At 60.2% G+C, this 56547-nt stretch carries 50 protein-coding genes and 1 pseudogene (1 of these 51 running past the window's edge); 25 read left to right on the forward strand and 26 right to left on the reverse strand.

What is annotated here, in order from left to right; genetic code table 11:
- Nucleotides 1-31: 31 nt before the first annotated feature.
- Complete coding sequence (locus ACZZ0K_RS08225; RefSeq protein WP_150635015.1) at nucleotides 32-925, reverse strand: LysR family transcriptional regulator; 894 nt, start codon at nucleotides 923-925, stop codon at nucleotides 32-34.
- 96 nt (nucleotides 926-1021) lie between these two features.
- Here ACZZ0K_RS08225 and ACZZ0K_RS08230 point away from each other — a divergent pair, with 96 nt between their 5' ends.
- Nucleotides 1022-1498, forward strand: coding sequence for a (R)-mandelonitrile lyase (locus ACZZ0K_RS08230; protein WP_258706855.1), 477 nt, complete (start codon nucleotides 1022-1024; stop codon nucleotides 1496-1498).
- 350 nt (nucleotides 1499-1848) lie between these two features.
- On the opposite strand, the gene ACZZ0K_RS08235 is transcribed toward ACZZ0K_RS08230, so the two are convergent.
- The 5 genes from ACZZ0K_RS08235 to ACZZ0K_RS08255 all read right to left on the reverse strand — a co-directional run bounded on the left by ACZZ0K_RS08235 (nucleotide 1849) and on the right by ACZZ0K_RS08255 (nucleotide 8909).
- Complete coding sequence (locus tag ACZZ0K_RS08235) at nucleotides 1849-2991, reverse strand: IS481 family transposase (protein WP_122740574.1); 1143 nt, start codon at nucleotides 2989-2991, stop codon at nucleotides 1849-1851.
- 121 nt (nucleotides 2992-3112) lie between these two features.
- A complete protein-coding gene (paoC, locus tag ACZZ0K_RS08240) occupies nucleotides 3113-5311 on the reverse strand; it encodes an aldehyde oxidoreductase molybdenum-binding subunit PaoC (protein WP_258706854.1) in 2199 nt (732 codons plus the stop codon).
- Complete coding sequence (locus tag ACZZ0K_RS08245) at nucleotides 5308-6264, reverse strand: FAD binding domain-containing protein (RefSeq protein WP_258706853.1); 957 nt, start codon at nucleotides 6262-6264, stop codon at nucleotides 5308-5310. The genes paoC and ACZZ0K_RS08245 overlap by 4 nt, the downstream gene beginning before the upstream one ends.
- The gene (paoA, locus tag ACZZ0K_RS08250) at nucleotides 6261-6884 is read right to left on the reverse strand and encodes an aldehyde dehydrogenase iron-sulfur subunit PaoA (protein WP_258706852.1); all 624 of its coding nucleotides are present in this window, start codon (nucleotides 6882-6884) and stop codon (nucleotides 6261-6263) included. The genes ACZZ0K_RS08245 and paoA overlap by 4 nt, the downstream gene beginning before the upstream one ends.
- 270 nt (nucleotides 6885-7154) lie before the next feature.
- A complete protein-coding gene (locus ACZZ0K_RS08255; protein WP_056789178.1) occupies nucleotides 7155-8909 on the reverse strand; it encodes an L-lactate permease in 1755 nt (584 codons plus the stop codon).
- A 244-nt stretch (nucleotides 8910-9153) separates the two neighbouring features.
- Between ACZZ0K_RS08255 and ACZZ0K_RS08260 the strand changes: the two genes are divergently transcribed.
- On the forward strand, nucleotides 9154-9360 hold the full coding sequence (locus tag ACZZ0K_RS08260) for a hypothetical protein (protein ID WP_016775135.1): 207 nt from the start codon (nucleotides 9154-9156) through the stop codon (nucleotides 9358-9360).
- Nucleotides 9361-9411: 51 nt separating this feature from the next.
- Here the strand turns inward: ACZZ0K_RS08260 and ACZZ0K_RS08265 are convergent, their stop codons facing one another.
- Nucleotides 9412-9693 (reverse strand): hypothetical protein, encoded by a 282-nt coding sequence (locus ACZZ0K_RS08265; protein WP_041480860.1) that lies wholly within the window; start codon nucleotides 9691-9693, stop codon nucleotides 9412-9414.
- Between the two features lie 280 nt (nucleotides 9694-9973).
- On the opposite strand from ACZZ0K_RS08265, the gene ACZZ0K_RS08270 reads away from it, so the two are divergent.
- A complete protein-coding gene (locus tag ACZZ0K_RS08270; RefSeq protein WP_258706851.1) occupies nucleotides 9974-10996 on the forward strand; it encodes a hypothetical protein in 1023 nt (340 codons plus the stop codon).
- Between the two features lie 90 nt (nucleotides 10997-11086).
- Nucleotides 11087-11707 carry a TetR/AcrR family transcriptional regulator gene (locus ACZZ0K_RS08275; protein ID WP_130929674.1) on the forward strand — a complete coding sequence of 207 codons (621 nt, stop codon included), beginning with the start codon at nucleotides 11087-11089 and terminating at the stop codon, nucleotides 11705-11707.
- 202 nt (nucleotides 11708-11909) lie between these two features.
- Here ACZZ0K_RS08275 and preA read toward each other — a convergent pair whose 3' ends face one another.
- The 3 genes from preA to hydA form a co-directional block, all read right to left on the reverse strand.
- On the reverse strand, nucleotides 11910-13184 hold the full coding sequence (preA, locus tag ACZZ0K_RS08280) for an NAD-dependent dihydropyrimidine dehydrogenase subunit PreA (RefSeq protein WP_071172797.1): 1275 nt from the start codon (nucleotides 13182-13184) through the stop codon (nucleotides 11910-11912).
- Nucleotides 13185-14552: an NAD(P)-dependent oxidoreductase gene (locus ACZZ0K_RS08285; protein WP_463559045.1), complete on the reverse strand. Its 1368-nt coding sequence runs from the start codon at nucleotides 14550-14552 to the stop codon at nucleotides 13185-13187. It abuts the gene before it with no gap.
- 164 nt (nucleotides 14553-14716) lie between these two features.
- The gene (hydA, locus tag ACZZ0K_RS08290; RefSeq protein ID WP_258706849.1) at nucleotides 14717-16156 is read right to left on the reverse strand and encodes a dihydropyrimidinase; all 1440 of its coding nucleotides are present in this window, start codon (nucleotides 16154-16156) and stop codon (nucleotides 14717-14719) included.
- A gap of 624 nt (nucleotides 16157-16780) precedes the next feature.
- On the opposite strand from hydA, the gene ACZZ0K_RS08295 reads away from it, so the two are divergent.
- The 6 genes and pseudogenes from ACZZ0K_RS08295 to ACZZ0K_RS08320 all read left to right on the forward strand — a co-directional run bounded on the left by ACZZ0K_RS08295 (nucleotide 16781) and on the right by ACZZ0K_RS08320 (nucleotide 23128).
- A complete protein-coding gene (locus ACZZ0K_RS08295) occupies nucleotides 16781-18265 on the forward strand; it encodes an NCS1 family nucleobase:cation symporter-1 (RefSeq protein ID WP_073471195.1) in 1485 nt (494 codons plus the stop codon).
- Nucleotides 18266-18500: 235 nt separating this feature from the next.
- Nucleotides 18501-19783: pseudogene (locus ACZZ0K_RS08300) on the forward strand (Zn-dependent hydrolase).
- 171 nt (nucleotides 19784-19954) lie between these two features.
- Nucleotides 19955-20257: a transposase gene (locus ACZZ0K_RS08305; protein WP_014337368.1), complete on the forward strand. Its 303-nt coding sequence runs from the start codon at nucleotides 19955-19957 to the stop codon at nucleotides 20255-20257.
- Nucleotides 20254-21090: an IS3 family transposase gene (locus ACZZ0K_RS08310; RefSeq protein WP_258707633.1), complete on the forward strand. Its 837-nt coding sequence runs from the start codon at nucleotides 20254-20256 to the stop codon at nucleotides 21088-21090. Before ACZZ0K_RS08305 ends, ACZZ0K_RS08310 begins: the two co-directional genes overlap by 4 nt.
- Nucleotides 21091-21233: 143 nt before the next feature.
- On the forward strand, nucleotides 21234-22730 hold the full coding sequence (locus tag ACZZ0K_RS08315) for a helix-turn-helix transcriptional regulator (protein ID WP_095180256.1): 1497 nt from the start codon (nucleotides 21234-21236) through the stop codon (nucleotides 22728-22730).
- 140 nt (nucleotides 22731-22870) lie between these two features.
- Entirely contained in the window at nucleotides 22871-23128 is a 258-nt protein-coding gene (locus tag ACZZ0K_RS08320) for a DUF1652 domain-containing protein (protein WP_024013284.1), read from the forward strand.
- 1086 nt (nucleotides 23129-24214) lie between these two features.
- On the opposite strand, the gene ACZZ0K_RS08325 is transcribed toward ACZZ0K_RS08320, so the two are convergent.
- From ACZZ0K_RS08325 to ACZZ0K_RS08340, 4 genes are all read right to left on the reverse strand, one after another.
- Nucleotides 24215-24982: an SDR family oxidoreductase gene (locus ACZZ0K_RS08325; RefSeq protein ID WP_041480848.1), complete on the reverse strand. Its 768-nt coding sequence runs from the start codon at nucleotides 24980-24982 to the stop codon at nucleotides 24215-24217.
- A gap of 37 nt (nucleotides 24983-25019) precedes the next feature.
- On the reverse strand, nucleotides 25020-26087 hold the full coding sequence (locus tag ACZZ0K_RS08330) for a phosphotransferase family protein (protein WP_258706847.1): 1068 nt from the start codon (nucleotides 26085-26087) through the stop codon (nucleotides 25020-25022).
- Nucleotides 26088-26250: 163 nt separating this feature from the next.
- On the reverse strand, nucleotides 26251-27219 hold the full coding sequence (locus ACZZ0K_RS08335; RefSeq protein ID WP_258706846.1) for a 2-hydroxyacid dehydrogenase: 969 nt from the start codon (nucleotides 27217-27219) through the stop codon (nucleotides 26251-26253).
- A gap of 155 nt (nucleotides 27220-27374) precedes the next feature.
- Entirely contained in the window at nucleotides 27375-27758 is a 384-nt protein-coding gene (locus ACZZ0K_RS08340) for a tautomerase family protein (RefSeq protein WP_252876491.1), read from the reverse strand.
- A 248-nt stretch (nucleotides 27759-28006) separates the two neighbouring features.
- On the opposite strand from ACZZ0K_RS08340, the gene ACZZ0K_RS08345 reads away from it, so the two are divergent.
- The 3 genes from ACZZ0K_RS08345 (at nucleotide 28007) to ACZZ0K_RS08355 (ending at nucleotide 29956) form a co-directional block, all read left to right on the forward strand.
- Complete coding sequence (locus ACZZ0K_RS08345) at nucleotides 28007-28201, forward strand: FtsB/FtsL family cell division protein (protein WP_252867794.1); 195 nt, start codon at nucleotides 28007-28009, stop codon at nucleotides 28199-28201.
- A gap of 49 nt (nucleotides 28202-28250) precedes the next feature.
- Nucleotides 28251-28421, forward strand: a complete 171-nt coding sequence (locus tag ACZZ0K_RS08350) for a hypothetical protein (RefSeq protein WP_163032915.1) — start codon at nucleotides 28251-28253, stop codon at nucleotides 28419-28421.
- Between the two features lie 254 nt (nucleotides 28422-28675).
- The gene (locus tag ACZZ0K_RS08355; RefSeq protein WP_258708207.1) at nucleotides 28676-29956 is read left to right on the forward strand and encodes a serine/threonine transporter; all 1281 of its coding nucleotides are present in this window, start codon (nucleotides 28676-28678) and stop codon (nucleotides 29954-29956) included.
- Nucleotides 29957-30147: 191 nt separating this feature from the next.
- On the opposite strand, the gene acnB is transcribed toward ACZZ0K_RS08355, so the two are convergent.
- Nucleotides 30148-32757, reverse strand: coding sequence for a bifunctional aconitate hydratase 2/2-methylisocitrate dehydratase (acnB, locus tag ACZZ0K_RS08360; RefSeq protein ID WP_039763151.1), 2610 nt, complete (start codon nucleotides 32755-32757; stop codon nucleotides 30148-30150).
- Between the two features lie 467 nt (nucleotides 32758-33224).
- Here acnB and ACZZ0K_RS08365 point away from each other — a divergent pair, with 467 nt between their 5' ends.
- Complete coding sequence (locus ACZZ0K_RS08365; protein WP_024013275.1) at nucleotides 33225-33695, forward strand: DUF1289 domain-containing protein; 471 nt, start codon at nucleotides 33225-33227, stop codon at nucleotides 33693-33695.
- Between the two features lie 93 nt (nucleotides 33696-33788).
- Here ACZZ0K_RS08365 and ACZZ0K_RS08370 read toward each other — a convergent pair whose 3' ends face one another.
- Nucleotides 33789-34652 carry a universal stress protein gene (locus ACZZ0K_RS08370; RefSeq protein WP_258706844.1) on the reverse strand — a complete coding sequence of 288 codons (864 nt, stop codon included), beginning with the start codon at nucleotides 34650-34652 and terminating at the stop codon, nucleotides 33789-33791.
- 159 nt (nucleotides 34653-34811) lie between these two features.
- Between ACZZ0K_RS08370 and ACZZ0K_RS08375 the strand changes: the two genes are divergently transcribed.
- From ACZZ0K_RS08375 to ACZZ0K_RS08385, 3 genes are all read left to right on the forward strand, one after another.
- Complete coding sequence (locus ACZZ0K_RS08375; protein ID WP_041480839.1) at nucleotides 34812-35420, forward strand: MiaE family protein; 609 nt, start codon at nucleotides 34812-34814, stop codon at nucleotides 35418-35420.
- Nucleotides 35421-35682: 262 nt separating this feature from the next.
- Nucleotides 35683-36390, forward strand: a complete 708-nt coding sequence (locus tag ACZZ0K_RS08380; RefSeq protein WP_016775114.1) for a winged helix-turn-helix domain-containing protein — start codon at nucleotides 35683-35685, stop codon at nucleotides 36388-36390.
- Nucleotides 36391-37677: an ATP-binding protein gene (locus tag ACZZ0K_RS08385; RefSeq protein ID WP_252882210.1), complete on the forward strand. Its 1287-nt coding sequence runs from the start codon at nucleotides 36391-36393 to the stop codon at nucleotides 37675-37677.
- Between the two features lie 99 nt (nucleotides 37678-37776).
- Here the strand turns inward: ACZZ0K_RS08385 and ACZZ0K_RS08390 are convergent, their stop codons facing one another.
- A complete protein-coding gene (locus ACZZ0K_RS08390; RefSeq protein ID WP_137214906.1) occupies nucleotides 37777-38265 on the reverse strand; it encodes a GFA family protein in 489 nt (162 codons plus the stop codon).
- A 139-nt stretch (nucleotides 38266-38404) separates the two neighbouring features.
- On the opposite strand from ACZZ0K_RS08390, the gene glsB reads away from it, so the two are divergent.
- Together glsB and ACZZ0K_RS08400 are read left to right on the forward strand one after the other, a co-directional pair.
- The gene (gene glsB / locus ACZZ0K_RS08395) at nucleotides 38405-39313 is read left to right on the forward strand and encodes a glutaminase B (protein ID WP_258706843.1); all 909 of its coding nucleotides are present in this window, start codon (nucleotides 38405-38407) and stop codon (nucleotides 39311-39313) included.
- A gap of 196 nt (nucleotides 39314-39509) precedes the next feature.
- Nucleotides 39510-41012 carry an aldehyde dehydrogenase family protein gene (locus ACZZ0K_RS08400; protein ID WP_463559049.1) on the forward strand — a complete coding sequence of 501 codons (1503 nt, stop codon included), beginning with the start codon at nucleotides 39510-39512 and terminating at the stop codon, nucleotides 41010-41012.
- A 48-nt stretch (nucleotides 41013-41060) separates the two neighbouring features.
- Here ACZZ0K_RS08400 and ACZZ0K_RS08405 read toward each other — a convergent pair whose 3' ends face one another.
- Together ACZZ0K_RS08405 and cynS are read right to left on the reverse strand one after the other, a co-directional pair.
- Nucleotides 41061-41720 carry a carbonic anhydrase gene (locus ACZZ0K_RS08405; RefSeq protein ID WP_258706842.1) on the reverse strand — a complete coding sequence of 220 codons (660 nt, stop codon included), beginning with the start codon at nucleotides 41718-41720 and terminating at the stop codon, nucleotides 41061-41063.
- A 57-nt stretch (nucleotides 41721-41777) separates the two neighbouring features.
- Entirely contained in the window at nucleotides 41778-42245 is a 468-nt protein-coding gene (gene cynS / locus ACZZ0K_RS08410; protein ID WP_041480833.1) for a cyanase, read from the reverse strand.
- A gap of 122 nt (nucleotides 42246-42367) precedes the next feature.
- Between cynS and cynR the strand changes: the two genes are divergently transcribed.
- On the forward strand, nucleotides 42368-43255 hold the full coding sequence (gene cynR, locus ACZZ0K_RS08415) for a transcriptional regulator CynR (protein ID WP_252876486.1): 888 nt from the start codon (nucleotides 42368-42370) through the stop codon (nucleotides 43253-43255).
- A 253-nt stretch (nucleotides 43256-43508) separates the two neighbouring features.
- Here the strand turns inward: cynR and ACZZ0K_RS08420 are convergent, their stop codons facing one another.
- Nucleotides 43509-43838: a hypothetical protein gene (locus ACZZ0K_RS08420; RefSeq protein ID WP_252876485.1), complete on the reverse strand. Its 330-nt coding sequence runs from the start codon at nucleotides 43836-43838 to the stop codon at nucleotides 43509-43511.
- Nucleotides 43839-44380: 542 nt separating this feature from the next.
- Nucleotides 44381-46324, reverse strand: a complete 1944-nt coding sequence (locus ACZZ0K_RS08425; RefSeq protein ID WP_258706841.1) for a DNA topoisomerase III — start codon at nucleotides 46322-46324, stop codon at nucleotides 44381-44383.
- Nucleotides 46325-46516: 192 nt separating this feature from the next.
- Between ACZZ0K_RS08425 and ACZZ0K_RS08430 the strand changes: the two genes are divergently transcribed.
- On the forward strand, nucleotides 46517-46879 hold the full coding sequence (locus ACZZ0K_RS08430) for a DUF427 domain-containing protein (protein ID WP_258706840.1): 363 nt from the start codon (nucleotides 46517-46519) through the stop codon (nucleotides 46877-46879).
- A 53-nt stretch (nucleotides 46880-46932) separates the two neighbouring features.
- Here the strand turns inward: ACZZ0K_RS08430 and ACZZ0K_RS08435 are convergent, their stop codons facing one another.
- Both ACZZ0K_RS08435 and ACZZ0K_RS08440 read right to left on the reverse strand, forming a co-directional pair.
- A complete protein-coding gene (locus ACZZ0K_RS08435; RefSeq protein ID WP_252884387.1) occupies nucleotides 46933-48555 on the reverse strand; it encodes an MFS transporter in 1623 nt (540 codons plus the stop codon).
- A 132-nt stretch (nucleotides 48556-48687) separates the two neighbouring features.
- The gene (locus ACZZ0K_RS08440) at nucleotides 48688-50349 is read right to left on the reverse strand and encodes a GMC family oxidoreductase (protein WP_463559050.1); all 1662 of its coding nucleotides are present in this window, start codon (nucleotides 50347-50349) and stop codon (nucleotides 48688-48690) included.
- Between the two features lie 133 nt (nucleotides 50350-50482).
- On the opposite strand from ACZZ0K_RS08440, the gene ACZZ0K_RS08445 reads away from it, so the two are divergent.
- Nucleotides 50483-51394: a LysR family transcriptional regulator gene (locus ACZZ0K_RS08445; protein WP_150635036.1), complete on the forward strand. Its 912-nt coding sequence runs from the start codon at nucleotides 50483-50485 to the stop codon at nucleotides 51392-51394.
- Nucleotides 51395-51428: 34 nt separating this feature from the next.
- Nucleotides 51429-51908: a GNAT family N-acetyltransferase gene (locus ACZZ0K_RS08450; RefSeq protein WP_323620364.1), complete on the forward strand. Its 480-nt coding sequence runs from the start codon at nucleotides 51429-51431 to the stop codon at nucleotides 51906-51908.
- Nucleotides 51909-52009: 101 nt separating this feature from the next.
- On the opposite strand, the gene ACZZ0K_RS08455 is transcribed toward ACZZ0K_RS08450, so the two are convergent.
- From ACZZ0K_RS08455 to ACZZ0K_RS08465, 3 genes are all read right to left on the reverse strand, one after another.
- Complete coding sequence (locus tag ACZZ0K_RS08455; protein WP_258706838.1) at nucleotides 52010-53113, reverse strand: DNA alkylation repair protein; 1104 nt, start codon at nucleotides 53111-53113, stop codon at nucleotides 52010-52012.
- A 2-nt stretch (nucleotides 53114-53115) separates the two neighbouring features.
- Nucleotides 53116-53721 (reverse strand): glutathione S-transferase, encoded by a 606-nt coding sequence (locus ACZZ0K_RS08460; RefSeq protein WP_258706837.1) that lies wholly within the window; start codon nucleotides 53719-53721, stop codon nucleotides 53116-53118.
- Nucleotides 53722-53782: 61 nt separating this feature from the next.
- Complete coding sequence (locus ACZZ0K_RS08465; protein ID WP_323620361.1) at nucleotides 53783-54691, reverse strand: MurR/RpiR family transcriptional regulator; 909 nt, start codon at nucleotides 54689-54691, stop codon at nucleotides 53783-53785.
- 403 nt (nucleotides 54692-55094) lie between these two features.
- Here ACZZ0K_RS08465 and ACZZ0K_RS08470 point away from each other — a divergent pair, with 403 nt between their 5' ends.
- Both ACZZ0K_RS08470 and ACZZ0K_RS08475 read left to right on the forward strand, forming a co-directional pair.
- Nucleotides 55095-55499 carry a TraR/DksA family transcriptional regulator gene (locus ACZZ0K_RS08470; protein WP_016775095.1) on the forward strand — a complete coding sequence of 135 codons (405 nt, stop codon included), beginning with the start codon at nucleotides 55095-55097 and terminating at the stop codon, nucleotides 55497-55499.
- Between the two features lie 607 nt (nucleotides 55500-56106).
- On the forward strand, nucleotides 56107-56547 hold the 5' portion of the coding sequence (locus tag ACZZ0K_RS08475) for a methyl-accepting chemotaxis protein (protein WP_463559757.1). It continues 783 nt past the right edge of the window; the window shows 441 of its 1224 coding nt (coding positions 1-441); the start codon lies at nucleotides 56107-56109; its stop codon lies beyond the right edge, outside the window.

Here is a 56547-nt window from a genome sequence, read left to right on the forward strand (position 1 = left end):
CGTGGGGGCTGCCGGCTGCTATAAAAGTGACTCAACTGCGATATCGCAACGCCTCCAGCAACAACGCAAACGCCGGCGCTGCCTGGCGTCGGCTCGGGTAGTACAGGTGATAACCGGAAAATGCCGGGCACCAGTCTCCCAGCACCTGGACCAGGCGACCGTCCGCCAGAAACGGCGCAACGACGTTTTCCGGGATGTAGCTCAGACCGAAACCGTCCAGCGCGGCGTCGAGCAATGGGTACACGCCATTCAGGGTGACCTGGCCGGAGACGCGCACTTTCAGGCTTTCACCATCCTTTTCGAACTCCCACGAATACAGTCCGCCATTGGTTGGCAGGCGCAGGTTGTTACAGGCGTGGTCGGTCAGGTCGCGCGGGGTTTGCGGCGCAGGGCGCCGGGCGAAGTAGGCGGGTGAGCCGACCACCGCCATGCGCATGTCCGGACCGATACGGGTGGCGATCATGCCTTGGGCGACGTCTTCGCCCAGGCGCACACCGGCATCGAAGCCTTGGCCGGCGATGTCGACGAAGCCATAGTCACAGCAAACCTCGACGGACACATCCGGGTACTGCGGCAGGAAATCCTGCAACACCGGACGCAGGATCCAGTTCAGCGAATGGTCGGTGGCGCTGATGCGGATCTTTCCCGCCGGGGTTTCGCGCAGGTTGCTCAGGGCGGCCAGTTCCACTTCGATTTCGTCGAAGCGCGGGCCGATGGTTTGCAGCAAGTGTTCGCCGGCCTCGGTCGGCGACACGCTGCGCGTGGTGCGGGTCAGCAGGCGCAGGCCGAGTCGCGCCTCGAGACTGCGAATGGTGTGGCTGAGCGCCGATTGCGACACGCCGAGTTTGGCTGCGGCCTTGGTGAAACTGCGTTCACGGGCGACGGCGAGAAAGGCGAGCAGGTCGGTGGCGTTTTCCCGGAGCATTGATGATCGTCCTGCATAAGTTTTTTCGGATTCTAGTCGATTATCCAAAGAGTGCGGATCGCTACAGTGGTTGCATCATCTATTGGAGGAAATGCCATGAACCCGATTGCTGCTTCTGCACTGACGCTCTCGCTGCTGGCTGGCGAGGTGTATGCCGCTGAAAATCCGCGTGTCACGGTCACACCGAATGGCTCGCAACCGTCGGCCAAAGGCCCGGCTGACTGGTTTACCGGCACGGTGCGGGTGGATGCGCCGTTCAAAGGTACCGACGAGGCGCGGGTCAGTGGCGCGACCGTAACGTTTGAGCCTGGCGCGCGAACGGCGTGGCATACCCATCCGCTGGGGCAGACACTGATCGTCACCTCGGGGGCAGGGTTCGTGCAGGAGTGGGGGCAGCCAGTGCGGGAAATCCGGCCGGGCGATACCGTGTGGATTGCTCCGGGCGCCAAGCATTGGCACGGGGCAGCGCCGACGACGGCGATGAGTCATATCGCGATTGCCGAAGTGCTGGATGGCAAGGTGGTGGACTGGATGGAGCAGGTCGGTGATGAGCAATATCCGAAGACCGAGTGAAACCGCGCCCCTCACCCCAGCCCTCTCCCGAGGGAGAGGGAGCCGATTGGGGGATGCTCGAGACGTTCGGCATTCTGCAAGCGTGGTGGTGAATCCACTCGACCCCTAGCACCCCATGCAGGTGCGCTAACAGCATGCGACTCACCCCAGGCGTCTCCCGGGGGAGTGGGAGCCGACCGAGGTGTCTTGCGATGTGCATCGACCTGAACTTGCCGTTGCGATTATGGATACACAGAAAGACTTTCACGTCGCTGCACATCCTGAATATACCCGGATCGGTCCCCTCTCCCTTTGGGAGTGTATGTACCGGGGACATGGTGGACACATGTTCGGAGACATGGTGGACGGTTTTAGATCTTCTTACCTGCCGTCACGATCTGCAAGTTCAAGTCGATTCGAGCGACACGATGTCTACTCCAGTAGACATCGTGGATGCCGTCCTCCGTCGTCTCCCTGATCGCTATGCACCTGCCATAAAAAGCCTTTCCGATCTTGTATTCCCGATTCCTCCAGAAGATTTCGCCTCCCACCTGTACCTTCCTGACCACATCTGCGTCGTTGTACTCCGGCTCCGCCGGTTGCTCCTGATATTCCCGTGGGCTGCCACTGTAACGAGTCGCCGGCACCGCCATGCCCAGCGCCTGATGAGGGCGTTTCTGGTTGTAGATGTCGCGCCAGGTATCAAACGCCCGTTGTGCGTCGTCGAGATCGGTGAAAAACCGGCCTTGCAGGACTTCATTTTTCAGGCTGCGGTGGAAGCGCTCCAGTTTTCCCTGAGTCTGCGGGTGATAAGGCCGGGAGTGGCCGACCTTGATGCCCTGGCTCATCAGCCAGACTTCCAGCGCGGTGTAAACGCCTGTCTGATCGCCCCATGGCGAGCCGTTGTCCATCGTCATGCGCAACGGCAGGCCGTAGCGTCGAAACGACCGGATTAGATGGTCCTGTACCGTTTGGCGCTGTTCATTGGCACATGCGGCAATGCACAGCGAAAAGCGTGAGTGATCATCCAGGGCTGTGAATGGATGACAACGTCCGTGGCTCAGACTGAAATGTCCCTTGAAGTCGATCTGCCATAGATCGTTAGGCGCTTCGTGCTCAAAGCGGATAAATGGTTTGATCTCGGCAGCCTTTGGATCAACACGCGAATGACGCTGCAAAACCGCATGCACCGTGCTGACGGAGGGCATCACAGCGCCTTCATCTTCCAGCACGCGCTTGAGCTTGCGGGCGCCCCAAGCCTCGTATTGCTGACTCATGGTCAAAATTTGCTGCTCAACCTCATCAGCACAACGTTTGGGTGATGTTTTTGGTCGCCGGGACTGATCGTGCAAACCCTCTGCACCCGAGGTTTCAAACCTGTTGAGCCATTTGTAGGCAGTACTTGGGCTGATATTGAATCGACGGCAAAGCTGCCGAATATTCACCCCTTCTTGCCGAGCCAAATGCACAAACTCTGTACGAAGTTGCATGGTGGATGCCTCTTGCCAGGACACAGGTCATTTCCTTGATGATGAGCAATGTGCCTATTAAAAAGTGTCCACCATGTCTCCGAACACCTGTCCACCATGTGTCCGGTACATACAGGGAGAGGGCTAGGGTGAGGGGCTTTTCGCTTCAGATCATCTCCGGCAACGAATCAAGAATCTTGTCCAGCGTAATCGGATACTCCCGCACCCTCGCGCCGGTGGCGTTGTAGATTGCATTCGCCACCGCCGCACTCACGCCGCAAATCCCCAATTCACCCACGCCTTTGGCCTTCATCGGCGATGAAATCGGGTCGGTTTCTTCGAGGAAAATCACTTCCTGATGTGGAATGTCGGCGTGCACCGGCACCTCATACCCGGCGAGGTCATGGTTGACGAAAAAGCCCAGACGCTTGTCCACCGCCAGCTCTTCCATCAATGCCGCGCCGACGCCCATGGTCATCGCGCCGATGACCTGACTGCGCGCCGACGTCGGGTTGAGGATCCGCCCCGCAGCGCACACCGCCAACATGCGCCGTACGCGAACTTCGCCAGTGGCAGCATCGACGGCGACTTCGACGAAATGCGCGCCGAAGGTCGATTGCTGATACTTCTCGGCCAGATCACCGAACTCGATGCTGTCCTCGCCGACCAGTGCGCCGCCTTCAGCCGCGTTGCGCAGCGGCAGGCTCTTGTCGCCAACGCGCACCTGACCATCGGCGAACTCCGCCTGATCCGCCGCGAGTCCCAGCTTCTGCGCCACCGCTTCACGCAGTTTCACACAGGCGGCATAGACGCCGGAGGTCGAGCAGTTCCCACCAAACTGACCGCCAGAACCAGCCGAAACCGGGAAGTCCGAATCACCCAGACGCACGACTACATCATCGAGACCAACGCCCATCATCTCGGCAGCGGTCTGCGCGATGATCGTGTAACTGCCGGTGCCGATATCGGTCATGTCGGTTTCGACAACGACTTTGCCGCCACGCTCCAGGCGCACACGGGCTCCGGACTTGACCAGCAGGTTGTTGCGAAACGCCGCCGCCACGCCCATGCCGATCAGCCAACGGCCTTCACGACGGCTGCCCGGTTGCGCCTTGCGCTGATCCCAGCCGAATTTCTCCGCGCCGATCTGCAGGCATTTGACCAGTTGACGCTGGGAGAACGGCCGCTCGGTTTTCACCGGGTCGACTTGAGTGTCGTTAGCGATGCGGAACAGCACCGGGTCCATCTTCAGCTGTTCGGCCATTTCGTCCATGGCAATTTCCAGCACCATCAGCCCCGGCGCTTCACCCGGCGCGCGCATGGCGTTGCCTTCAGGCAGGTCGAGCGGCGCGAGGCGCATGCTGACGCGGCGGTTTTCTGCGGCATAGAGCAACTGGCTCGGTTGCGCGGCCAGTTCGACCTTGCCGTCGGCGAGGTTACCCGACCAGCCTTCATGGGCGATGGCGGTCAGCTTGCCGTCCGCCGTGGCGGCCATGCGGATGCGCTGAATCGTTGCCGGGCGATGGGTGGTGTTGTTGGCCATTTGCGGGCGGGCGAGGGCGACTTTCACCGGCCGCCCCGCCATGCGCGCGCCGAGAGCGGCGAGGATCACGTCGGCGCGAATAAACAGCTTGCCGCCGAAACCACCGCCGATGTACGGCGAGACCAAACGCACTTTTTCCTTCGGCAGGCCGAGGGTTTTCGCAATGTCGCCGACACTCCAGGCGACCATCTGGTTCGAGGTCCACACGGTCAGCTGATCGCCTTTCCACGCGGCCAGTGTGGCGTGCGGTTCCATCATCGCGTGGGACTGGTCTGGCGTGGTGTAGGTCTGATCGAACTGCACCGGTGCGGCGGTGAAGGCCTTGTCGAAGTCGCCGTGATTGACGTCGGGCAGCTCGTCTTTCGGCTCGACGCCGAGGTCTTTGACGCTGGCCAGATCGAACTTGCCCTCGGTGGTTTCGTAATCGACCTTGACCAATTGCGCGGCGGCGCGGGCCTGTTCGAAGGTCTCGGCAACCACCAATGCAACGGCTTGCTGGTAATGCTGCACTTCGGGACCAGCGAGCAGATGCGCAGCGTTGTAATCACCCTTGTCGAGCTTGCCGGCGTTCTCGGCAGTAACGATCGCCAGCACGCCGGGCGCCGCTTTGGCCTCGCCCAGATGAATGGCTTTGATCCGGCCTTTGGCGATCGCCGAATCGACCATGAAACCGTAGGCCTGATTGGCCGCCGCTTCATGTTGTTCGTAGGCGTAAGTGGCCTGGCCGCTGGTTTTCAGCGGGCCTTCGACGCGCTCGGTGGGCTGGCCGACGACTTTCAGGCGGTCGATGGGATTGGTGGTGGCGGGCGTGTCGAATTTCATGCGGTTTCCCTCGCTTGCGCCAACACCGAGGCCAGCGTGCGCTCGACCAGTGTCAGTTTGAATTGGTTGTCATCGGTGGGCGTCGCGCCTTCAAGCAGGCGTTCACTGACTGCTTTGGCACCCTTGGGCAGCAACGCTTCAGCGGCTTCGACCCGCCACGGTTTCGGCGCGATACCGCCGACGGCCACGCGGCCGGTACCGTCCTTTTGCAGGATCAAACCGACCGAGACCAGGGCAAACGCATAAGACGAGCGATCCCGCACCTTGTGATAAATGTGCGTGCCGCCAACCGGCGCCGGCAGGGTCACGGCGGTAATGAATTCGCCGGGCGTGAGGCTGGTTTCGATGTGCGGGGTATTGCCCGGCAACTGGTGGAAATCGGCAATGGGAATGCTGCGCGTGCTGCCGTCAGGCTTGACCGTTTCGATCTGCGCATCCAGCGCGCGCATGGCGATGGCCATGTCGCTCGGGTGGGTGGCGATGCAAGCGTCGCTGACGCCGATGATCCCCAACTGCCGGGTGACCCCGCCGATCGCCGCGCAACCGCTGCCTGGATTGCGTTTGTTGCAGGCCTGGTGGGTGTCGTAGAAGTACGGGCAGCGGGTGCGTTGCAGCAGGTTGCCGGCGGTGGTCGCCATGTTGCGCAACTGCCCGGAAGCCCCGGCGAGCAAGGCGCGGGAGAGCAGGGCGTAGTCCTTGCGCACGCGCGCGTCGGCGGCCAGATCGGTGTTGCGCACCAGCGCGCCGATGCGCAGTCCGCCCTCGGGGGTAGCTTCGATCTGGTCCAGGCCGAGGTGGTTGATGTCGATCAGGTGGACTGGGGTTTCGATGTCGAGTTTCATCAGGTCGAGCAGGTTGGTGCCGCCGGCGATGAACTTGGCGCCTTCGACGTGCGCAGCTTGGGAAGCGGCTGCGGCAGGTGAGTCGGCGCGGCTGTAATTGAAGGCTCTCATGCCGGCACCTCCGCAACTTCAGTGATGGCTTCGATGATGTTCGAGTAAGCGCCGCAGCGGCAGATATTGCCGCTCATGCGTTCTTGCAGCTCGGCGGGGATCAGTTTCGGCGGCTCGGTCAGGCTCGGGCTGACGTGGCTGGGAATGCCGTCGCGGATTTCCTTGAGCACGGCGACCGCCGAGCAGATCTGCCCCGGCGTGCAATAGCCGCACTGATAACCGTCGTGCTTGATGAACGCGGCCTGCATCGGGTGCAGCTTGTCCGGCATGCCGAGGCCTTCGATGGTGGTCACCTCACTGCCGTCGTGCATCACCGCCAGGGTCAGACAGGAGTTGATCCGCCGACCGTCGGCGATCACCGTGCAGGCGCCGCACTGGCCGTGGTCGCAGCCTTTCTTGGTGCCGGTCAGGTGCAGGTGTTCGCGCAGGGCGTCGAGCAGGGTGGTGCGGGTGTCGACTTCGAGGGTTTGCGGTTTACCGTTGACTTGCAGGGTAACTTCACTCATGGCCGGTTGCTCCAGACTGGCCGCGTAGGCCTTGAGGCTGATAAAGGGGGGCATAGCGAACGCCGTCGCGGTTACGGCGCCGAGGATCATGAAGTTGCGTCGGGAAATCGGCATGGTTCGATTCCTTGTCTCTCATCGGGCGGCAGGATTGCAAAAGGCCCAAACGGGCGCGCCGGCATGCATGCCAGTCTCGTAAAAGGAGTGACCGCAGCGGGAGGGAAAAGGTTTTGTCGGATTTGCGCTAAAGAGTTATGTGCTGAACTCATCAATTGGCCTGTGGGAGCGAGCCTGCTCGCGAAAGCGTCGGGTCAGACCCAGCCGCTGCTGGATGTGCCGACCTCTTCGCGAGCAGGCTCGCTCCCACAGTGGAGTTGTGTTTTGCAGTTATGGCCCACCCACCACCATCGAGGTAAACGGTGCGACGTACGCCTGCAACGTCACCAGCCCGCCGACCAGGATCGCCAGCACGATCGAGTGGAAGAACACGTAACGCAGGATCTCGCCCTCATGCCCGTACCAACGGGTCGCGGTGGAGGCGACGACGATCGACTGCGCGTCGACCATTTTGCCCATCACCCCGCCGGAACTGTTAGCTGCCGCCATCAGCACCGGGCTGATACCCAGCTGTTCCGACGTTACCCGTTGCAAGCCGCCAAACAGTACGTTCGAAGCGGTGTCGGAGCCGGTCAGCGCCACCCCCAGCCAGCCGAGCAGCGTGCCGAACATCGGGTAGAAAATCCCCGTCGCCGCGAACGCCAGGCCCATGGTCGCATCGAGCCCCGAATAGCGGGTGAGGAAGCCCAGCGCGAGCATCGCCGCAATCGTGATCAGCGAAAACCGCACCACCCACAATGTGCGCAGGTACTGCTTGATCAATTGCGGGATCGAATAACCCATCAGCAAGCCGCCAACAATCGCCGCCAGCAAGATCCCGCTGCCGGTCGCAGTCAGCCAAGTGAACTTGTAAATCGCTTCCTCGGCTTTCGGCGCCGCGACCACGGGCGGCACTTTTTCTATTTGCAGATGCAGACCGGTGAAGGTCACCGCCGGGGCGAAGATCGGGTTGGCCTCGCGCACCGGTTTGCCTTGCGGGTCGAGCTTGGCCGATTGCGTGACCGGGTCGATCACTGGGCGGGTGTCGAACATGTTCTTGAAACCCTGGGTGCCCCAGGCAAACACGAACACCGTGAGGATGATCCACGGCATCCACGCACGCATCACTGCCGGACGCGCCTGATCGCTGAACGCGGCGCTGGCGGTGACTGTTTCTTCGTCGACCTTGGAGTTGTCGACGCGCCCGGACAGCGCCGCCGAGGTGTGGATGGTCGCCGGTTTCCACACCTTGAGGAACAGCGTCAGACAGGCCATGGAAATCAGCGCAGCGATGACGTCCACCAGCATCGGCCCGTGGTAGTTGGACACGAGAAATTGCGGGATGGCGAAACTCACCCCGGCCACCAGAATCGCCGGCCACACCTCGAGCATCTTGCGCCACCCGGCAAACGCCCAGATCAGCCAGAACGGCACCAGCACCGAGAAGAACGGCAACTGCCGCCCGACCATCATCGACAGCTCCATCTCGTCCAGCCCGGTGACTTTGGCCAAGGTGATGATCGGTGTGCCCAGTGCACCGAAAGCGACGGGCGCGGTATTGGCGATGAGCGCCAGACCCGATGCGGCCAATGGCGAAAAACCCAGGCCGATCAGAATCGCACCGGTCACCGCCACCGGCGTGCCAAAGCCTGCCGCGCCTTCGAAGAACGCACCGAAACAGAAGGCGATCAGCAGCAACTGCAAACGTCGGTCATCGGTGATGCGCGCGAGGGAATCCTGCAGCACTTTGAACGAACCGTTTTCGGTGGTCAGGCGATGCAGAAAGATGATGTTGAGGACGATCCAGCCGATCGGCAGCAAGCCATTCGCCGCGCCGAACAGCGCCGCCGAACCGGCCATGCCCGCCGGCATGTCGAAGGCGAAAATCGAGATCAGCAGGGCCGACGCCAGCGCCAACAGCGCCGCCAGATGCGCCTTGACGTGAAAGAACGCCAGCGCCGCGAGCATCACCACCACCGGCACTGCGGCCATCAGCGTGGAGAGCACCGGGTTGCCGAACGGGTCGTAGATTTGCTGCCAGACCATGGTCCACCTCTGCTTATTGTTATTGAGGGCGCAGATCCATTGCATGGGGGTTGGTTGCAAGCAGTATAGGTGGCATTCCGCCGCCGTTCGGGCATGGCGAACGGGCCGACCAACGGTCGATAGTGGCCACTGAATCAACGTGCTTTTGCCCGGTCGTATCTGCGGCTGCGCGCACTGCGTCCCGAAGACGCGGGCAGCGTGGCGATTTCCGTCGTCAAGACCTTGGGTTTTAGGGAAGTGTTGAATGAAGCAAGCGACAACGATGCTGCTCACTGTGACCGCCGCCGTATTGCTGAGCGGCTGTATTGCGGATTTTGATGATGACCACCGCCATGGCCGGCACTACGACCGCGACCACGGCCGCTATTACGACCATGACCGGCGCTGGGACGACCGCGATGACGACCGCCGCGATGGCCGTCGTTATCACCGTGATCGCGATGATGACTGATTGAATGAAGAGGGCGTTCCCGTTAAAGGAACGCCCTCTGTGCATCAGCCTTCAGTTGAAAAAACGAGCGTTCGCCTGGACGCGGGATCGCGCAGGCACCGAGGCCTCGTGATCGAGCAGATGGGTGGCGAGTATGTCGCTCAGAAAACGGAACTGATCGTTGAGGCCGACCACTTCATTGCTGAAATGATTGCTGGCGGCGGGCATCAGCAGATCGTCGAAATCTTCGTTGAACACCAGCGTCTGCGCCTTGCGCGGCACGACGTGCTGTTGGTAGTAGTTGCTGCCGAACACCGGGAAACTCACGGAGAGGGTGACTTGGGTGTGGATCATGATGTGAACGCCTCGTTGTGTTTCGGATGAGTCAATCGTGCCTTTCATCATGGGAGGGCGGAAGGCAATCGTGGCGATGGTGGATATCGATGGTGGTGATGGTTGAGGTTTGCGGCGCTGCTGATGGCGCCTTCGCGAGCAGGCTCGCTCCCACAGGTGCAACACATTTCAAATGTGGGAGCGAGCCTGCTCGCGAAGAGGCCGGAACCTTCAGCATCGAAATCGACTGACCTGCCTATACTCAAACCAGCACCTCCCCAAGCCAAAGGACACCGCCACCGTGAACCCGCGCGCGCTGGTCGTTGCCGCACTGTTTCTGCTGGCCGGCTGCGCCTCCTCGGCTCGGGCGCCGGTGAGTGCGCCGCAGGTGGTGGTGGTGTCGGCGCAAACCTGGCAGCAGATCGACCGCGAGATCCTCAGCGCATCGCAACAGGCCACCGAGCAGGTCAAGCTGTTCGCCCGTGGCTCGATGGAACATTGGCGCACTCGGGTCTATCAGCAAACTGAAGAAAATTTCATCCCCTGGTTCAGCAGCTACTGGACCCAGGAATGGCTGTCGATGAAGGTCAGTTGGTACACGATCAGCGCCGGCGGTGAGCAGGATGCTTCGGCGAAACGGCTGGCGGCGTATCTGCTTGAGCAATATCAGGAAAAAGTCCTCGCGCCGGTAGCAGTGGAGATCGATCCGGATGCGATCCTGGCGCAGGCCACGGCGTTCTACGCGCAGTTGATGGCGCAGCAGATGCCGCTCATCGCCCAGCGTCACGGTGTGCCGATGGCGCAGCTCAACGGCCGCTTGCGGAAGATCCCGGCCATCGCCCTCGGCCCGCCGCCGGCGCGGGATGCTTCGCTGTTCAAAGTCATCAGCACCGAGCCGCTCAACACCCTCCCGGCGTACGCCGCACTGATCGACAAGATCCACACCGACGGCGGCGCCAAGGGCATTTCCTCCACCGAAGCAGCCATGGCCCCGGTGGCCAAGCGCGCCAGCCAGCGCATCGAAGCCGAAATGGCCCCGCGCGGCGCCGCCAGTGCGGTGGCGGCAGCGGCGGGTAAACTCGCCGGGGCGATGATTTCGGTCGGCGTGGCCGGCATACGCGCAATCATCCAGGCCAACGACCGCCCCGACAGTGAAGCGCTGATTCGCAGCAGCCTCGGCAACACCTTCGACAAGGCCTGGCAGAAGCTGCTGCAAAATCCGACCACGGGCGTGATGGCCGGCACGTTGCACATGGCCGGGCAGGTCGAAGGCAATTTGGGCGTGAGTGAACCAACGCCTATCGGTGTGAGCGCTGTGCCATAGCGCCTGCACCTGTGAAGTTTTGTTGGCGGCGGTCGCGCCCGGATCAGAGCGGATGCTAGTCTTGCGCAACGCTGTTGTCAGGGAGCCCACATGGGCAATCACAAGATCGAGATTCGCCGCAGTAACGTCGAGAAAATCCTGCTGGCGGCGGAAAAGGTTTTCGCCGAAAAAGGCTTCGGCAGCACCGCCATGGCGGACATCGCTGCCGAAGTGCAGTTGCCGCGTTCCAATCTGCATTACTACTTCAGCACCAAGAGCGAGCTGTACAGCGCAGTGCTGTTCGATCTGCTGGAAGTGTGGAAGCAGGACGCGCTGTGCTTCGAGATGTTCGACGACCCGCGCGTGGTGCTGAGCAGTTACATCCGCGCCAAGATGAATCATTCGCGCAGCCGGCCCTATGGCTCGAAAGTCTGGGCCAACGAGATCATCCACGGCGCGCCGACCCTGGGCGAAGCGCTGGATGCGAGCCTGTATGACTGGGCGAAGATGAAGGAGGCGAAGATTCGCCAGTGGGTCGAGGACAAGCGGATCCTGCCGGTGGAGCCGTCGGGTTTGCTGTACATGATCTGGGCGTCGACCCAGCACTACGCCGACTTTGATCATCAGGTGAATATTCTCAATGATCACCAGCCGTTGTCGGATATGCAGTTCGAGCGTGCGGTGCAGACCGTGACAGCTGTGATTTTGCGCGGGATCGGGCTGGAGCCTTGAAGAGCACCATCAAGGGCTTACCCTCACCCCAGCCCTCTCCCAGAGGGAGAGGGGGCCGACCGAGGTGTATTGAGAGGTACATCGACCTGAAAGACCGTGTCGATTATGGATTCACAACAACTCTTTCAGGTCGGCGAAGTTTGTCAGCATCCCCCAATCAGTCCCCTCTCCCTTTGGGAGAGGGCTAGGGTGAGGGGTTTTTTCAGACTGCAACGTGGTAGGGGTTGCGCGGATCATGATTCCAGTCCAGAAACGGCTTGCCCGTGTCCATCGGCACCATCTCGATGCAGTCGGCCACGGGGCAGGTGATCTGACACAGGTTGCAGCCTACACATTCCTCATCGATCACTTCATATTTATGCGTACCGTCGGCCTGTTTCAAACTGCCGATCGCCTGGTGTGACGTGTCTTCACAAGCGATGTGGCAACGCCCGCAACCAATGCACGCCTCCTGGTCAATCTTTGCGATGACCTGGTAGTTGATATCGAGGTACTTCCAATCCGTGGTGTTGCCCACGGCGCGCCCGGAAAATTCGGCGATATTGGCGTAGCCCTGGCTGTCCATCCACCGCGACAAGCCGTCCTTCATCTCTTCGACAATGCGGAAACCATGCAGCATCGCCGCCGTGCACACCTGCACCGCGCCGCTGCCCAGCGCCATGAACTCCGCCGCGTCGCGCCAGCTGCCGATGCCGCCGATGCCGCAGATCGGCAAGCCCTGGGTCTGCGGATCACGGGCAATTTCCGCGACCATGTTCAGCGCAATCGGCTTGACCGCCGAACCGCAATAACCGCCGTGGGTGCTTTTGCTGCCGACGGTGGGCAGGGCGACCATATGGTCCAGGTCGACGCTGGTGATCGAGTTGATCGTGTTGATCAGCGAAACCGCATCCGCGCCTCCACGATGCGCCGCCCGGGCAGCGACGCGGATGTCGGTGATGTTCGGGGTGAGTTTGACGATCACCGGCAGCGAGCAGTACGTCTTGCACCAGCGCGTCACCTGTTCGACATACTCCGGCACCTGGCCGACCGCCGCGCCCATGCCGCGTTCGGGCATGCCGTGGGGGCAACCGAAGTTGAGTTCGATGCCGTCGGCGCCGGTGGCTTCGACCAGCGGCAGAATGTGTTTCCACGACTCCTCGACACACGGCACCATCAGCGACACGATCAGCGCGCGATCCGGCCAATCCTTCTTCACCTGGGTGATTTCGCGCAGGTTGATTTCCAGCGAGCGGTCGGTGATCAGTTCGATGTTGTTGATGCCCAGCACTTCGCGATTGGCACCGTAATGCGCCGAATAACGCGAGGAAACGTTGACCGCCGCCGGATCCTCACCGAGGGTTTTCCAGACCACGCCACCCCAGCCCGCTTCGAAGGCGCGGACCACGTTGTAGGCCTTGTCGGTGGGCGGCGCGGAAGCCAGCCAGAACGGGTTGGGAGCTTTGATGCCGGCGAAGACTATCGAGAGATCGGCCATTTACGCAGCCTCCACGTTGAGCATCAGTTGAGCGTTGATCGCCTCGGCGGCGCGTTTGCCGTGCTGCACTGCTTGCACGGTGAGGTCCTGATCGAGGCTGGTGCAGTCGCCGCCGGCATACACGCCGGGGATGCTGGTGCGCAGGTGTTCATCGACCGCGATGCGTTCGCCCTGACGCTTGAGTTCGCGCGCCAACGGATCGCTGAGAACGCTGTCATCGAAGCTCTGGCCGATCGCTTTGAAGATCGCATCGGCAGCCAGCTCAAAGGTTTCTCCGGTGGTTTGCAGACGCCCTTCAACCAGATCGGTGCGGGCGAAACGCATGCCGCGCACGCGGCCCTGATCATCGAGCAACACTTGCTCCGGCTGCGCCCAGGTCAGCAACCGCACCTGATTGGCTTTGGCGATGTCCTGCTCATGGTGGGTGGCGCCCATGTCTGCCGCACCACGGCGATACACCAGATTGACGTCGCGCGCGCCGAGGCGGGCCATCTGCACGGCCATGTCGATCGCGGTGTTGCCGGCGCCGAGAACGATGCAGCGTTCGGCCAAGGGCAACTGCGTGAGGTCATCGGCCTGGCGCAGTTCGCGGATGTAATCGGTGGCGGCGAGCAGGCCCGGCGCGTCTTCGTGGGCCAGACCGAGTTGCTTGCTGGCATTCAGGCCGAGGCCGAGAAATACCGCGTCAAACTGCTGATGCAGTTCGCTCAGGGTCAGGTTTGCACCGAGTTTCTGGCCGTGGCGGATTTCAATGCCGCCAATCTGCAGGAGAAAGTCCAGCTCCTTCTGCGCGTAATCGTCGACCAGTTTGTACTTGGCGATGCCGTACTCGTTGAGCCCGCCGGCCTTTTCCCGTGCTTCGAAAATCACCACGTCATGCCCGTGCATCGCGCTGCGGTGGGCGCAGGACAACCCGGCCGGCCCGGCGCCGACCACGGCCATCCGTTTGCCCGTGGCCGGGGCGCGCTGGAACGGGTGTTCGGCGAAATGCGCGTTGTCTACGGCATAGCGTTGCAGCAGACCAATCAGCACCGGTGCGCATTCCTGCGCGTTGTTGCGCACGCAGGCCTGCTGGCAGAGGATTTCCGTTGGACAGACCCGCGCGCAACTGCCGCCGAGGATGTTTGCCGAAAGGATCTTCTGCGCCGCGCCCTGTACGTTGTCCTGATGGATGTTGCGGATGAACGACGGGATATCGATTTCGCTGGGGCATGCATTGACGCAAGGCGCGTCGTAGCAATACAGGCAGCGCGAGGCTTCCAGATGCGCCTGACGGGCATTGAGCGGCGGCGCCAGATCAGTGAAATGGCCGGCGAGGGCGGCCGCGCTTTCGTGCGGGTGGGGAAGGTGGTTCAGGGTCTCGATCACGGTTCATGGCCTCATGGCTAATTGAGGTGCTGCCTCTGGTGGGCAGTGGTTGATCGTTCCCATGCTCTGCGTGGGAATGCCTCAAGGGACGCTTTGCGTTCCAATGGGACGCAGAGCGTCCCGGGCTGCATTCCCACGCAGAGCATGGGAACGATCACTAGGGGTCAGCGTTTAACGGCAGTCGGTTTATGCAACTCCGCCCGCTTGCTCAACAAATCAAACACCGCCGGATAGGCCGGCCGTTCGATGTAGCGTCCGGCGCCGCGTTCGGCGCGCAGGTCGCCGTCGGCCCAGACCACGCGGCCCTGGCTGACGGTGTGGCTCGGCACGCCGCGCACGGTCTTGCCTTCGAAGATGTTGAAGTCCACCTGCTGATGGTGGGTCTTGGCGGAAATGGTCCGTGTGCCTTGCGGATCCCACAGCACCAGATCGGCATCGGCGCCAACGCGGATCGCGCCTTTGCGTGGATAGATATTGAATATCTTCGCGGTGTTGGTGGAGGTCAGCGCGACGAAATCCTGCATCGACAATCGCCCGGAGTTGACGGCTTCATCCCACAACACTGCCATGCGGTCTTCGATGCCGGCGGTGCCGTTGGGAATCTTGCTGAAGTCGTCGCGGCCGGCGGCTTTCTGCTCGGCGCAGAAACAGCAGTGGTCGGTGGCGGTGGTGTGCAGATTGCCGTTCTGCAGCCCATGCCACAGCGCCTCCTGATGGCCGCGCGGACGGAACGGCGGGCTCATCACGTAGCCGGCAGCAGTCTGCCAGTCCGGGTGTTGATAGACGCTGTCGTCGAGCAGCAGATGCCCGGCCAGCACCTCGCCGTAAACCGGCTGGCCCTTGCTGCGTGCGTAGGTGATTTCGTCGAGGGCTTCCTTGGTGGAAACGTGCACCAGGTACAACGGCGTGCCGATGGTTTCGGCAATGCGGATCGCCCGGCTCGCGGCTTCACCTTCGACCTGCGAAGGTCGCGACAGCGGATGCGCTTCCGGCCCGGTAATGCCCTGGGCCATCAACTTGCGTTGGAGGTGATAGACCAGCTCGCCATTTTCCGCGTGCACGGTCGGCACCGCACCGAGTTCCAGACAGCGCTCGAAACTCGCCACCAAGGTATCGTCGGCGGCCATGATCGCGTTCTTGTAGGCCATGAAGTGCTTGAAGCTGTTGATGCCGTGGTGGCTGACCAGCTCGGCCATTTCCTCGCGCACCTGCTCGCTCCACCAAGTGATCGCGACGTGGAAGCCATAGTCCGACGCAGACTTTTGCGCCCAGCCGCGCCACTGATGAAACGCTTCCATCAGCGATTGCTGCGGATTGGGAATCACGAAATCGATGATCGAGGTGGTGCCGCCGGCCAGGCCGGCTGCAGTGCCGCTGTAGAAGTCCTCACTGGCAACGGTGCCCATGAACGGCAACTGCATGTGCGTATGCGGATCGATGCCGCCGGGCATCAGGTATTGGCCACTGCCGTCGAGCACTTCGGCGCCGGCGGGAATGTCGAGGTTTTCACCAATGGCTTTGATCACGCCGTCAGCGCAATAGACGTCGGCGCGGTAACTTTCATCATGGGTAACAACGGTGGCGCCACGGATCAACAGAGACATTCCGGATTCCTCGCAGGCATGACCGACTTGTGCCGGTTCTAAATGTTTTGTTGAAGTACAGCGACGCAGTTCGTATTCCTGTCATCGCTGTCAGGAATAGAAACTAGTCGCGATTTCAAGAATGATCAAGAATATTTTTTATAAGCTTATAGCTGTTTCAAGTTATTGATAAATATAGATAAAAACGAGAAATCACCAAAATGGGTAGGGCGCTCACCATTTTGACGCACTTGACAGGATGGAAATATGAGCAAGATTTCCTATGTGAAATCAGCCGCTTGAAGTTGTGCTGCGGTTGCGGGTTCACCGACAAAAATAAATGCAGTGCACCAGTTTGAGTCCTGACACTTCGGACAACTTGCCCGACGTTTAGCCTGAGCGTTCAGACAAGTTTTCCCGGACTCAGCGAATATTCAATTAAAACTGATGAATATCAGAAAGTTGCAAAGCGTGCAGTGCACCGCCCAACCGTTCAGCGCCAGACCCGGCACGTTTATTGATGCCGCCGCTGACACCATGGCCGGTGCGTGAAAGTTGTCAGTTCCTCCGGCCATCGTCCGGCTGGCGTCGTATGCGCCCGCCGCCTGATGAGCAAAAAATAATCAGAAGAATAGTGGAGCGGCCATGCAACAGACCAGATCACAAGTGACCGAGCGCGACGGCTTGTTCGAGCTCGAAGCCGGCAGTGACGTCCTCGACAGTCCCCGTTACAACCACGACATGGCACCGACCAAGGTGCGCGAACGCACCTGGAACAAATGGCACATCACCGCGCTGTGGGTCGGGATGTCGATTTGCGTGCCGACCTACACCCTCGGCGGCGTGCTCACCGCTTATTTCGGCTTGAGCGTCGGCGAAGCGCTATTGGCGATTCTGTTTGCCAACGTCATTGTGTTGATTCCGCTGACCCTCAACGCCTTCCCGGGCACCAAATACGGCATTCCGTTTCCGGTGCTGCTGCGCTCGTCGTTCGGCATTCTCGGCTCCAACGTGCCGTGCCTGATTCGCGCGTTGGTGGCGTGTGGCTGGTTCGGCATCCAGACCATGTTCGGCGGACTGGCGATTCACCTGTTTCTCGGCTCGGTGTTCGAGGGCTGGAAATCCCTCGGCGGCACCGGCGAGGTGATCGGTTTCATGGTGTTCTGGGCGCTGAATCTGTGGGTGGTGATTCGCGGTGCCGAGTCGATCAAATGGCTGGAAACCTTGTCGGCGCCGTTGCTGGTGGCGGTGGGCATTGGCCTGCTGGTGTGGGCGATGCCCAATGTGTCGATGACTGAATTGCTGGCGATCCCGCCCAAGCGTCCGGAAGGCGCCAGCGTGGTCAGTTATTTCGCGGCAGGGCTGACGGCAATGGTCGGCTTCTGGGCCACGCTGTCGCTGAACATTCCAGACTTCAGTCGCTACGCCAAGAGCCAGAAGGATCAGATCCTCGGGCAGATTTTCGGTCTGCCGCTGACCATGTTCCTCTTCGCTGCGCTGGGCGTGGTGATGACCGCCGCATCGGTGAAACTGGTCGGCGTCACCGTGTCCGACCCGGTCACGCTGATAGGCCATATCCAGAGCCCGGTGTGGGTGGCGGTGGCCATGGCGTTGATCATCGTTGCCACACTGTCGACCAACACCGCCGCCAATATCGTCTCGCCGACCAATGACTTTCAGAACATCGCGCCGAAGGTGATCAACCGCACCAAAGCGGTGTTGCTCACCGGTCTGGTCGGGCTGGTGCTGATGGGCCATGAACTGCTGAAAAAGCTTGGCCTGATCGTTTCCGACATCAGCCTGGAAACCGTGTACTCAAACTGGCTGCTGGGCTACTCGAGCCTGCTCGGGCCGATCGCCGGGATCATGGTGGTGGATTATTTCCTGATCAAGAAACAGCGACTGGACCTCGCCGGGCTGTACCGCGATGACGTGTATCCGGCGTGGAACTGGGCCGGTTTTCTCGCCTTTGGCGTGCCGGTGGCGCTGACTCTGCTGTCGCTGGGCAGCGACGCGTTCAGCTGGTTCTACAGCTATGGCTGGTTCACCGGCTCGGCGTTGGGCGGAATTATTTATTACGGGTTGTGCGTGATGCGGGCGCAGCCTTCTGCCGTGAAAACAGCGGTGTGAGCAAGAGCCTTTTCGCGAGCAGGCTCGCTCCCACATTGGAAATGCATTCTCACTGTGGGAGCGAGCCTGCTCGCGAAGGCGATGCTCCATACACCGCCGAAACTGATCGTTCCCACGCTCTGCGTGGGAATGCAGCCCGGGACGCTCCGCGTCCCAACAGCGGACGCAGAGCGTCCATGGATGAATGCCCACGCAGAGCATGGGCACTATCGGCATCAGCATTGAGGAGATCCCCATGAACGCAGCCGTCGACGTTCTGCAATCCACCCATCAGCACATCAACCGCGATCGCCTCTGGGCCTCGCTCATGGAACTGGCGAAACTCGGCGCCACGGTCAAGGGCGGCGTCTGTCGCCTGGCCCTGACCGACCTCGACCGCCAGGCGCGCGACCTGTTCGTGCAGTGGTGCAAGGACGCCGGTTGCAACGTCACGGTCGATGCCGTCGGCAACATTTTCGCCCGGCGTGCCGGGCGCAACCCGAACCTGCCGCCGGTCATGACCGGCAGCCACATCGACACCCAGCCCACCGGCGGCAAGTTCGACGGCTGCTTCGGCGTGCTCGCCGGCGTCGAAGTGCTGCGCACCCTCAACGACCTCGGCGTGGAAACCGAAGCGCCGCTGGAAGTGGTGGTCTGGACCAACGAAGAGGGCTCACGCTTCGCCCCGTGCATGATGGGCTCAGGGGTCTTCGCCGATAAATTCACCCTCGAAGAAACCCTCGCCAAGGTCGATGCCGACGGCGTTACGGTCGGCGAGGCACTGAATGCGATCGGCTACGCCGGCCCGCGCAAGGTTAGCGGGCACGCGGTTGGGGCGTATTTCGAAGCGCACATCGAACAAGGCCCGATTCTCGAGGACGAAGAGAAAACCATCGGCGTGGTACTCGGCGCGCTCGGGCAGAAGTGGTTCGACCTGAAATTGCGCGGCGTCGAAGCCCACGCCGGCCCGACGCCGATGCACCTGCGCAAGGACGCCCTGGTCGGTGCCTCGGTGATCGTCGGCGCCGTCAACCGCGCCGCCCTCGGCCATCAGCCCCACGCCTGTGGCACGGTCGGCTGCCTGCAAGCCTATCCCGGCTCGCGCAACGTGATTCCCGGCGAAGTGCGCATGACTCTGGATTTTCGCCACCTGGAGCCGGCGCGGCTGGATTCGATGATTGCCGAAGTGAAACAAGTGATCGAGGCGACCTGCGAAGAGCACGGCCTTTCTTACGAATTGACCCCGACCGCCGACTTCCCGCCGCTGTACTTCGAAAAAGGCTGCGTGGAAGCGGTGCGCGGCGCAGCGAAAGGGCTGGGTCTGTCGCACATGGATATCGTCAGTGGCGCCGGGCATGACGCGATTTTCCTCGCCGAGCTCGGCCCGGCGGGAATGATTTTGTGCCATGCGAGGGCGGGATCAGTCACAACGAAATCGAGAATGCCGCACCGGATGATCTCGCGGCGGGGTGTGCGGTGTTGCTAAGGGCAATGCTCGCGGCGTCGGCGATGGTGGCGGCCAGCGAGCGTGCCGCCTAAGGTAAACACACCCAGTAAACCTGTGGGAGCGAGCGTGCTCGCGAATGCGCCGGGTCAGTCACCGAATGGTCTGTCTGACCCAGCGCTTTCGCGAGCAGGCTGAACTGGCCTAATGATTTTGGACACTTCAATCAGGCGCTATGATGGCGTCCAAATCTGAGGTGTTCGGATATGCGTAACTCTTATTCAACTGAATTCAAACTCAAGGCTGTCGGCATGGTATTGGACGAGGGGATATCGGTTCCCGAAGTCTGTGCCAGTCTAGACATCGGCCCTACCGCGTTGCGTCGCTGGGTCGCCCAGGTTCGCAAAGAGCGCCTGGGTACAACGCCGGTGGGGGCCAAAGCGATTACGGCTGACCACCGAGAGATTCAAGAACTCAAAGCCTTGCTCAGGCAAAAAGACCGGGATATTGAAATCCTAAAAAAAGCCAGTGCTCTGCTGCTATTGGACGCCAAAGATCATTCTCATTGATCAATGAGCTGGCAGAGCTATACGGCGTTAACGACTGTTGCCGTGTGTTTGATGTTTGCCGCAGCAGCTTTTATGCCTGGCGTCAGCGCCAAGGCAAGGTGAGTCCTGAGCGGGAGAAACTCAAAGCCATGCTGGTTGAGCATCATAAGGAATCGAGAGCATCGGCCGGGGCACGCACCCTTTCCCGGGAACTACAGGCCAAAGGACATCGAGTCGGGCGGTACATGGCTCGTAGTTTGATGCGTGAAGCCGGAGTGACTAGCCGTCAGCGCCGGCGCCATAAATACAAATCATCAGGCGTAGAGGCTTTGGTCGCACCGCACGTGCTCAAGCGCCAGTTCGATGTCACATCAATCAATGAGGTGTGGTGCGCCGATGTCACGTATATCAAGGTCGGCACCCGGTGGATGTATTTCGCTGCGGTTTTGGATCTCTTCGCCCGCCGACTGGTGGGTTGGGCGTTTTCAATGATCTCGGATGCGGAACTGACCTGTGAGGCCTTACGAATGGCCGTTGAGTTGCGAGGCAGACCTAAAGACGTGCTGTTTCACTCCGATCAAGGCTGCCAGTACACCAGCCATAAATTCAGGAATGAGCTGCTAGCGCACGGGCTGAGGCAGAGCATGAGTCGCAAGGGAGAGTGTTGGGACAACGCACCGATGGAGCGTTTCTTTGGAAGTCTGAAATCGGAGTGGGTACCTGAAGCGGGGTACCGCTGCGAGTACGAAGCCCGGGTTGATTTGCAGCGCTACCTAATGCGCTACAACAACACCAGACTCCATAGCTACAACAACTACCGGTCACCGGTCGCCATGGAGAAAATGGCGGCCTGAAAAACCCTAACGGGTGTCCAATATTACTTGACCAGTTCAGGCTCGCTCCCACAGGGGTTTTTTGGCGATTTTGGGGTTGTGGCACGATCCCGAGCCGCCGCGGTCGTACTCTTCACCTAGCCGCATCACAGTGTGGAGATCCAATGAGCCAGGAAGTCCTGACCACCGAAACCAACCGTCGCCAGTTGCAGCAGATCATTGCCGGGCTGTCGGACGGGGTGATTCTGCTGGAACTCGACAAAAGCATTCTCTGGGCCAACGAAGCGGCGCTGACCATGCACGGTGTCAGCACCATCGGTGATCTGGGCAGTAACGCCGACGAGTACGCCAGACGCTTCACGCTGCGCTATCGCAATAATCATGTTTTGCCGCCGGACAACTACCCGATCAGCCGCGTCGCCCGCTGCGAGGCGTTCAATGATGTGCTGATCGAAGTTTCGTCCGTGGACGACCCGGAGCGGGTCTGGGTGCACAGCGTGCGCAGCATGGTCCTGACCGACCGCGTCGGCCAGCCCGAGTCGCTGGTGCTGATCATGAGCGACGTCACCGATTGGGCCAACGCTGAGCTGCGTTTCGAAAAAACCTTCAATGCCAACCCTGCACCGGCAGTGATCTGCCGACTCAGCGATTTGCGCTACATCAAGGTCAACCCGGGCTTTCTGGAAATGACCGGCTATACCCGCGATCAGGTGATCGGCACTTCGGCTTACGAAATCGATATCTTCGAGCAGGCGGATCAGCGCGATCTGGCTGTCCAGCGCTTGCGCGATGTCGCGACCATTCCGCAAATGCAGGCGGAGTTGCGCCTCCCCGACGGTGGCAGTAAACAGGTGATCGTTGCCGGTCAGCCGCTGCTGCTCAATGACGAGAATTGCATGCTGTTCTCCTTCGTCGACATGGAGCCTCGGCGCCGGGTCGAAGTGGCCTTGCGTCAGAGCGAGGAGCGCTTTGCGAAGGCTTTTCGTCTGACTCCGGTACCGATTTTGATCTGCACCGCTGACAAGCAGGAGGTCATCGATGTCAATCAGGCGTTCCTCGATACCCTGGCCTATGACAGCGATGATGTACTCGGCAAAACCGTGACGCAGCTGAGCTTCATCCACGATGACAGCGCGCGCACGCGCCTGCTGTCGGCGCTGGCGAAGAACGGTCGGGTGGATCGGGTCGATGTGCCGGTGCGCAAGAAGGACGAGGAGTTGTTGGAATGTGCGGTCTCGGCTGACACCGTGAACATTCACGACACGTCCTGCTATCTGCTGGTGTTGATGGACATGACCGAGCGCAAGCGCACTGAGCTGGAACTGGTCGCGGCGATCGAAGAGGTGATGAAGGATGCGTCGTGGTTCAGCCGAACGCTGATCGAGAAGCTGGCCAACGTGAAGAAGATCAACTCGCCGCAGCTGCCCAGCGCCTCGTTCACCGACCTGACGGCCCGTGAGCGTGATGTCCTGGGTTTGATCTGTGAAGGTCTGGCGGACAAGGAGATCGCCGCGCGGTTGAAACTGGCGCCCAATACCGTGCGCAATCATGTGGCCACCGTGTACTCGAAAATCGATGTGCATAGCCGCAGCGAGGCGATCGTCTGGGCGCGAGAGCGCGGTTTGTTTTCGGGGGAGTGGGGCACCAAGGGCCAGCGCTGAGGGGTGCAAATGCACTAGTTACAAGGGTGCAAATTCATGTATTGGCCAAGACGTTGTGTTCTTAGGCTGGTGGGGTGCGGTGTGGGCCATTTCGGGCCTGCGATCGTGCCCCTTTTGAAACAGTCATAGGAACAACGTCAATGATGAATCTTGCGCAGTTGCGCGCTCGGCTCGAGCACAGTTTTGCGCCGCTGGCTTGTGAGTGTTCGGTGGATGGTGATCATTCGCTGACGGTCAAGTTGTATCACCGGGATTCGGGGCAGGTGGATCTGGTGATCAGTGGGCTGGATCTGGCTTCGCTGCGTACGCCTGGGGCGGTTGAGGCGTTGGTGGATGAGTTGAGGTATGAGCTTGAGAGCAATTCCTTGCGTTCTTCGCGGGATCCGGATTTGGCTTAAGCGCGCTTTGGGTCTTGGCGGCCTTTGGGTCGGCCATGCTCTGGGGGGTTGGGTGTATATCCGTTTTTTGGGTGTTGCGGCTGGCGTTTCGCCCTTACGGCGAGTCCCTTTTGGCAAACGCCCCAAAAGGAACCAAAAGGTCTTCGCCCTGACGTTCGGCCCGCTCGCTGAGGCTCGGGGTTCCTTCGCTCCGGGATCGATCCTGGCGCAGCGGCTCCGGTTTGCTTCGCTGCACCTACACTCGCTGTGTACGACTGCGTCGTACGGTCGCTGCGCTCCCACGCCCGGATCAATCCCTCCACTCAGCCTGCCGACGGGCTCCAAGATCAAGATCAAGATCAAAAGCGGTACTTGAGCTAACGCTCATCGTGTGTAGGAGCTGCCGAAGGCTGCGATCTTTTGATTTTGATTTTGATTTTCTGTGGGAGCGAGCCTGCTCGCGAAGGCGGCCTGACAGCCGACCTGGTTGTTACTGAACTCACTCGATCAAACCTGTGGGAGTGAGCCTGCTCGCGATGAGGCCCTCGCCGACAACCATCATCCCAATCCAGCCCTCTGCCGGAAAATCCCCGCAAAAACCGACAGCCCAAACCAGCCAATCACCCCAATCCACTGGCGCTAACAAGGCGCTCAGCTATAAAGAATGAGTGGTCAGGTCTTCCGCGGCCGGTTGGGTTGCGGGAGTTTGTCTCTCTTTACCGCGGGTCGTCCTATGAATAATCCTGGGAAACGCGTATTGCCGTTGGCTTTTCTTGCTGTGCTGTTAGCCGGTTGTGCCAGTCCTCCACCCCCTGCGCCTGTCGCGCCGCCGCCACCGCCGGAACGTCGGTGTGAAGTGCTGGAAAATACTGAGGTTGCCGGGGATGTGTATGTGGATGGGCAGGTGACGCGCCACATCACCACTACCCGTTGCATAACCCAATAAGACTCGCGATTCCTCGATTGCATGAGGCCTGGAACCCTGCAGTAACCCTGTGGGAGCGAGCCTGCTCGCGAATGCGTGGTATCAGTCAAAACATAGCTGACTGACACAACGCCTTCGCGAGCAGGCTCGCTCCCACACGGGTTAGCAATTTGCCTTGGATATCAGGACAGGAATCCGCCATCCACATTCAGCGCCACGCCAGTGGTGTAGCTCGACGCATCGCTGGCCAGGTACAGCACCGCGCCGGCCATTTCGCTTGGATCGGCTACGCGTTTGAGCGGGATCTGGGTCAGTGCCTGTTTCAGAATCGCGTCGTTCTTGACCAGCGCCGAGGCGAATTTGGTGTCGGTCAGGCCGGGGAGCAGGGCGTTGCAGCGGATGCCGAATTGCGCGCATTCCTTGGCGAAGACTTTGGTCATGTTGATGACCGCCGCTTTGGTCACCGAATAGATGCCTTGGAAGATGCCCGGCGAGATGCCGTTGATCGACGCGACGTTGATGATGCTGCCGCCACCGTTTTCGCGCATGAGCTTGCCGGCTTCGACCGACATGAAGAAGTAGCCGCGAATGTTCACATCGACGGTCTTCTGGAACGCCCCCAGATCGGTGTCGAGCACGTTGCAGAATTGCGGGTTGGTCGCGGCGTTGTTGACCAGGATGTCGAGGCGGCCGAATTGTTCCTTGATCCCGGCGAAGACCTGGCTGATCTGCTCCATCTCACCGATGTGGCAGGCCACGGCTGTCGCCTTGCCGCCGGCGGCGATGATGGCGTCGGCGACGTGTTGGCAGCCTTCGAGCTTGCGGCTCGAGACGATCACGTGGGCGCCTTGCTGGGCCAGCAGTTTGGCGATGGCTTCTCCGATGCCACGGCTGGCACCGGAGACGAAAGCGATTTTGCCGTCGAGGTCGAACAACTGAGTCTTGGACATGGGTTTCCCTTGTTGAAAGTCTTGTTATTGGCCCGGATCAGAGGCTGGATTTCTGAATGACCTGCAGGCTCATCTGCTCCAGCAGTTTGTTCATGTGAATGAACTGCGCGAAGCGTTTGTCCTGCGTCTGGCCATGGTAGAAGCGGTAGTAGATCTGCTGCACGATGCCGGCCAGGCGGAACAGGCCGTAGGTGTAGTAGAAGTCGAAATTGTCGATGCGGATGCCCGAGCGCTCGGCGTAGTAGTCGACGAATTCGCGGCGGGTCAGCATGCCCGGCGCGTGGCTTGGCTGGCGGCGCATCAGTTGCACCGGTGCCGGGTCGCCGGCTTCGATCCAGTAGGCGAGGGTGTTGCCCAGATCCATCAGCGGGTCGCCGAGGGTGGTCAGTTCCCAGTCGAGCACGCCGATAATTTGCATCGGATTGGCCGGGTCGAGAATGACGTTGTCGAAGCGGTAGTCGTTGTGGACGATGCTCGACGTCGGGTGGTCGGCCGGCATCTTGTCGTTGAGCCAGGCTTTGACCGCTTCCCAGTGCGGCGCGTCCGGGGTCAGGGCTTTTTCGTAGCGCTCGCTCCAGCCCTTGATCTGCCGGGCGACGTAGCCTTCAGGCTTGCCCAGATCGCCGAGGCCGCAGGCGTTGTAATCGACCCGATGCAGTTCGACGAAACGGTCGATGAAGCTTTTGCACAGCGCTTCGGTTTTCGCCGAATCGAGGCCCAGCTCCGGCGGCAGTTCAGCGCGCAGGATGATGCCCCTGACCCGTTCCATCACATAGAACTCGGCGCCGATAACGGCTTCGTCGGTGCAATGCACATAGGCCTTCGGGCAATACGGAAAGCCCTCGCGCAGTTGGTTGAGAATGCGGAACTCACGGCCCATGTCGTGGGCGGATTTGGCTTTGTGGCCAAACGGCGGACGGCGCAGAACGAATTCTTGCTCGGGGTATTCCAGCAGGTAGGTCAGGTTCGACGCGCCGCCGGGAAACTGGCTGATCTGCGGCGTGCCGGTCAGGCCGGGAATGTGCGCCTTGAGGTACGGATCGATCAGGCTGGCATCAAGTTCTTCGCCTGCGCGGATCCGGGTGGACTGGTCAGTAAGCGCCATGCTTATCCCTTCTGCTTATTTTGGAGGCCAGACATCATTGGCTAATCTAATGGCGCGCTCGGGTGCTCACAAGCGCGGGTCGGTCTTATAGGTTAGCGTGTTGCTGGATAATCAACTTTGAGAATGGGGCAAAGATCGGCGCGGTTCGACGATGCCACGCGCGTTAATGCACGCGCTGGTTGTTCAACTTGGGCGGCAGGGCGACGGGAGTCAGCACCGGTTGCCCGGAGAAAAACGCCATCAGGTTTTTCCCCACCAGTTCAACGGTGCCTTGCGTGGCTTCAGGGGACAACCCGGCGACGTGTGGGGTTAGCACAACGTTGCTGAGGTGTTTCAGGGCGTCGGGCACTTCCGGTTCGTGATCGAACACGTCCAGCGCTGCGCCGGCGATACGACGTTGCTCAAGTGCGGTGATCAGGTCTGCCGTTGCGATAACGCTGGCGCGGGCGATGTTGACGATAAAACCCTTGGGGCCGAGCGCATCGAGCACAGCTCGCGTCACCAGATGTTGAGTAGCAATGCCACCGGGCGTGGCAACGACCAGAAAGTCCGAGGCTCGCGCCAGATCGGTGGGTGTCGAGCAGAATGTATAAGCGACATCGCTGCGCACCTGGCGGCTGTGGTAGCTGACCTGCATGTCGAAACCCAGCTCCGCACGTTTGGCAATCGCCATGCCCACGGCGCCCAGCCCGAGGATGCCCAGACGCTTGCCGGCCAGCGACGGGCGCATGATTTTCGGCCATTCACCGCGGCGCACGGCTGCATCGCAGCGCGGGATATCGCGGACCAATGCCAGCAGCAGCGCCATCGCATGATCGGCCACTGACGAGGCGTTGACTCCGGCACCATTGGTGACGGTGATCCCACGGTCACTGGCCGCTTGCAGATCGACCTGTTCGTAACCGGCGCCGATCACCGTGATGATTTTCAGGGCGGGCAGGGCGCTGATCTCTTGCGCGGTCAGACCCAGCGGGCCGCGAGTGAGCACGGCATCGATGCGACTGCCATGGGTGGCGATGGCTTGCGCACGTTCGGCTGGCGTTGGTGCGAGGATCAGGTGGAATCCCTGATGCTCAAGAATCGGCAGATAGTCATTGATCGTTTCAACCAGTACCAGAACGGTTGCGGGCATTGCGCGGCTCCTGTGATTGGCGGCGGGTGGGTCGCGAAAGTCGACTCAGAGTGCTGAATCCGCAGCGGCTTGGCAATCGTTGCATTCACGCAGTGGTGCTTTGATTCTGGACGGGTTCGTGGAACAAGCAAGTACGCAGGCATGGGCGCTGCGAATCAGCTGACGTATTGCGCAATGCCGTTGCCAAACGACCAGTTCTCTTTCTTTACCTCCAGCAGATTGATGAACACATCCTCCAGGCGAATACCCAGTTGCGCATGCAGGCTCTCGGCAATGGTCTTGAACAGCAATTGTTTCTTTTCCACGCTGCGCCCTTCGCTGATGGTGATCTGGATGAACACCACGCCGTCGCTGCGCTCGATGCCGAGGTATTGCGGGTCGTACACGAAGTGCTGGCCGTCGTGCTCGTTGAGAATCTGGAAGTTGTCGTGCTCGGGCACATCGATACAGGTGCGCAGGGCGGCGTAGATCTGTTCGCCGATGCGCCTGGCGAAAGTGGGGTCTGGGTTTTGCTGGATGTCGACGCGGACCAGTGGCATGGGAGGCTCCTTGGGTTATGGCTTCTCACACGCTAGATCAAGGGCAGAGTTCTGGCAGGTAATTGGTCTGGAATATTGCGGACCACTCGTATGAGGAGGCTTACGTGAATCGCGGATTTTGCCTACGGGGATGGCAGATGCGTCTGCTGGTCAGCGTGAATGGAACAGTTTGATGATAAGGGCATGACGATAGCCGTCGATGTGCATGCAAATGCTGACACCGATCCGCCAGCAGCCAAGGAGGGCAAATGTTCCATAACGATCGCGAAAATCTGGAGCTAGACAGGCTGGAAAACGAATCAAGGAAACTCGTGGGTGAATGGAAAAAGCTTCAGGCTGAAGAGAAAAAGTTATCAAGGGAGACGAAGCTCTATCCAATTGCAGTGTTTGGTGGAGTCTTGACTGCAATCACCGCAGTGGCAGGGTTTTTCTTCAAGTTGTGAGTCTTCATGCTTCACGACCGTCAGGCGCATTATTCAAAGGTTAATCAGTATGAGCACATATGACCGTAAGGCACGACTGGAGCAAATTGAGCGAGAGTTCGCAGAATATGACGAAGCGGTGCGCAATAGAGACAAGCGCGAAAATGGCAAGCTCTGGTTGCTTTTCGGCTTCGGGCTGTACTGCGTTTTATTGGGTTTCATGCTCGGCATATCGCTCTAGGCGCATTCGATGACGCATGGGTGGGTGCAAAACGTATCCGTTTGCGGCATCCGACGTATCCATAAACGACCTTGTTTTTTCTATAAACGACCATCCTTGGATCTGCTCCGCACAACCATTCCTCAGCTAAGTCTTTGCTTGCATTGATTTATCACGGAGAATCGCGCCCCTGTTTCGGCCGGAGCATGTCTGTCGGTTTTTTCCGACGCGTCCTGACCGAGTGGCAAGTGACCGGAATGCGGAGATCCGACCGGATGAATGATCAGGCCAATAGCCTCGAAAAGCGCTTCGACGCAGCAGCACCCGCTGAACTTTCGAGCTGGAATCGCCAGGACACCACCTGGATGCTGGGACTGTTTGGGACGGCCATTGGCGCCGGCACCCTGTTTTTGCCGATCAACGCAGGATTGGGTGGCTTCTGGCCGCTGGTGATCCTCGCGCTGCTGGCCTTCCCGATGACGTTTTACGCGCACCGTGGCCTGACCCGTTTTGTCCTGTCCGGTCGCGAAGGTGCCGATATCACCGAAGTGGTCGAGCAGCATTTCGGTATCAAGGCCGGTGCCTTGATCACGCTGCTGTACTTCTTCGCCATCTTCCCGATCCTGTTGATCTACAGTGTCGGCCTGACCAACACGGTCGCCAGTTTCCTCCAACACCAACTGCACATCACGCCACCGCCGCGCGCGTTGCTGTCGTTCGTGCTGATTCTCGGGCTGCTGGCCGTGGTGCGTTGCGGTGAGCAGGCGATCGTCAAGGCCATGAGCCTGATGGTCTATCCGTTCATCGTTGCGCTGCTGTTCCTCGCCGTGTACCTGATTCCGCACTGGAACGGCGGCATCCTCGCCACCGCCTCGCAAGTGCCGGCGCCGTCAGCGCTGCTGCACACGCTGTGGCTGGCGATTACGGTGATGGTGTTCTCCTTCAATCATTCGCCGATCATCTCGGCGTTCGCGATGGACCAGAAGCGTCGTTACGGTGTGCATGCTGACGAGCGCAGCTCGCAGATCCTCGCGAGCGCTCATGCATTGATGGTCATTTTGGTGCTGTTCTTCGTATTCAGTTGCGTGCTGACCCTGTCGCCAGAGCAACTGGCTGAGGCAAAAGAGCAGAATCTGTCGATCCTGTCGTACCTGGCCAACCACTTCAGCAACCCGACCATCGAGTTTGCGGCGCCGTTGATTGCGTTTGTGGCGATCTCCAAGTCGTTCCTCGGTCATTACATCGGGGCCAGCGAAGGCCTCAAGGGCCTGATCGTCAAGAGCGGCAAACGTCCGGGCGCCAAGGCGCTGGATCGCATCGTGGCGGCGTTCATGCTGGTGATCTGCTGGATCGTCGCAACGCTTGATCCGAGCATCCTGGGCATGATCGAAACGGTCGGTGGGCCGGTGATTGCGGCGATTCTGTTCCTGATGCCGATGTACGCGATTCGCAAGGTGCCAGCGATGGCGCGCTATCGCGGTCAGGCGTCGAACGTGTTTGTTACCGCGGTGGGACTGGTGGCGATTTCGGCGCTGGTTTACAAGCTGGCTGTCTGACCTGTCACTGATCGTTCCCACGCTCTGCGTGGGAATGCCTCTTGTGACGCTCTGCGTCACGCTTGGGGACGCAGAGCGTCCGGGGCTGCGTTCCAACGCAGAGCGTGGGAACGATCAGAATGCTTGCCCGGCAGGCATAAAAAAACGCCGCTCATCTCACGATGGGCGGCGTTTTTTATGGCCTTGCAGCGTTAGGCTTGAACGACCGGGATCTTGGCGTTCGCAGCAGCTTCACGGAACTCGGCGATCTGGTCGAAGGACAGGTAGCGGTAGACATCGGCCGCCATGCTGTCGATCTTGCCAGCGTATTCCATGTACTCCTCGACGGTCGGCAGGCGACCCAGGATCGAAGCAACGGACGCGAGCTCGGCCGAGGCCAGGTAGACGTTCGCGCCGTCGCCCAGACGGTTCGGGAAGTTACGGGTCGACGTCGAGACCACGGTGCTGTTCGGCTCAACGCGTGCCTGGTTACCCATGCACAGCGAGCAGCCTGGCATTTCCATGCGTGCGCCGGCCTTGCCGTAGATGCCGTAGTAGCCTTCTTCGGTCAGTTGATGAGCGTCCATCTTGGTCGGCGGCGACAGCCACAGACGGGTTGGCAGCTGACCCTTGACCTGATCCAGCAGTTTACCGGCAGCGCGGAAGTGACCGATGTTGGTCATGCACGAACCGATGAACACTTCGTCGATCTTCTCGCCAGCAACGCTGGACAACAGACGGGCGTCGTCCGGATCGTTCGGCGCGCAGAGCACAGGCTCGTTGATCTCGGCCAGATCGATTTCGATGACTTCGGCGTATTCGGCGTCGGCATCGGCTTCCATCAGCTCAGGATTGGCGATCCAGGCTTCCATCGCTTGAGCACGACGTTCCAGGGTACGCGCATCGCCGTAGCCTTCGCCGATCATCCAGCGCAGCAGGGTGATGTTGGACTGCAGGTACTCGGTGATCGACTCTTTCGACAGCTTGATGGTGCAACCGGCAGCCGAACGTTCGGCCGAGGCGTCGGACAGTTCGAACGCCTGCTCCAGGGTCAGACCTTCCAGACCTTCGATTTCCAGGATGCGGCCGGAGAAGGCGTTTTTCTTGCCTTTCTTCTCGACGGTCAGCAGACCGTTCTGGATAGCGAAGTACGGAATGGCATGAACCAGGTCACGCAGGGTGATGCCAGGTTTCATCTTGCCTTTGAAGCGCACCAGGATCGATTCCGGCATGTCCAGCGGCATGACGCCAGTGGCAGCGGCGAACGCGACCAGACCGGAACCGGCCGGGAACGAGATGCCCATCGGGAAACGGGTGTGCGAGTCACCACCGGTACCGACGGTGTCCGGCAGCAGCATGCGGTTCAGCCACGAGTGGATGATGCCGTCGCCCGGACGCAGGGAAACGCCGCCGCGGGTCATGATGAAGTCAGGCAGGGTGTGGTGGGTGGTCACGTCGATCGGCTTTGGATAAGCCGCGGTGTGGCAGAACGACTGCATCACCAGATCAGCGGAGAAGCCCAGGCACGCCAGGTCTTTCAGTTCGTCACGGGTCATTGGACCGGTGGTGTCCTGAGAACCCACGGTGGTCATCTTCGGTTCGCAGTAGGTGCCAGGACGCACGCCCTGGCCTTCTGCCAGACCGCAAGCCTTGCCGACCATTTTCTGCGCCAGGGTGAAACCCTTGGTGCTTTCAGCCGGAGCTTCCGGCTTCTTGAACAGGTCGAACGGCGGCAGACCCAATTCGGCGCGAGCCTTCTCGGTCAGGCCACGGCCGATGATCAGCGGGATACGACCGCCGGCACGGACTTCGTCCAGCAGCACCGGGGTTTTCATTTCGAAAGTGGTGATGACTTCGTCGGTACCGTGCTTGCAGACTTTGCCAGCGTGCGGGTACAGGTCGATCACGTCGCCCATGTTCATGTTCGACACGTCGAACTCGATCGGCAGGGCGCCGGCATCTTCCATGGTGTTGTAGAAGATCGGAGCGATCTTGCTGCCGAAGCAGAAACCGCCAGCGCGCTTGTTCGGCACGTACGGGATGTCGTCGCCGAAGAACCACAGCACCGAGTTGGTGGCCGATTTACGCGAGGAACCGGTACCGACCACGTCACCGACGTAGGCGATCGGGAAGCCCTGGCCGCGCATTTCTTCGATCTGCTTCATCGGGCCGGTCTTGCCTTGCTCGTCCGGAACGATGCCGTCACGGGCCATTTTCAGCATGGCCAGGGCGTGCAGCGGGATATCAGGACGCGACCAGGCGTCTGGCGCAGGGGAGAGGTCGTCGGTGTTGGTTTCGCCGGTGACCTTGAATACGCGCAGGCTGATCTTGTCGGCCAGCACCGGGCGCTTCTTGAACCACTCGCCGTCAGCCCAGGATTGCAGCACGGCCTTGGCGTGAACGTTGCCGTTCTTGGCTTTTTCAGCGACGTCGTGGAAGGCATCGAACATCAGCAGGGTGTGCTTGAGTTCTTCGGCGGCGACTGGCGCCAGCTCGGCGTCGTCCAGCAGTTCAACGAGGGTGACGATGTTGTAGCCGCCCTGCATGGTGCCGAGCAGTTCTACAGCGCGTTTCTTGTCCAGCAGAGGGGAGGTGGCTTCGCCCTTGGCCAGGGCAGACAGGAAACCGGCCTTGACGTAAGCGGCTTCGTCCACTCCAGGCGGTACGCGATTGGTGATCAGGTCAACGAGGAAAGCTTCTTCGCCAGCCGGAGGGTTCTTCAGCAGCTCGATCAGGCCTGCTGTTTGTTCGGCGTTAAGCGGCTGGGGAACGATACCCAGGGCTGCACGCTCTTCGATATGTTTGCGGTAGGCTTCAAGCACAGTTATTACCCTCATCAGTGGTCCCAAATGGGTGTCCGGGACGCTCATCCCGAAATTGCCGTACTCATGCGCCTCACGACGTTGTGGGTCGTTCGGCCAGAATTACCGGCAATTCCTTACAGAAGCTGCTTTCAAAGTTTTACGCCTGCAGAACGGGGAGCTGATGAGGGTTGGCGTTGGGCTTTTCCCCGCTGGAAAAACCCTTCGCCAACACCGCTCTGAAGGAACGACTGTGCTCGTGACGCTTTGAAAACAGCTTCTAACGGACATTGGCGCCTTAAAAGGCTGGCTGATTCTACGGCAAAAAAAATTTAAAGGTAAGTCGCGCTCTATTGGACTTTCGTGGCAATCAGCGCGGCCGGAGCAAACCTGCGACGCTGGCGAGACCTTGCTGTTTGAGGGGTGATCAATGCCCGACAAAGGGCTAACATGCCTGCCTGTTCCGCGTTTCAGTGTTCTGCCCATTTATGCCCAATCAGACCATCAAGACCCCCTGCGTCGGCCTCTGCTCCACCGTTTACGGTGACCTGGTGTGCCGTGGCTGCAAGCGTTTCCACCACGAAGTGATCCATTGGAACGGGTACAACGAGGAGGAAAAACGTGCGGTGTGGCTGCGTCTGGAGCAATTGCTGTCACAAGTGATGGCGAGCAAAGTCGAGATCTTCGATCCGGCGCGCCTGCGCGAGCAGCTCGAACAGCGCAAGATCCGCTTCGTACCGCATCAGTCGGAATATTGCTGGGCCTATCAGCTGATCGCCCGGGGGGCGCGGGTGATCATTAATCTCGAGGCGTACGGGATGGTGTTGCTGCCGGAATTCCGCGACTGGAACCTGCCGGAACTGCGCGATGCCATTGATCGGGAATTCTTCCTGCTGTCGGAAGCGCATTATCAGCGCTACATCGCCCCGGGCTTTCTGAAAGACGCCTTCGGCGCCTAGAAGCATCGCGAGCAGGCTCGCTCCCACAGGGAAATGCATTCGAGATGTGGGAGCGAGCCTGCTCGCGAAAGCGCCAGTCAGACATGGCAATCCTCAGTGTTTTGCCGTCAGTTCCACCAGATGATCCTCAACCTCCTGCGGCTTGAGCACCAGCACATCGCTTTCCAGGGTATCCAGCACCGCTTCCGCCGTATTGCCGATCAACGCGCCTGACAAACCACTGCGCGCCACGGTGCCAATCACCGTCACCGCCGCCTGGAGCTTGTGCGCCATGAACGGGATCAACACATCCGCCGGGCCTTCCTCGATGTGCAGGTGCTCGTCATCGACATCGAACTCCGCCTGAAACGCCCGGCACTGCTCGCGGTATTTGGCTTCTATGGTCGATTTGAGCTGAAACGTCGGGTCTGCCGCCGAGAGCATCGGCGACGGATGCGCGGTGATCACACGCAGATGCGCCTTGGCCAGACTGGCGATGTCGTAGCCGTGATCAATGATGGTGCTGTGCAGATGCCGATGCTCACCATCGGCATTGCCGACATCGACGGCGGCGAGAATCACTTTGTCTTTCCACGAACCGGCGGTTTTGACCAGCAGCACCGGGGTAGGGCAGTGGCGCAGCAGCTTCCAGTCGGCCGGGGTCAGCAGGGCTTTTTTCAGCGAGCTGTCGGGGAAGTGCTGTTTGATCACCAGGCCGCAACCCTCGGCCTGCTGCACATCGATGATGGTTTCGTGCAGGCTCTCGTTCCACGCCTGTTCGGTGGTCACGCTGTACCCTTCGGCGAGCAATGCAGCCTTGAGCACGCTGAGCAGGCCGGCATGGTCATGCTTCTTGTCGCACACCAGTAAATGCAGATGGGCCTGGGTAACACCGGCGATCAGCTTGGCGCGTTTGAGCGCCAGGCTTTCTGCATGTTCAGGTTCGATGACCACCAGAATGCTGCGAATGGCTTGCATGAGCGGAGTCTCCAGCAAAGAAAAGGCACGGCGTTGCACAACTATAGTTGCTACCCGAACGTCTGCGACTTGATGCATATCAACAGCCGCCGCTGGTGGTCTGCGGGCAGGCCGGTATAATCGGCGCCCTTCGCTCGAACACCTTTTACCGTGAGCCCCATGATCCTTCCCGAAATCCACGAATTCCTTGGCTGCCGCACCCCCGACGCCTGGGTCCAGGCGGCACTGGCCGATCAGGAAACCCTGCTGATCGATCACAAGAACTGCGAGTTCAAGGCCGCCAGCACGGCGCTGAGCCTGATTGCCAAGTACCACGCCCATGTCGACCTGATCAACATGATGTCGCGCCTGGCCCGGGAAGAACTGGTGCACCACGAGCAAGTCATGCGCATCATGAAGCGGCGCAAGATCGAGCTGCGTCAGCTGCACGCCGGCCGTTACGCCTCGGGCCTGCGCAAAGTGGTGCGTAGCCACGAACCGGTGAAACTGGTGGATACGCTGGTGGTTGGTGCCTTCATCGAAGCGCGCAGCTGTGAACGTTTCGAAGCACTGGTGCCGCATCTGGACGAAGAGCTGGGCAAGTTTTATTTCGGTTTGCTGAAAAGCGAGGCGCGGCATTTTCAGGGTTATCTGAAACTGGCCTATCAGTATGGTGATGCCAAGGATGTCGCGCAGGTGATTGAGCGCGTCCGTGCGGCCGAGCAGGAACTGATCGAATCGCCGGACGAGGAATTCCGCTTCCACAGCGGTGTGCCGGTCGCCGCATGATCGGGTAGGAGCTGCCGCAGGCTGCGATCTTTTGATCTTGTTTTTACAAATCGAAAATCAAAAGATCGCAGCCTTCGGCAGCTCCTACAGAGGTCCGCAATTCAATCGGACATCATTGTCGGATTGTAAAAAAATCTTAAAAGTATGAAACATCACCGAAAACCGGCCCAAGTGGCCGGTTTTTGCTGTCTGCCGTGATCGCCTGTGCGATGAATGCCAGCATAATATCGGCCCTTCCACGTTTGGCTTGGCAACGGTTGTTATGGATAACCTGGGTTTTGGCAAAGTCCTGCTGGTCGAAGACGATGAGCGTCTCGCCGCACTGATCGCACACTTTCTTGAACAACACGGCTACGAGGTGCGCACGGTGCATCGCGGCGATCTCGCCATGGCTGCATTCCTGGAATTCAAGCCGAAAGTGCTGGTGCTCGACCTGATGTTGCCGGGGCAGAGCGGTTTGCAGGTCTGTCGGGAAATTCGCAGTGTCTCGGACACGCCGATCGTGATCCTCACCGCCAAGGAAGACGACCTCGATCACATCCTCGGTCTGGAGTCCGGCGCTGACGATTACGTGATCAAACCGATCAAGCCGCCGGTATTGCTCGCGCGGCTGCGGGCGCTGCAACGGCGGCAGACGCCGGACACCAGCGTCGTCAGTTTCCTTGAGTTCGGGCAATTGAGCATCGACCGCAGTTGCCGGGAAGTGCGCCTGACCGGTGAGCTGATCGAGCTGACCACCATGGAGTTCGAATTGCTCTGGTTGCTCGCCAGCGCGGCGGGCAAGATTCTTTCCCGCGATGACATTCTCAATCGCATGCGCGGCATCGCTTTCGACGGCCTCAACCGCAGCGTCGACGTCTACATCAGCAAACTGCGCAACAAACTCAAGGACAACCCTCGCGAGCCGGTGTGCATCAAGACCGTGTGGGGCAAGGGCTATCTGTTCAATCCGTTCGCGTGGGAGTTGTAGATGCTGCGTTTGTTCCTCGGGCTGTTTCTGGTGATGACGGTGGGTCTGGTGCTGGCCTTGCAGACGGTCGAGCACACCTTCAACGCGTTGCTCGACAGCCAGACGCAGGATTACAACCGTGAAGCCGTGCGCGGTCAGGCGTGGTCGCTGGTCGATCATCTGCAAGGCCGCCAAGGGGCCGAGCGTGAACAGAAACTCGATTCATTGCGCGCGCACTATGGTCTGTCGCTGAGTCTGGTCGAGGCCGATCAACTGGCCCTGACACCGCAGGAAAAAGCCGAGCTCGCGCGGAACCTGTTGGTGATCCGCGACGATTACACGCAGTTCATCAGCAACATCGATGGCGGCTCGCAATTGCTCAGCATCAAGCTGCCGCCGGAGCCGAGCCTGATGCCGTTCTACATCACCGCGGCGTACATGATGCTCGCAGTGCTGATCGGCATCGTTCTGTTTTTCTGGGTGCGCCCGCACTGGCGCGATCTGGAAAAGCTGCGGCTGGCGGCCGAGCGTTTCGGCGACAACGATCTGTCGGTGCGCATTCAGTTGTCGCGGCGCTCGAACATCCGCGATCTGGCCGAGCACTTCAATCTGATGGCGGCGCGCATCGAGGGGCTGATTGCCAATCAGCGCGAGCTGACCAATGCGGTGTCGCACGAATTGCGCACACCGATCGCGCGGCTGTCGTTCGAGCTCGATCAGCTTAAACAGCAACCCGACGCGAGCCAGAATCGCGAGCTGATCGCCGACATGTACGCGGACCTCGGTGAGCTGGAGGAGATGGTCTCGGAGCTGCTGACGTACGCCAGCCTTGAACACGGCGCGACAGTGATCAAACGGGAGAATATTCATGCGGCCGACTGGCTCGACAGCGTTGTCGGCAGTGTGGCGCTTGAGGCCGAAGCAGTGGGCGTGCAGTTGACGATCGCGGGTTGCCAGGTCGACACCGTAAGCATCGAACCGCGTTTCATGGCGCGCGCGGTGATCAACCTTCTGCGCAACGCCATTCGCTATGCCGAGCAGCGCGTTGAGGTGTCGCTGCTGCGCAACGGCAATGACTATGAAGTGCGGGTCAGCGATGACGGGCCGGGTGTGCCGCTGGAGGGACGGGAAAAAATCTTCGAACCGTTTTCGCGACTGGATGCCAGCCGCGACCGGCGCACCGGTGGTTTCGGACTGGGCCTGGCGCTGGTGCGGCGGGTTTCGCAGTCCCATGGCGGGCAGGTTGAGGTTGGCGAATCGGTGTGGGGCGGGGCGTTGTTCAGAATGACCTGGGCGCATCTGGACTGATTGATATTGCCTGACCCGGCCCCTTCGCGAGCAGGCTCGCTCCCACAGGTGATCGCAATCCAAATGTGGGAGCGAGCCTGCTCGCGAAGGGCGCGGTGTTCAGCGGGTCACACCCAGTCGCTCATGCCACTGAGCAATAGACTCTTCAGGATATTCATCAAACTGCTGATCCTTCGGCTTGGCCTCCACCTCAACCCACGGCGCTTTCGAGCCAAGCATCAGGTGCGTGTGTTCCGGCGGCACCGGAAGTGGCGTGTCGATCGCCGAGGCGAATGGATGAATCAGCTCCGGCCACTCCGGGCTGAACAGCCACAGGCCGCTGCCGCACAGCGAGCAGAAGTGACGCTCGGCGCTGCTGCGATGGGCGCGCTTATCGCCGTCAGCTTTCATCTTCGCGTGATAGATGCTGATGTTTTTGCGTCCGCGAACCTTGAGAGTGGTCGCGTCGCCGCCAAGGTTGATCGCATAACCGCCGCCGCCCTGGGTCTTGCGGCAGATTGAGCAGTAGCAGCGTTGATAGGGATAAGGATGGGCGCTGTCGAGGCTGAACGTGACTTCGCCGCAATGGCAGGAGCCTTCGAGGTGCATGGTGCTCTCCTGTGTCTGAATGGTCCGCTTCAGCCTAGAACATTCTGCTGGATGCTTGCCGGTGTGATGCGACCGGCGGGCGCAGCGTCTAGCCCCAGTGTCCCCGCGATCCCATGGGGCGAGACTTTCGGAACCCGGCATGCAAGCGCTGTTGAACGAGATCCTTGACGCCGTCCGGCCCCTGATCGGGCAGGGCAAAGTTGCTGACTATATTCCCGCCCTCGGCACGGTACCGGCCAACCAGTTGGGCATCTCCGTGTACAGTAACGATGGCGAAATGTATTGCGCCGGCGACGCTGAAACGCCGTTCTCGGTGCAGAGTATTTCCAAGGTATTCAGCCTGGTGCAGGCCATCGATCATTCCGGCGAAGCGATCTGGGAGCGGCTTGGCCACGAGCCGTCCGGCCAGCCGTTCAACTCGCTGGTGCAACTGGAATTCGAGCGCGGCCGCCCGCGCAATCCGTTCATCAATGCCGGTGCGCTGGTGATCTGCGACATCAACCAGTCGCGCTTCGCCGCGCCGACACTGTCGATGCGCGACTTCGTCCGACGTCTGTCCGGCAACCCGCAAATCATGATCGACGGCAAGGTCGCCGACTCCGAATACCAGCATCGCGCGCGCAATGCGGCGATGGCGTATCTGATGCAGTCGTTCGGCAATTTCCACAATGATGTCGAAGCGGTGTTACGCAGCTATTTCAGCCACTGCGCGCTGCGCATGAACTGCATCGATCTGGCCCGGGCGTTCTGCTTTCTGGCCAATGACGGGTTCTGCAAGCACAGCGGCGAGCAGATCCTGACGCGCCGCCAGACCCAGCAGGTCAATTCGATCATGGCCACCAGCGGTTTGTACGACGAGGCGGGCAATTTCGCCTATCGCGTCGGCCTGCCAGGCAAGAGCGGGGTCGGCGGCGGCATCGTTGCGGTAGTGCCGGGACAGTTCAGCGTGTGCGTGTGGTCGCCGGAGTTGAATGCGGCCGGCAACTCGCTGGCGGGGATGGCGGCGCTGGAGTTGCTGAGCTCAAGGATTGGCTGGTCGGTGTTCTGACCCACCTGAACACCACATGACCCTGTGGGAGCTGGCTTGCCAGCGATGAGGCCCTGTCAGCCACTATAAATTTGCCTGAACCACCGCTATCGCTGGCAAGCCAGCTCCCACAGGGTTCTTTAGTGTTTGAGGAGGTGTATTTCAGCCAGTAATCCGCTACATTTTCCGGCCGCCCTCTGCATGGTGAATCCGCTTCATGTCTCTTGCGCTCGAACGTCTAGTCGCTGGCACGCCGATCCCTTTCGCTGGTAACCGTGTCACCGTGGTCAGCCCCGAACTGGCCGCGCGGTTTCAGCCCGGTGACCATCTGCTGGTCGAGCAGGTCAGTGGCGAGTTGTTGCTGATCCCCGTGGCCGATCAGCGGGCCGCCTCGGTGGCAATCGAGCGTGCGGCTGCGGCATTCACCGCGTTGTCGGCGGTGTCCGATGAAGCCATCAGCCAATTCTTCGACCTGTTTGCCCAGCGCCTGGAAAATCCTCAGTGCTGGACGCAGATCGAAGCCGCCAACCGCGCCGACATCGAGCGGGCCAAGGCGCGCGGTCGCTCGACCACACGCTTGCTCGCCGATGAACGCATGCGCCGCGACATGATCGCCGGGCTGCGCGCCTGGCGTGATGCGCCGCCCACGCGTGGCAAAGTGATCAGCAGTGTCGAGCACGACGGCTGGAAGGTTGAGCAAGTCGTCTCGCCGCTGGGCATCGTCGCGTTTGTCTTCGAAGGCCGTCCCAACGTATTTGCCGACGCCGCCGGCGTGTTGCGCACCGGCAATACGGCTGTGCTGCGCATCGGCAGCGATGCGTTGGGCACTGCGCAAGCTATCGTCACTCACGCCTTGAACCCGGCGCTGGCCGAAGCCGGTTTGCCGGTGGGGGCGGTGTCGTTGGTCGAAAGTGTCAATCACGCCGCCGGTTGGGCGATGTTTGCCGATCGGCGTCTGTCGCTGGCGGTGGCGCGCGGCTCGGGCCGTGCGGTCAGCCAGTTGGGCAGCATTGCCCAGCAGGCCGGCACTGCCGTCAGCCTGCACGGCACCGGCGGTGCGTGGCTGATCGCCGACCGTGATGCCGATGCCACACGCTTCGCGGCGGTGGTGCGCAACTCGCTGGACCGCAAGGTCTGCAATACCCTGAACGTCTGCCTGATTCAGCGCGAACGCGCCGATGAGCTGGTGCCGCTGTTCCTCGAAGCTTTGAAAGACGCCGGTACTGCGCGCGGCCAAGGCTGCAAATTGCACATCGTCGCGGGCAGTGAAAGTTGCCTGCCAAGCGAATGGCGGAACGCAACGGTCGAGGTTTATCGCGCCGAGGGTTACCAGACCGAAGCGCTGGCCGAATCCTTGCCCGAGTCGGACCTGGGCCGCGAGTGGGAATGGGAAGAAACCCCGGAAGTCAGCCTGATGATTGTCGACGATCTGGATCAGGCGATTGCGCTGTTCAACCGTTACAGCCCGCAATTCACCGTGTCGTTGATCAGCGAGGCGGCGGCGGTTCAGGAACGCTTCTACAACGCGGTGAATGCGCCGTTCGTAGGCAACGGCATCACCCGTTGGGTCGATGGCCAGTACGCGTTGAACAAGCCGGAACTGGGCCTTTCGAACTGGGAGAGCGGGCGCCTGTTTGCGCGCAGTGCGATTCTTTCCGGTGACGGCGTGTTCACCGTGCGCAGCCGAATGACTCAGGTAGATCTCACGGTAAAACGCTGATCTGTTGATCGTTCCCACGCAGAGCGTGGGAACGATCACGGTGGGGAGTCAGGCAGCGTGGCTGGCTTGCGCGCTGATCGCGCAAGTCTCAGGTTGCTCGGCCAGCGGCACAAAGGTACGACGATCAGAAGAGAGTGCGTCGATCGAACCGGTCTCGATGTCGTAAACCCAGCCATGCAGATTCAACCGGCCTTGCTCCTGGGCCAGGCGCACACTCGGGTGGGTCTGGATATTCGCCAGTTGCGCAATCACGTTCTCGCGCACCATCGAGCTCAATTTCGCCGCGTCGCTGCCATGCGCGCGCGCTTCGTTCATTACCTTCGCCGACTCGGCATGCTGCAACCAGCCGCTGACGGCGGGCAGGTGATCCATGCATTTGCACTGGGCAATCGCTGTCATCGCGCCGCAATCGGAGTGGCCGCAAATCACGATATCGGTCACCCCCAGCACTGCCACCGCATATTCCACCGTCGCCGACACCCCGCCCGGATGCGGGCTGTAGGAGGGCACGATATTGCCGGCATTGCGGATCACGAACAGCTCGCCGGGCTCTTGCTGGGTCAGCAGCTCAGGCACCACACGGCTGTCGGAACAGGTGATGAACAGCGTGCCGGGTTGCTGAGTCGTGGCCAGATGTTTGAACAGTTCGCTGCGTTGCGGGAAGGCTTCATTCTGGAATTTCAGGAAGCCGTCGATCAGGGCTTTCATGGCATGTCCTCTTGGCAGAAATGAGATGGCCCGCACGCAGGTTGCGGGCCGGGCGCATCAGAACGGACGCAGCGGCAGGAACTTGCCGTCGAGGGTCACCACGGCGCGGGAGCCGCCTTCCGGGTCTTCGACTTTCTTGATGTCCAGTTTGAAGTTGATCGCACTGATGATGCCGTCACCGAACTGTTCATGAACCAGCGCTTTCAGCGTGGTGCCGTAGATCTGGATCATTTCGTAAAAACGGTAGATGGTCGGATCGGTCGGCACGCCGCTGAGGCTGCCGCGCAAAGGAATGATCTGCAGAGCGGCGACGTCATCTGCGCTGAGGTCAAGCTTGTCGCCGACCACTTGAGCAGCGTTTTCCGGCAAAGGATGCTGGCCGAGCAGGGCGGCGGTGACGTAGGCAAGGCTGAGGCCGGTGCCGTCAGCAAGATCCTGCCACGACAGATCTTTTTTCGCCTTGGCGTCGAGAACGCGGGTAGTCAGGGCCAGGCTGTTGTCGTTGTAGGCGTGGGACTGTTGCATGATGTCACTCCTTTCAGGGGTTGGCTTGCTGTGTGTGGAAGCAATGTTGCGCCGGTCGATTCATAGCGTCCAAGACCGATATACAATGCTGCGCATAAGCCCTGCCTATAGATGGTGTTTCCATGCTTTTGCGACATTTGCGTTATCTGCTCGCCGTTGCCGATCACGGCGGCTTCACCCGCGCCGCCGAAGCGCTGCATGTATCGCAGCCGACGTTGTCGCAGCAGATCCGGCAGTTGGAAGAAACCCTCGGCGTCAGCCTGTTCGATCGCACCTCCCGCACGGTGAAACCGACCGATGCCGGCGCGGCATACATTGAATGCGCACGGCGCGTGCTGGTGGAGCTGGAGGCCGGACAGCGCGCCTTGCACGATGTGAAGGATTTGTCGCGCGGAACCCTGCGCCTGGCGATGACGCCGACGTTCATGGCGTATCTGGTCGGGCCGTTGGTGCGTGATTACAGGGCACGGTTTCCCGGGATTCATCTGGAAATCTTCGAATTGTCGATGGACGACATCGAGGCCGGGCTGGCGGATGATTCGCTGGATGTCGCGATCGCGTTTACCCCGGTGCGCAATGCCGATATCGAATGCTTACCGGCGTTTACCGAGACGCTGGGGATCATGGTCGGGCCTGGGCATCCGCTCTATGGCAGCCCTTCGGTGTTGACGCCGGCGGAATTGGCATCACTGGATTTCGCCTTGCTGGCGCCGGGCTTCATTACGCGGTTGTCGGTGGATGAGTATTTCCGTGAGCAGGGGATTACGCCGCAGGTGCGCATCGAGGTGAATTCGGTGAGTACGCTGCTGGAAGTGGTGCGGCATGCGCCGCTGGCGACCATGCTGCCCGAGGCGATAGCCAGCGAAGACCGCGCGTTGCGCCGCTTGCGTGTTGAAGGGGAGGCGCCGCAGCGGGGAGCGGCGTTGTTGCGGCGCAGGAATAATTATCACAGCGCGGCGGCGTTGGCGTTTGTGGAACTGGTGCTCGGCATGAAAAGCCCCTCACCCTAACCCTCTCCCAGCGGGAGAGGGGACTGACCGAGGTGTTTGGTCAAGTTACGCCGACCTGAACGAGCTTCGTTGACTCATAATCGCCACGGTCATTCAGGTCTACGGTTGAGCTGAGGCAACTCGGTCGGCTCCCTCTCCCTCGGGAGAGGGCTGGGGTGAGGGGCGACGGGGGCACTCACGCCGCATAACTCAAAAGAACAACAAAGGGCCTGCTCCCAATCGGAAGCAGGCCCTTAGTCAAATAATCTACAACTCAATAAAACCGATCAATCACCCGAACTTCATTTTTGTTCTGCATCGAATCCCACGCCTGTTTCAGCGTTTGCAGCACTTTGCCAATGAAGTCCTTGTCGGCCGCAGCCTTCTTGCCGACATAACCGTGGCCGCGGCGGTACATCTTCAGGCGGGCCAACAGGTTCTGGTGGTTGCGGTCGAATTCTTCTTCGCCAGCGTGAGGCGACAGGCAGTCAATGTGTACCTGCCCCGACTTGCTGATCCAGAGAATATGGCTGTCGTGGCTGTCTTTCTGCGCCGCGAACATACGAGCCAGTTCTTCGATGGTGGGTTGATTGTTCAGATTCATTGTTATGCCCCTTGACCAGTCTGGTGATCTTTCAAAGTTGATTCGCTAATACAGGTAGCCCATCGGTTAGTTGATCCCTGGCACCGAAACCAGGACGTCAGCGTTCGCCCGTGTGAAGTACGGGGTCGTGCATCTGTTGCATGTAGTCGTGTTGAATAACTGCTACGCAATAGCGTCACAACGAGGAGAAGCAGCGAAAACCGGGAGGCTCCTTGACGACAATCCAGTGTCGGCCACAAGCGTCTTGAGAATTTTCGCCAGCGCTTCTCGTCCTTGTACTGGACGTTCAGGCCAGGTCAGCTTCTTCAATCTGCCTTGTGGGCAGCGTGTATCCGGAAAAAACAACTCGGCGGTCAGACGAGTTTGCTCAAGCGTGTTACCAGTGCTCCCGATCGGGGAACGTCTTCATCATGCAAAAGCAAAACGACGCCGTCAACGGTTTTGTAGTGATTATTTTCAAGCACTACATATTGTCGGACAAAGCTGTTTTGGAATGAGAAAAGATCCGTTTCAACAACGTCGAGAAGGGAACGGCGAGGGATTCAGCGAGTCGTCGGACGCGCCGTGCGTTTGCGCGTACCGGCGGTTTTGCTGGGCGTCGACTTACGCTTTTTCTTCCACGGCGCTGCGGCTTTGCCGGCAGGCGGCGGGCCGCTGATGGTCAGGCTGAGGGCGGAGCAGCGGGTGACCTGCTTGCTCATCCACGCGGCCTGTTTGGTCACGAATTCTTCCAGACTCATCTCGCCGCTCTGCACCATGTCCAGGGCCTGTTCCCAGATCGCCGTGGTGCCAGGGTCGGCGATCGCGCGAGGCACTGCGTCGATCAGGCTGAACGCGGCAGGTGTCGCCGCCAGCGCCTTGCCGTTCTTGACCAGATAACCGCGATCAAGCAAACCCTGAATGATCGACGCGCGGGTGGCTTCGGTGCCGATGCCGGTGGTGTCCTTGAGTTTCTGTTTGAGCAGCGGATCCTCGACCAGTTTGGCGACGTTCTTCATCGCCTTGATCAGATCGCCTTCGGTGTAGGGTTTTGGTGGCTGCGTCCACAGATCCTTGAGATTCACTTTCGACACAGCGCATTCGACGCCTTGGCTGAGGGTCGGCAAGGTTTGCGGTGCTGGTGCTTCGCGGCCCCTGGCCGGGGCCAGTGCTTCGGGCAATGCGCGCTTCCAGCCCGCTTCGATGATCTGCTTGCCCACCGCGCGCAGGGCCTGCCCGTTGCAATCGAAATCGGCTTGAGTGCGATCGTATTCGTGATTGGGCAGGAACTGCGCCAGGTAGCGCGCGCGAATCAGTGTGTACACCGCACGATGCTTGCCGCTCAGGCGTTCAAGGTTCTTCGCGGCGATGGTGGGAATGATGCCGTGGTGAGCGCTGACCTTGGCGTCATTCCACGCCCGCGAGCGCCTTTGCGGTTCGAGATAACCCTGCAAGGCTTCAAGGCTCGGATCGGCCTGGCGCAACGCTGTGAGGATCGATGGCGCCTCACTGTGTTGGCTCAACGGCAGAAAGCCGCAATCACTGCGCGGATAGGTGATGACTTTGTAGGTTTCGTAAAGGGCCTGGGCGATGTCGAGGGTTTCCTGCGCGCCAAGGCCAAGCTTTTTCGAGCAGACTTCCTGCAAGGTGCCAAGATCGAAGGGCAGCGGCGCCACTTCGCGCATGCGCTCGGTCTTCAGCTTGATCACCCGTGCGCTGTCAGCACTGCTGATCGCCGCCGCCGCTTGTTGCGCCAACGGCTGATTAAGGCAGCGATCCTGATCATCACAAATGTCCGACGGCGCGCGCCATTGCGCGGTAAACGCCGTTCCGTTGTGCAGCAAATCCACGTCGATTGCCCAGAACGGTACGGGGACGAAATCGGCGATGCTGCGGTCGCGGTCGACCACCAGTCGCAGGGTGGGCGTTTGTACTCGTCCTACCGGCAACACGCCCTGATAACCCGACTGACGGCCCAGCAAGGTGAACAGTCGGCTCATGTTCATGCCGATCAACCAGTCCGCCCGCGAACGGCCCAGCGCCGAGTGATACAGGCTGAACGTTTCTGCTCCGGGCTTCAGCGCGCCCAGTGCCTTGCGAATCGATGCCTCGTCCAGCGCCGACAGCCACAAGCGGCGGATCGGCCCGCGATAGCGGCAGTGCTCGACCAGTTCCCGGGCGATCATCTCGCCCTCACGGTCGGCGTCGGTGGCGATGATCAGTTCGCTGGCCTCGCCAAGCAGACGCTTCACCGCTTTGTACTGGCTGGCAGTGCGCGGCTTGACGGTCATTTTCCACTTGTCCGGGATGATCGGCAGATCGGCCAGCACCCAGCGTTTGTAGCGCGCGTCGTAGGCGTCCGGCGGCGCGGTTTCGAGCAAATGGCCGATGCACCAGGTCACTGTGACGTCCGTCCCCAACCAGCAGCCGTCGCCGCGACGCTTGGCGCCGAGCACCGCCGCAATATCTTTGGCCTGAGAGGGTTTTTCACAGAGGTACAGCCGCATAGCTACCATCGCTGGTTGGTGTGTGGAGAGGGCACAGGATGGCGGGAGTTCGCGGCGGGAGCAACTTTTATCTGTATGGATATACAGATAAAAGCGTTGCAGGAGGTTTAGCCGTTCGGCCGTAATCCAGTCGAGCTGCGCAACCATCAGCTATACCTGAACCGGTCTCTTCGCTGTGCTCAGGAGAACCTCATGAAAAGCCCCAGTCCCGTGATCAGCCTGGAACAACTTGCCGGCTGCCTGCTGGTGAAGTTCCACGGCATCCAGGTCGCCGCGTCCTCTCACGCGATGATCCTCAACGAAGCCAACTATCCGCCGGTGTACTACATCCCGCGCGAAGACATCGACGAAAAATACTTCGCCCGCACCGACCACACCAGCTATTGCCCGTACAAGGGCGACGCCAATTACTTCAGCCTGCAAGTGCCGGGGCATGAGGGCGCCAATGCGGTGTGGACTTACGAAAAACCCAAGATCTCGGTTGAACCGATCCGCAACTATGTGGCGTTTTATCCGGACCAGGTGAAATTCGAAGTGATCAAACCGGACGTCTGAAGCAAAAAATGGCGAGAGAATCGCTTCCCTCGCCATTGTTGTCAGCGGGTTTTTCAGTTTTTATCGAGATCGATATTCTTCGTCTCACGCAGACAGACCATCCCCACCACCAGGCTCACCCCGGTAATCAATACCGGATACCACAGCCCGTAGAAGATATCCCCGGTGTACACCACCAGCGCAAACGACACGGTGGGCAAGAAGCCGCCGAACCAGCCGTTGCCGATGTGATAGGGCAGCGACATCGAGGTGTAGCGAATGCGGGTCGGGAACAGTTCGACCATCAACGCGGCCAGCGGGCCGTAGCACATGGCCGAGATGATGATCAGCGCGACGATCAAGGCGACGATCATCGGTTTGTTGATCTGCTGCATATCGGCTTGTTGCGGGTAGCCGGCGAGGGTGATCGCGCCGCGCAGTGCCGCCTCATCGAAACCATCCAGCTTCACGTCGCCGACACTCACTTGCACGGCGCTGCCCGCAGGCGCGGCGACGCTGGAGTAGGGCAGGCCTTGCTTGACCAGGAAGGTCTTGACCTTGTCGCACGGGCTGTCGAATTTGGCCTTGCCCACCGGATCGAACTGGAAGGTGCAAGTGGCGGGATCGGCAAGGACGGTGATCGGTGCCTGACGGCTGGCCTGATCGATCGCCGGGTTGGCGTAGTGGGCCAGGGATTTGAAGATCGGGAAGTACAGCGCGGTGGCCAGCAACAGACCGAGCATCAGCACCGGTTTGCGCCCGACCTTGTCCGAGAGCCAGCCGAAAAAGATGAAGAATGGCGCGCCGATCACCACGCTGATGATCAACAGGCTGTTGGCCACCGCCGGGTCCATTTTCAGGAACTGGGTGAGGAAGAACAGCACATAGAACTGCGCGGCGTAGAAGGTCACTGCTTGCCCGGCATTGATGCTGAACAGGGCGATCAGCACGACTTTGAGGTTTTCCCATTTGCCGAAGGATTCGCGGATCGGCGCCTTCGAGGTTTTGCCTTCTTCCTTCATTTTCAGGTAGGCCGGCGACTCGTGCAGGCTCAGGCGAATCCAGGTGGAAATGCCCAACAGGACGATCGACAGCAGGAACGGAATGCGCCAGCCCCACACCTCAAACTGGTCGCCGGTGAAGTAGCGGCAACCGAGCACTACCAGCAGCGAGAGCAACAGGCCGAGGGTCGCGGTGGATTGAATCCAGCTGGTGTGGAAGCCACGTTTGCCGATAGGCGCATGTTCGGCCACGTATGTCGCAGCACCGCCGTATTCGCCACCGAGCGCCAGGCCCTGAAGCATGCGCAGCACCACCAGAATGATCGGCGCGGCGATGCCGATGCTGGCGTAGGTCGGCAGCAGGCCGACGCAGAACGTCGCCACGCCCATCAGAATGATCGTCGCCAGAAAGGTGTATTTGCGCCCGATCATGTCACCCAGACGGCCGAATACCAACGCACCGAACGGCCGTACGATGAAGCCGGCGGCGAACGCCATGAGCGCGAAGATGAACGCCGTGGTGTCATTGACCCCGGCAAAAAACTGCTTGCTGATCACTGCCGCTAGGGCGCCGTAGAGGAAGAAGTCATACCACTCGAACACCGTCCCGAGTGATGAAGCGAAGATGACTTTCTGCGTGGCGTTGCTGGTCTCGGCGCTGCCCGCAGCGTCCAGCGGCTGAACGTGTTCTGACATATCGGTATCCCTCACAGTGATTGTTTTTGTTGTTCCACTGGTGTTGCGTGTCCGGTAATGCGCGATGCCTGAGTCTGGTGATGATTTCTGTGGGAGCGAGCCTGCTCGCGAAAGCTTTTTGCCAGTCAACTCCTAGGCTGAGTGAGCTACCGCATTCGCGAGCAGGCTCGCTCCCACAGGGGAAATATCTACAGGTCTGGACAAAATCAGTTGTGCCGCCTTCTCGGCAATCATCAGCGTAGGCGAACAGGTGTTGCCCGAGGTGATGCGCGGCATGATCGACGCATCGGCAACGCGCAGACCCGGCACGCCATGCACGCGCAATTGCGCATCGACCACCGCGTCACCGTCATTGCCCATGCGGCAGGTGCCGACCGGATGGAAAATCGTCGTGCCGATCTTCGCCGCCGCTTCATGCAATTGTTCTTCGCTTTGCAAGCTGTCGCCGGGCAGGTATTCGACCGGTTTGAACGCTTGCAGGGCAGGGGCGCTGACGATGCGCCGGGTCAGGCGAATCGCATCGGCGGCGACGCGCAGATCTTCTGGATGGCTGAGGTAATTGGGCTGGATCAGCGGCGCCGCTTGCGGATCGGCCGAACGAATCTCGATGCGTCCACGGCTCTGCGGGCGCAGGTCGCACACCGAGGCGGTGAACGCCGGGAAGCTGTGCAGCGGCTCACCAAAGCGCTCCAGCGACAGCGGTTGCACGTGATATTGCAGGTTCGCCGAGGTTTGCTCGGGACCGGAGCGGGCGAATGCGCCCAACTGACTCGGCGCCATCGACAACGGCCCGCTGCGGTCATACAGATAGCGCAGGCCCATGCCCATCTTGCCCCACACGCTGCCGGCGATCTGGTTCAGGGTGCGGGCGTTTTCCAGCTTGTAGATCAGGCGCAGTTGCAGGTGATCCTGCAGGTTGCCGCCGACCCCCGGCAGCTCATGAATCACGCCGATGCCCAAGCGTTCGAGCAGCGGCCGCGGACCGATGCCGGAGCGTTGCAGAATGCTCGGCGAGCCGACTGAACCGGCGCACAAAACAATCTCCTTGCGCGCCTTGAACTGTTTGATCTGACCTTCATGCTGCGCGCTGACTTTCGCCGCGCGGCCGTTCTCCAGCAACACACGATCAACCTCGACGCCGGTCAGCACAGTCAGGTTCGCCCGACTGCGCAGTGGTTTCAAAAAGGCCTTGGCCGCGTTCCAGCGTACCCCGGCTTTCTGGTTGACCTGAAAGTAACCGCAGCCCTCGTTGTCGCCCTGGTTGAAGTCATTGATGCTGGCGATGCCGCTTTGCTCGGCGGCGCTGCGAAAGGCATCCAGAATCGGCCACGACAGGCGCTGCTGTTCGACCCGCCATTCACCCTGATCGCCATGAAACTCGGCGCCGCCGGCAAAGTGGTTTTCGCTCTGTTTGAACAGCGGCAGCACATCCTTCCAGGCCCAGCCCGGATTGCCAGCGGCCGCCCAGCCGTCATAGTCGCCGGCCTGGCCGCGCATATAGATCATGCCGTTGATCGACGAACAGCCGCCCAGCACCTTGCCGCGCGGATAACTCAGCGCGCGGCCGTTGAGGCCGGGTTGTTGTTCGGTTTTGAAGCACCAGTCGGTGCGCGGATTACCGATGCAGAACAGGTAACCCACAGGAATATGAATCCAGGCGTAGTTGTCGCGTCCGCCGGCTTCGAGTAGCAACACCCGCTGCTGTGGATCCGCAGAGAGCCGGTTGGCCAGCAAGCAACCGGCGGGGCCGGCGCCGACCACGATGTAGTCGAATTCATCCAGGGACGTCTGCATGCCCTGACCTCGCTTTTTGTTTTTATTGTCGGACACTCTAGTTGTTAGCTTTCGTTAAAAGAATGTTAGTTTTTGCGCAGCCGCTGTGCGTTTTCAAACAGCGTGTAACGACGATAGCCGACAAGGACCCGCCATGTTCGACTGGAACGACCTGCGCTTTTTTCTCGAGCTGCAACGCAGCGGCCGCTTGCTCACTGCCGCGCGCCGGCTCAACACCACCCACGCGACAGTGGCGCGGCATATTGAATCGATCGAGAAAAGCCTCGGCACTGCGCTGTTCGTCCAGCACGCCCAAGGCTATGAAATGACCCCGGCGGGGGAGGCCTTGCTAAAGCACGCCGAGGCGATGGAAAACGTCGCGCTGCTGGCGCAGGAAGAAATCACCCAGTCCACCGCGCCGCTGGGCAAGATCCGCGTCGGCGTCACCGAAGGCCTTGGCATCAAGTTTCTCGCCAGTCGCATGATTGGCTTGTTCGAGCGTTATCCGGGATTGGAGGTGGAACTGGTTGCAGTGCCGCGCTTTGTCAGCATCCTCAACCGTGAAGCGGAGATCAGCATCCACCTCGAACGGCCATCCGCCGACATGCTGGTCACGCGCAAGCTCACTGACTATCGACTCGCGCTTTACGCCAGCCAGACCTACCTCGACAAAGCGCCACCGCTGCATAGCCGCGAAGACCTGGGCCGACATGCGTGGATCGGTTACGTCGACGATCTGCTGTTCAGTCAGGAACTGATGTTCCTCAACAGCTTCTGCCGCAGCCCGCGCGTGGTCTTTCACAGCACCAGCGTCATCGCCCAGCAGGAAGCGGCGCGCTCGGGGTTGGGCATCGCCGTGCTGCCGTGTTACATGGCCGCGTCCGACCCGGATCTGGTGGCGCTGCTGCCGGATGAAAGCATCGAACGCAGCTATTGGATCAGCACGCGGCGGGAGTTGCACAAATCGGTGCGGCTGCGGGTAGTCTGGGATTATGTGGTGGGGTTGTGTGAGGCAGAGCAGGAGTTGTTGCTGGGAAGATCTCAGGTTGGCTCCTCTTTTGCTTGAAAGCGCCAAGGACTTTTAGCAATGGAGAGCAGCAATGAGGGAATGGCTTACCGTTCGCGACATCAATCCGGACACCATGAAGGCCATCAGTGACGGCGTCTTACAGCATGGCCGAGCCTTGTCCGAGGCTCGCGGCGGACAAGCTGAGGCCATCGCCTGTTCGCTGATGGAGAACGGGGCACTAATCGGCGGCGCTTCCGGTAGAACCGAATTCAGGCGTCTGTTTGTCAATTACCTGTGGATCAACGCGCAATGGCGTGGAACCAGACTGGGTACTCAGGTGTTGCACAAGCTTGAGGCATTAGCGGTTGAAAGAGCATGCGTAGATGCGTTGATCGAAACACTGGATGACGACGTCGCCCGTTGGTACACCCGCTGCGGATACCGATTGATCGCGCACGTGCCTGAGTACTGCGGCCCGTGGAGTCGCCATACGCTGTTGAAAGTGCTTGTGACAACAGGTGCTCCCTCAGGGCTTAATTCGGCGTCCCATACGGAAGTTGGTAACTCCTGAGGCGGGAGTTTGTCCATTGTGCTGCCGCGCTCATTATCGATGCACGGCTGCCAGTGCACTGATTCGCGACCGGTCTTCAAGACCAATCAATGACTCATTTCTCAAATCAAAACCTCAAACCCTGCACTACCCACCACCTTTCCGTTAATCATCACCTGCACTCCATGCCGGCCGGCAAAATGCTTGCGTGTCGTGAAATCCTTGATGACCTGTCTGCGCTGCACAAGCGCCACCCCAAACCCCGGCAATTCCACCGTCTTCAACTTGAATACCTTCCTCGAAACCCCGCCATTCGCCTTCACATACTCAATCGCATAATCAATCACCAGCCTTTGCTCGTGCGCCACCATGGACTTCACCGTAAACGACAAAGTAATCGCTTCCCCCAACCTCACCACCGCCGGCTCAACCCGCACATCCAACAACTCAACCTCAGCCTTCGCCCCTGCGCCAATCACCGTCAGCGCGCGCACGTTGCCCTGTTTGATCAAGCTGCGCAGCGCATGTTTGGCAATCCAGGCCGTATGCTTGTTGTTCAGCGACCAACCTTCAATCGTGTCCAACGCCCACTCCGGATGCACTTTCGTCACATCATTCAAATGATTCGCCACGGACTTGCGCACGTACAAGCTCTCATCCGCCTTCAACCGATTCAGTATCCCGGCGGCCAGCAGCGGATCCGCTTGTACCGCTTCCAACCGAAAGGACCACGGCAGGCGAGGGCGGCTGCCTTCGCTGGCTAGTCGGCGGACGTGATGGTTTTCTTCGCGGGTCCAGTCATGCATTCGTTCCAGCGAGCGCCCGAGGTCGCTGCGCAGAAAGTAACGGATGGCGAATTCGGAGGAGCCGAAAGTGGTGAAGTATTTCAGGGCATCCATGGAGGTATCGAAGGCGTGCCCGCCATAGCTCGCGACGTAGTGCGGCAGGCACATGCTGACGAACCCGCTGTTCAGCCGTGGCGCGAGTTCGAACAGCACTTCGAGGGAATCCTCGTAGTCCAGCGGCAACACGGCATACAGGCTTTCGGCGACGCGGGCCATGCGTTGCATCACTGATAATTCAGCGAGTCCGTCCTGGGCGTGTTTGAGAAACGCCTTGGCCTTGAATGCCGGGTACACCGCGCTCATTTCGTCAGCGATGTGCTGCAAGCGCTCGGCGTTGAAGATTTCCTTTAGCGCCGGGGCGGCAGTGTCGGTGGTGCTCATGGTCAGGTCATCGGTGTGCTGATGAACGCGTCGGTGCCTTCTGCGTAGGCGGTGTATTCGGCGATACGCGGAAAGCGTGTTGCGTCGACCTGATCGGGCACGACGAGGTTGGTGAAGCTCCAGGCAACCGCCAGGCTTATGCCGGTCTGGGAGAGGGAGCCGTCGACCGGCAAGTCACTGTGCTCAAGTTCTTTTTCCAGGGCGGTAAACGCGGCGGCGAGTTGGCCTTCAACGCGTTCAACCCAAGGTTGATACTGAATGTCGGCCGGGCGCAAGTTGCGTTCGTAATACAGCTGCACGGCTTTTTCGCAAGCGGCGAGGCTGAGGCCGATCAGACGCAGGGCATGGGCGCGTTGTGTGAGATCGCTGGGCAGCAGGCTCTTGCCGGAACTGGCTTCGAGGTAGTCGAGGATGAGGGTCGAGTCCATCAGGACCACGCCGTCGTCGAGAATCAGCGTGGGCGCTTTGACCACCGGGTTGATCTGCTGGAATTGCTCGAAGTGGCGGAACACCGAGACCGACTCGTGTTCGAGGTCAATCCCCAGGCATTTGGCGGAGATTGCTACGCGGCGCACGTAGGGAGAGTCGAGCATGCCGATCAGTTTCATGACGCGTTCCTTCAAGTCGAACCGGTGGGAACGCATAACCTAGCCGAGCCTGAGACAATTGTCAGTCGTCGAATCCGGGTTGTTCGTGAATCTCATCGACATTCAGTTCCAGCCGATAGGCCACCGCCACAAACAGCGCCTGACATAAACACAGTGTCGCGCTTAGCGAACGAAAGGCCAGCGCACTGCCTTCATTGACCATCAACACGCTATTGGCAAGTTTCGCCAGTGGCGACAGAGGGCTGTCGGTGATGATCAGGGTATTGGCGTCTTGCTGTTGTGCGAATCGCAGGCAGTGCTGGGTTTCCTTGGCGTAGGGCACAAAACTGATGGCGATGACCAGGTCGTTGGCGCGCACGCTACGCATTTGCTCGCGATAGCTGCCGCCGATGCCGGAGACGAGATGAATGCGTTTCTGGGTGTGCTGCAGGTTGTAAACCAGATAATCGGCGACGGCGAACGAACGGCGGACCCCGACCACATAGATGTCGTCGGCATTGACGATGAGATCGACAGCTTTGTCGAACGCAGCCCCATCCAGTTCGCGGCCCAAACGTTCGATGCCCGATAGCGTTGCGTCGATGCACTCGCGGACAAGCTCGCCGCTGTTGGCGGTCTGCGATTTGTTGGCGATGAGGCTGCGGATGCGTTTTTGATAGTTCTGCGCCGGCGTGGCCTTGTGCGTCCAGGCCTGGCGGAACAGCGCCTGCATTTCGCTGAAGCCGCTGAACCCGAAGCGCTGCGAAAAACGCACGATGGCGGACGGATGCACCTCGCATTCACGAGCGATGTCGCTGATGCGGTCGACCATGATTCGCTCGCTCTGCTGGCTGATGTAACTGGCGATACGTTTAAGCTGACGCGGAAGGGCGTCATATTCGTCGCTAATCGTTTGCAGCAGACGCTCGGCAGTGATCGGGGGGCTGGCGAGCGAAAGTTCGTCGGCGGCCGGCAGATCGGGGCGGGGCATAGGACATCCTTCGGGCGGGTTGATCACGCGGTAAGCCTGATCATAGAAGGGCTGCGCGGGCTCTGCCGGGCTGAAACGATGCACCTTGCGAGAATAATTTCCGCTGTCGATGGCGGCATGGTTAGCCGTTTGTCTTCTATATACAGCCGCTGGAGTGAATTTCTTGCTATAAACGCACTCCGATGGCCGTGTGAAGCCTGTGTCAGAGCAGTTTCCTGGTCCTGTCGGACAAATTCCCTGTATTTACAGTTGCTGAGGCCTTGATCGGGCCTTAGACTGCCGCCCCTCGTAAATTGAGTGCCGGGTGGCGTTTGCAATAAAACGATGCCTTTTCGACGGCCGACACGGTTCGCCGAAACGCTCCCTTATTCGCCTTAATGCACGTTTTTTTATAGAGATATCAATGACAAAGGACAAGTTGCTGGCTATGCCGGCAGATGACTACATGAATGCAGAGCAACACGCTTTCTTCACTGAGCTGTTGCAGAACATGAAAGTCGAAACCCACGAGCGCATTGAGCAAAACCGTATCGCCATCGAAAGCCTGGACACCCCGGCTGACCCGGCGGACGCGGCTTCGGTTGAAGAAGAGCGCACTTGGCTGGTCAACGCGATCGATCGCGACCAGCGCATGCTGCCGCAGTTGGAACAAGCTCTTGAGCGCATCAAGGACGACAGCTTTGGCTGGTGCGACGACAGCGGCGAGGCCATTGGCCTGAAGCGTCTGCTGATCAGCCCGACCACCAAATATTGCATCGAAGCTCAAGAGCGTCACGAGCAGATCGACAAGCACCAGCGTCAGGCCTGATTCCATGGCGGCCCCTTGAATAGGGGGCGCCTGCAAAGATCGCAGCCTTCGGCAGCTTCTACACGGAGTTGCGCGAGGCTGCGATCTTTGTTTTTGCTCGTCTGCGATATTCTCCCGTCGTTCCCTTGACCTGCCACAGACCCCACGACTAACGGACCATGGATAATGGCGTTGTAGTGGCGTTTAATGCAGTCACAACAATGAGAACAAACGTGGGGTGATCAAGATGACGAGAGATGGATCTCTGGTTGCGGCGCTGCCTGCACCAGTGCTTTTGCCGAAAAACCGCTGGATCGCACCGACCCTGCAAAGCATCGCCCTGATGCTGTTGCTGGCCGGCATGGCCATGGCCGAGTGGTCGCTCTACCTCGGCATGCCGCTGGCGATACTGATTGTCTGGCTGCCGCGCCTGCGTTCGCGCAGCGCTCCTGTTGCTGTCCCGGTCGATAGTGCGAGCGCATTGTCCGCACTGACCCGCGATCTTTCCTACACCACCAGTCACAACGCACTGTCTGCCGCCGGCGTGGCGTTTTCGGTCAAAGCGCTCGCCAGCAAACTTGAATCGCAACTCGACGCGGCGGCGCAGATCGTCAGCAACGCCGAAGTGATGATCGCCACCGAGCAGGCGACTTCCCAGCTCAGTCGCGACGCACTGGATGCCGCCAGCCAAGCGCATCACAGCAGCGCGGCTGGGCGCCGCGAACTGCTCGACTCGATTTCGCGCATGCAGCAACTCAGTCAGCGCGCCAACGCCAGCCGCGAATTGATCGAGGCCCTGAGTGTGCGCAGCGACGACATTCAGCGGGTGACGCTGGTGATTCAGTCGATCGCCAGCCAGACCAATCTGCTAGCGTTGAACGCTGCGATTGAAGCGGCCCGGGCCGGTGAGCATGGTCGCGGTTTCGCTGTGGTCGCCGACGAGGTGCGCGGACTGGCCGCGCGTACGGCGGCGGCCACGGGTGAGGTCGGTGAGATGGTCGCTGACATTCAGCAACGCACCGCGCAAGTGGTGGCGCAGATTCGCGAGTTGTCGAGCGATCTGCACACA

This window comes from Pseudomonas sp. AC255, from assembly GCF_979258175.1.

What these genes read in the sequence shown, in the direction of transcription:
- ACZZ0K_RS08245 (WP_258706853.1), bottom strand. Translation starts at nt 6,264, where the DNA reads ATGAGAGCCTTCAATTACAGCCGCGCCGACTCACCTGCCGCAGCCGCT.
- ACZZ0K_RS08355 (WP_258708207.1), top strand. Translation starts at nt 28,676, where the DNA reads ATGAATGATCAGGCCAATAGCCTCGAAAAGCGCTTCGACGCAGCAGCA.
- ACZZ0K_RS08405 (WP_258706842.1), bottom strand. Translation starts at nt 41,720, where the DNA reads ATGAAAGCCCTGATCGACGGCTTCCTGAAATTCCAGAATGAAGCCTTC.
- hydA (WP_258706849.1), bottom strand. Translation starts at nt 16,156, where the DNA reads ATGTCTCTGTTGATCCGTGGCGCCACCGTTGTTACCCATGATGAAAGT.
- ACZZ0K_RS08255 (WP_056789178.1), bottom strand. Translation starts at nt 8,909, where the DNA reads ATGGTCTGGCAGCAAATCTACGACCCGTTCGGCAACCCGGTGCTCTCC.
- ACZZ0K_RS08465 (WP_323620361.1), bottom strand. Translation starts at nt 54,691, where the DNA reads ATGCCCCGCCCCGATCTGCCGGCCGCCGACGAACTTTCGCTCGCCAGC.
- ACZZ0K_RS08460 (WP_258706837.1), bottom strand. Translation starts at nt 53,721, where the DNA reads ATGAAACTGATCGGCATGCTCGACTCTCCCTACGTGCGCCGCGTAGCA.
- ACZZ0K_RS08305 (WP_014337368.1), top strand. Translation starts at nt 19,955, where the DNA reads ATGCGTAACTCTTATTCAACTGAATTCAAACTCAAGGCTGTCGGCATG.
- ACZZ0K_RS08265 (WP_041480860.1), bottom strand. Translation starts at nt 9,693, where the DNA reads ATGATCCACACCCAAGTCACCCTCTCCGTGAGTTTCCCGGTGTTCGGC.
- ACZZ0K_RS08230 (WP_258706855.1), top strand. Translation starts at nt 1,022, where the DNA reads ATGAACCCGATTGCTGCTTCTGCACTGACGCTCTCGCTGCTGGCTGGC.
- ACZZ0K_RS08365 (WP_024013275.1), top strand. Translation starts at nt 33,225, where the DNA reads ATGCCCAATCAGACCATCAAGACCCCCTGCGTCGGCCTCTGCTCCACC.
- ACZZ0K_RS08375 (WP_041480839.1), top strand. Translation starts at nt 34,812, where the DNA reads ATGATCCTTCCCGAAATCCACGAATTCCTTGGCTGCCGCACCCCCGAC.
- ACZZ0K_RS08400 (WP_463559049.1), top strand. Translation starts at nt 39,510, where the DNA reads ATGTCTCTTGCGCTCGAACGTCTAGTCGCTGGCACGCCGATCCCTTTC.
- ACZZ0K_RS08445 (WP_150635036.1), top strand. Translation starts at nt 50,483, where the DNA reads ATGTTCGACTGGAACGACCTGCGCTTTTTTCTCGAGCTGCAACGCAGC.
- ACZZ0K_RS08420 (WP_252876485.1), bottom strand. Translation starts at nt 43,838, where the DNA reads ATGAATCTGAACAATCAACCCACCATCGAAGAACTGGCTCGTATGTTC.
- ACZZ0K_RS08450 (WP_323620364.1), top strand. Translation starts at nt 51,429, where the DNA reads ATGAGGGAATGGCTTACCGTTCGCGACATCAATCCGGACACCATGAAG.
- ACZZ0K_RS08455 (WP_258706838.1), bottom strand. Translation starts at nt 53,113, where the DNA reads ATGAGCACCACCGACACTGCCGCCCCGGCGCTAAAGGAAATCTTCAAC.
- ACZZ0K_RS08295 (WP_073471195.1), top strand. Translation starts at nt 16,781, where the DNA reads ATGCAACAGACCAGATCACAAGTGACCGAGCGCGACGGCTTGTTCGAG.
- ACZZ0K_RS08440 (WP_463559050.1), bottom strand. Translation starts at nt 50,349, where the DNA reads ATGCAGACGTCCCTGGATGAATTCGACTACATCGTGGTCGGCGCCGGC.
- ACZZ0K_RS08470 (WP_016775095.1), top strand. Translation starts at nt 55,095, where the DNA reads ATGACAAAGGACAAGTTGCTGGCTATGCCGGCAGATGACTACATGAAT.
- ACZZ0K_RS08320 (WP_024013284.1), top strand. Translation starts at nt 22,871, where the DNA reads ATGATGAATCTTGCGCAGTTGCGCGCTCGGCTCGAGCACAGTTTTGCG.
- ACZZ0K_RS08335 (WP_258706846.1), bottom strand. Translation starts at nt 27,219, where the DNA reads ATGCCCGCAACCGTTCTGGTACTGGTTGAAACGATCAATGACTATCTG.
- ACZZ0K_RS08390 (WP_137214906.1), bottom strand. Translation starts at nt 38,265, where the DNA reads ATGCACCTCGAAGGCTCCTGCCATTGCGGCGAAGTCACGTTCAGCCTC.
- ACZZ0K_RS08225 (WP_150635015.1), bottom strand. Translation starts at nt 925, where the DNA reads ATGCTCCGGGAAAACGCCACCGACCTGCTCGCCTTTCTCGCCGTCGCC.
- ACZZ0K_RS08350 (WP_163032915.1), top strand. Translation starts at nt 28,251, where the DNA reads ATGAGCACATATGACCGTAAGGCACGACTGGAGCAAATTGAGCGAGAG.
- glsB (WP_258706843.1), top strand. Translation starts at nt 38,405, where the DNA reads ATGCAAGCGCTGTTGAACGAGATCCTTGACGCCGTCCGGCCCCTGATC.
- ACZZ0K_RS08380 (WP_016775114.1), top strand. Translation starts at nt 35,683, where the DNA reads ATGGATAACCTGGGTTTTGGCAAAGTCCTGCTGGTCGAAGACGATGAG.
- ACZZ0K_RS08275 (WP_130929674.1), top strand. Translation starts at nt 11,087, where the DNA reads ATGGGCAATCACAAGATCGAGATTCGCCGCAGTAACGTCGAGAAAATC.
- ACZZ0K_RS08425 (WP_258706841.1), bottom strand. Translation starts at nt 46,324, where the DNA reads ATGCGGCTGTACCTCTGTGAAAAACCCTCTCAGGCCAAAGATATTGCG.
- paoA (WP_258706852.1), bottom strand. Translation starts at nt 6,884, where the DNA reads ATGCCGATTTCCCGACGCAACTTCATGATCCTCGGCGCCGTAACCGCG.
- ACZZ0K_RS08435 (WP_252884387.1), bottom strand. Translation starts at nt 48,555, where the DNA reads ATGTCAGAACACGTTCAGCCGCTGGACGCTGCGGGCAGCGCCGAGACC.
- ACZZ0K_RS08315 (WP_095180256.1), top strand. Translation starts at nt 21,234, where the DNA reads ATGAGCCAGGAAGTCCTGACCACCGAAACCAACCGTCGCCAGTTGCAG.
- ACZZ0K_RS08340 (WP_252876491.1), bottom strand. Translation starts at nt 27,758, where the DNA reads ATGCCACTGGTCCGCGTCGACATCCAGCAAAACCCAGACCCCACTTTC.
- ACZZ0K_RS08260 (WP_016775135.1), top strand. Translation starts at nt 9,154, where the DNA reads ATGAAGCAAGCGACAACGATGCTGCTCACTGTGACCGCCGCCGTATTG.
- cynR (WP_252876486.1), top strand. Translation starts at nt 42,368, where the DNA reads ATGCTTTTGCGACATTTGCGTTATCTGCTCGCCGTTGCCGATCACGGC.
- ACZZ0K_RS08430 (WP_258706840.1), top strand. Translation starts at nt 46,517, where the DNA reads ATGAAAAGCCCCAGTCCCGTGATCAGCCTGGAACAACTTGCCGGCTGC.
- cynS (WP_041480833.1), bottom strand. Translation starts at nt 42,245, where the DNA reads ATGCAACAGTCCCACGCCTACAACGACAACAGCCTGGCCCTGACTACC.
- ACZZ0K_RS08345 (WP_252867794.1), top strand. Translation starts at nt 28,007, where the DNA reads ATGTTCCATAACGATCGCGAAAATCTGGAGCTAGACAGGCTGGAAAAC.
- preA (WP_071172797.1), bottom strand. Translation starts at nt 13,184, where the DNA reads ATGGCCGATCTCTCGATAGTCTTCGCCGGCATCAAAGCTCCCAACCCG.
- paoC (WP_258706854.1), bottom strand. Translation starts at nt 5,311, where the DNA reads ATGAAATTCGACACGCCCGCCACCACCAATCCCATCGACCGCCTGAAA.
- ACZZ0K_RS08330 (WP_258706847.1), bottom strand. Translation starts at nt 26,087, where the DNA reads ATGGCGCTTACTGACCAGTCCACCCGGATCCGCGCAGGCGAAGAACTT.
- ACZZ0K_RS08325 (WP_041480848.1), bottom strand. Translation starts at nt 24,982, where the DNA reads ATGTCCAAGACTCAGTTGTTCGACCTCGACGGCAAAATCGCTTTCGTC.
- ACZZ0K_RS08370 (WP_258706844.1), bottom strand. Translation starts at nt 34,652, where the DNA reads ATGCAAGCCATTCGCAGCATTCTGGTGGTCATCGAACCTGAACATGCA.
- ACZZ0K_RS08385 (WP_252882210.1), top strand. Translation starts at nt 36,391, where the DNA reads ATGCTGCGTTTGTTCCTCGGGCTGTTTCTGGTGATGACGGTGGGTCTG.